Source organism: Kluyvera chengduensis (assembly GCF_044197065.1).
Classification (GTDB): Bacteria; Pseudomonadota; Gammaproteobacteria; order Enterobacterales; family Enterobacteriaceae; genus Kluyvera; species Kluyvera ascorbata_C.
The window spans coordinates 734,766-792,436 of the sequence record NZ_JBIQOI010000002.1 but is presented as its reverse complement, the minus strand read 5'-3'; the positions used below and the strand labels follow the sequence as shown (position 1 = coordinate 792,436).

Sequence of the window (57,671 nt, the reverse complement as noted above, 5' to 3'; positions counted from 1 at the left end):
TAAGGCAACGCCGCCATCCGGCAATGTGCATAAAACTACCTGATGGCGCTACGCTTATCAGGCCTACCGCCGTATTATTTCTTTTCCAGCAGCGTGCGATAAATCAGGCCGCCCAGGATACCGCCAATAATTGGCATTACCCAGAAGAGCCACAGCTGGTGCAGTGCCCAGCCGCCCTGGAAGATAGCAACTGCGGTACTACGCGCCGGGTTAACGGAGGTGTTAGTCACAGGAATGCTGATCAGGTGGATCAGGGTCAGCGCCAGACCGATAGCAATTGGCGCAAAGCCCGCAGGCGCATTTTTGTCGGTGGCACCGTGGATAACCAGCAGGAAGCCACAGGTCAGCACAATTTCAATTACGATAGCGGACAGCATAGAGTAGCCGCCCGGTGAGTGTTCACCATAGCCGTTAGACGCAAAGCCGCTGGCTGCTGCATCAAAGCCGGCTTTACCGCTAGCGATGAGGTACAGAATAGCTGCAGCGATAATCCCGCCAACAACCTGAGCAATGATATAACCGATAACATCTTTAGCCGGGAAACGACCGCCCGCCCAAAGGCCCAGCGTCACAGCCGGGTTAAAATGACCGCCAGAAATATGCCCTACGGCAAAAGCCATGGTGAGAACGGTTAAACCGAACGCCAGCGCAACACCCGCAAAGCCAATCCCTAACTCTGGGAACGCTGCAGCCAAAACCGCGCTGCCGCAACCACCAAATACCAGCCAGAAGGTGCCGAAGCACTCTGCAGCCAATTTTCTAAACATAACCACCTCGAATCAAAAATATCATCGTCATAAAGGATGACGACTGAATTTATACCGGCCTTAAATGAGTGGCAGGCATAGTCAGCGTTATTTTAAAAACTAACGTCATCCCTTAACCAGTTAAATAAATACGCGAACTTTGATGCAAAACAATGTGGTGTTAATCCTTGAGCGATTCATTCTTTAATTTAGAGTGTAGTGCATTATTTTCGGAATAATCGTGGAGAGTGATTAAGAGCGCACTTTATTACTTTCGGTGGTTAATAAGACGTCACTCCGCCAGGAAGTGAGGGGATGAACGGGTGTCAACGACAGCGCATCCCGCTATACTGCGGAGATGAAAGGAGTGCAGGCACGCACTGTGTTACGGAGGAGTTATGCTTCTTGAACGCACCGAGATTGCAGGATTTCGCGGCATTAACCGTTTGTCGTTAATGCTGGAACAAAATAATGTCTTAATCGGCGAAAATGCCTGGGGCAAATCGAGCCTGCTGGATGCATTAACGCTGCTGCTTTCCCCGCATGAAGGGCTTTACCACTTCGTCCGTAATGATTTCTGGTTTCCGCCGGGTGATGTTCAGGGGCGCGAACACCACCTGCATATTATTCTGACCTTTCGCGAGAACGAGCCTGGTCATTATCGTGGGCGACGTTACCGTGGGGTATCCGGTTGCTGGTCATTATGTCCCGATGGCTACCAGCGAATTTTTTATCGTCTTGAGGGTGAACTTGGTGCAGATGGTAGCGTACTGACCCTGCGTAGTTTTATTGATTGTGACGGGCAGGCGCTGGAGCTCGATGATATCGACGCCTGTGCTCGCGAGCTAATTCGCCTGATGCCGGTATTGCGCCTGCGCGATGCCCGCTTTATGCGGCGCATTCGTAATGGCACGGTGCCAAACGTACCGGATGTGGAAATTACCGCCCGCCAGCTGGATTTTCTGTCACGCGAGCTGGTCACTAGCCCGCAAAACCTGAGCGACGGGCAAATTCGTCAGGGTCTCTCGGCAATGGGACAACTGCTGGAGCACTACTTTTCTGAGCAGGGTTCCGGCCCGGCAATTCAGCGCTTAATGCGCCGTCGTTCCCATGATGAACAGCGGAGCTGGCGCTATCTTGATCTGATTAACCGGATGATTGACAAGCCCGGTGCGCGTAATCACCGGGTGATTCTGCTGGGCATGTTTTCGACCCTGCTTCAGGCGAAAGGGACGGTCAGGCTGGACAAAGATGCCCGGCCGCTGCTGCTGGTGGAAGACCCGGAAACGCGACTGCACCCGATCATGCTATCCGTTGCCTGGAGCCTGCTGAATCTGCTGCCTTTGCAGCGTATTGCCACCACTAACTCAGGTGAACTCCTGTCGCTTACGCCAATGCAATACGTGTGTCGGCTGGTACGCGAATCCTCTCGCGTATCCGCCTGGCGCTTAGGTCCGGAAGGGATGAACGCCGAAGACAGCCGACGCATCTCTTTCCATATCCGCTTTAACCGTGCTTCCTCCCTGTTTGCCCGCTGCTGGTTGTTGGTAGAAGGAGAGACCGAAACCTGGGTCATCAACGAACTGGCGCGTCAGTGTGGCCACCACTTTGATGCGGAAGGGGTGAAGGTTATTGAGTTTGCCCAGTCGGGATTAAAACCACTGATTAAGTTTGCCAGCCGAATGGGTATCGAGTGGCACGTGCTGGTCGATGGCGATGAAGCGGGGAAAAAGTATGCGGCGACCGTGCGCAGTTTAGTGAACAACGATCGGGACCAGGAGCACCATCATTTGACCACGCTGCCGGCGCTGGACATGGAACACTTTATGTACAAACAGGGTTTTTCCAGCGTTTATCATCGCGTCGCACAGCTGCCGGAAAATATTCCGATGAATATGCGGCGAGTGATTACCAAGGCTATTCACCGTTCGTCGAAACCGGATTTGGCTATTGAAGTGGCCATGGAGGCAGGCCGTCGCGGGACCGAAGCCGTGCCGTCGCTGCTGAAAAAAATGTTTTCCCGCGTCGTCTGGTTGGCGCGCGGGAAAGCAGATTAACGCGTTGTGGCCTGCAAAACCTGCTGCTGGAGCGCATCCAGCAGCTCGTAGCGGCGGCGATACTCCGCACGTTTTTTGCTGGCAATCTCTTCCATGGTCTTACGCGGCAGTGCCAGCGGAAGCACATACTCACCTTTGCTATCAACCGTTGCGCTGAGCGATTCCCAGAAGCTGTTGTAATCGGCATGCAGTTTGTCGCGTTTTTTACGACGATAACGAATGCTGCGATAGATATGCGTCTCGTTGCTGACCGCGCGTACGTGTTCCACCGACAGCGACTCTGTGAGCGTTAATAGCGCATCCACCACCAGTCGTTTCGGGAACAGGCCGTGGCAGGCTTTTGTCGCAGTCTGGATAAGTTGATGCGAAACATGCGCCTTCGCCCCTTGCAGTCCCCCAATGTAAAAGGTGTTCACCCCGTTGAGCTGGCATAACGTAAAGGTCAGTTCCGCTAACACGGTGTTGCTTTCATCACGAAACGTTAGCGTTGCTTCACCTTCTTTGTCCTGCATGGCATCGGCGTTCAGACGAATGGCATATTGCTGCCCATCTTTGCCGTTGATGGTTGCCAGCAGCGCGCCTTGTGGCGAGAGATAGTCTTTCGCCACGTTCTCCGGCAGGTGGCTCAGCAGTTGCAGATAGTGCCAGCTTAATGCCTCGATTGTCTGTTGATGATCGGTGTGAATCGATAACCATGGGCGGTGGAGTCGGCACGGTAGGCCTGGCTGCACGTCAAGGATCTGCATTAAATGCGGCTGCTTTGCCAGCGTGTCCAGCAGCTTGCCGGTCATGCGCGGCGTGCTTAGTGAACGCAGCATGAACTTAAAGCGATAGCTCGGATTTTTCCATGCCCGACCGGGCGTTAACGCACCGGTCGACAGCAGACGAAAGAAATGCCAGCTGGACTCAGGTTGCAGGGCTGCGGACGAGGAAATTTCGGCGATGCTGGACATAGGAATAATCTCATAAAAAAGATTGGCCTATTTAAGCAACGCGATGCTCAACACAATTTCAACAAATGTAAGAATTGTGGAGATTAACGTTTGTTTATGAAGTGTTTAGGTTTGATGGTTTTTGTTTTTTCTTTATTTCCACGCACCACATCCGCAGTGCGTAGAAAAAGAGATTAACGTTGGTTAAATAGCGTCGACATTTGCGAATCAATGGTATCCATCAGCTCATAGCGGCGGCGGTATTCCGCACGCTTTTTGCTCGCAATCTCTGCAATATCCTTACGGACGATGACTCCAGGGATGTGGAAATAGCCGGTTTGATCGCATTCACCGCCCACAGCTTCCCAGAAGTTGTCGTAATCCGAGAGGATGGTTTTATTTTTATCAAGGTAGCGTTCACCGCGGAAAATATGGACCGCGTTGCTGACGGCGAGGATTTGCTCTACCTGTAGACGTCCTGCAAAGCGGCAGATAGCCTCCATTACCAGACGTTTAGGGAACAGGCCGTGACAGGCTTTCGTCGCTTCCTGGATAGCTTCATGAGGAAGGTCACGTTTACCGCCCTGCAGACCGCCGATAAACAGCGTCCGACGGTTCTGATAGTTCAGGATGGTGAAGGTCATTTCCGCCAGGGTATCGCCATCCCCGTTGCGCATCAGAATTGTGCTCTCGCCTTCTTTGTCGAGATTGACCTCCATGGTCAGGTCAAAGCTGAAGATCTCGCCGTTTTTCCCCTCGACTTTGGCGAGTGGGAAATACTGCGAATTCAGATAGGTCTCAAATTCTTCAGAGGACATTGCCTCAGATAACAGCTTATAGTGATAACGAATCGCATCCACAACCAGAGGGCGGGCAAAATTAACCGCCAGATAGGGACGATGTAGTCGCACCGGTAAGCGAGGCTGGCGCGCCATGACCGCGTTAAGATTTGACCATTGGGACAGTTCACGCATCCATTCACGGCTTAGGCGTGGCATTAATAAAGAACGCAGCATAAACTTCCGCCGAAAGCTGCGTTTATGCCATTGTTCTCCTGGTTGCCAATGGCCGCTGAACAGCCTGAAAAACAGACCAATACTGGTGAAGGAGTGTGCTTGAGGGAGAGAATTATCACTGAGCTGAGACATGGCAAACGACCTGATATAAAAACTTTTCTAAAGTTTACAAACGGAAAATTAAATAGAGCCTCAATCATCGGATAATTCTTAGGTCTCTTTAACGATTGTTTATATTTTGTTTACGCTTGCCTTTTCATTCTGTCGAATACACTGGGGAATTCAGGATTTTTATGAACATCAAGGGAAAGTTTAAAAAACGCTATGCGATCGCGGCTATCGTCGTGGTTATCGCCATGATAGCGGTCTGGAAAACGCTGAATGCGCCATTACCCAACTACCAGACGCTGATTGTTCGCAAGGGCTCCCTTGAACAAAGCGTACTTGCCACCGGTAAACTTGATGCGCTGCGCAAAGTTGACGTGGGTGCGCAGGTGAGCGGCCAGTTGAAAACGCTGTCGGTGAATATTGGCGACAAAGTGGTGAAAGACCAGCTATTGGGGGTTATCGACCCGGAACAGGCACAGAACCAGATAAAAGAGGTTGAAGCCACGTTGATGGAACTGCGGGCGCAGCGCCAGCAGGCGGAAGCCGAATGGAAGCTGGCGAGCGTGACCTTTTCGCGTCAGCAGCAGTTGGCAAAAACCCAGGCGGTTTCACGTCAGGACCTGGATACCGCAGCCACCGAAATGGCGGTTAAAAAGGCGCAAATAGGGACGATTGACGCGCAAATTAAGCGTAACCAGGCTTCTCTGGATACCGCAAAAACCAACCTCGATTTTACCCGCATCGTGGCGCCGATGACGGGCGAAGTGACGCAGATTACTACCTTACAGGGACAGACGGTTATCGCGGCCCAGCAGGCACCTAATATTCTGACGCTGGCGGATCTCCGCACGATGTTGGTCAAAGCTCAAGTGTCCGAAGCCGACGTTATTCACCTCAAGCCAGGTCAGAAAGCTTGGTTTACGGTACTCGGCGACCCAATGACCCGCTATGAGGGCACGCTAAAAGATATTCTGCCTACCCCGGAGAAGGTCAACGACGCCATCTTCTATTATGCTCGTTTTGAAGTTCCTAACCCGCAGGCGGTGCTGCGTCTTGATATGACGGCCCAGGTGCATATTCAACTCAGCGGCGTAAACGATGTACTGACTATCCCACTTTCCGCACTCGGCGATAGCGTTGGCGAAAACCGCTATAACGTGCGCCTGTTGCGTAATGGCGAAGTGAAGACGCGTGAAGTGGTCATTGGTGCGCGTAATGACACCGACGTTGAAATTGCTAAAGGGCTGGAAGCAGGGGATGAGGTGATTACCGGAGAAGGTAAAGCCGGGGCGGTAAAATGACCGCGCTGCTTGAACTCAGTGACATTCGCCGAAGCTATCCGTCAGGTGACGGCAGCGTCGATGTGCTGAAGGGGATTTCCCTGCAGATCAACGCCGGAGAAATGGTGGCGATTGTCGGGGCCTCTGGCTCGGGGAAATCGACCCTGATGAATATTCTCGGTTGCCTTGATAAGCCGACGAGCGGCACTTATCGGGTTGCCGGGGTGGATGTTGCCACGCTTGATAGTGATGCTTTGGCGGCGCTGCGGCGCGAGCATTTTGGCTTTATCTTTCAGCGCTACCATCTGCTGTCTCATCTGACGGCGGCGCAGAACGTTGAAGTACCCGCCGTGTATGCTGGCATGGAACGCAAAGCTCGTCTTGAGCGCGCCAGACAGCTGTTACAACGTCTTGGGCTTGCCGATCGCGTGGACTACGCACCATCGCAGCTGTCTGGTGGTCAGCAGCAGCGCGTGAGTATCGCCCGCGCGCTGATGAACGGCGGCCAGGTGATCCTCGCCGATGAACCGACCGGCGCGCTTGATACCCATTCTGGCGAAGAGGTGATGGCAATACTGCATCAGCTTAAAGAGCAGGGTCACACGGTGATTATTGTGACTCACGACCCGCAGGTTGCCGCTCAGGCTGAGCGGGTGATTGAGATTCGCGATGGGGAAATTATTCGTAACCCGCCAGCGCGTCAGACCACGGCGGTAGCGCGCCAGCCTGCGGCACAGAATGCCTCCGGTTGGCGGCAGTTCAGTAACAGTTTCCGTGAAGCGTTATCGATGGCCTGGCGCGCGATGGTTGCCAACAAAATGCGTACGTTGCTGACCATGCTGGGCATTATTATCGGTATTGCTTCGGTGGTTTCTATCGTCGTGGTGGGCGATGCCGCCAAACAGATGGTGCTGGCCGATATTCGCGCCATCGGCACGAATACCATTGACGTCTATCCGGGGAAAGATTTTGGTGATGACGATCCGCAGTATCAGCAGTCGCTGAAATACGATGACCTGCTGGCGATTGAAAAGCAGTCGTGGGTCAGTTCAGTCACGCCTTCTGTCTCAAAAAACCTGCGCGTCAGGGCCGGCAACATCGACGTTGCCGCCAGCGTTCAGGGCATTGGGCAGCACTATTTTAACGTCTACGGTATGACCTTCAGTGAAGGGAATACCTTTAATGATGTACAGGCCGCTGAACGTTCGCAGGTCGTCATACTCGACAGTAATACCCGTCGTCAGCTTTTCCCGAATAAAGCCAGCGTTGTGGGTGAAGTGATTCTTGTAGGCAATATGCCAGCAACGGTTATTGGCGTGGCGGATGAAAAGCAGTCGATGTTCGGCAGTAGCAAAATTCTCCGCGTCTGGCTGCCATATTCCACCATGTCAGGGCGGGTCATGGGGCAGTCGTGGCTGAACTCGATTACCGTCAGGGTGAAAGAGGGGTACGACAGCAGCATTGCTGAAGAGCAGCTCACCCGACTGTTAAACCTGCGGCACGGTAAAAAAGATTTCTTCGTCTGGAACATGGACAGCGTCTTGAAAACGGCGGAACGCACCACACATACATTACAGCTGTTCTTAACGCTGGTGGCGGTGATTTCGCTGGTGGTGGGCGGCATTGGCGTGATGAATATTATGCTGGTGTCGGTGACGGAGCGTACGCGGGAAATTGGCATTCGTATGGCGGTTGGGGCGCGGGCAAGCAACGTGCTGCAGCAGTTCCTGATAGAAGCGATTCTGGTCTGTCTGGTCGGCGGCGCGATTGGTGTGGCGTTGTCAATGATGATTGCGCTACTGCTGCAACTGGTGCTGCCGGGGTGGGAAATTGGCTTCTCACCGTTGGCGCTGCTGACGGCGTTTATTTGCTCGACGCTGACCGGCGTACTGTTCGGCTGGCTTCCGGCGCGCAACGCGGCAAGGCTCGATCCGGTTGATGCGCTGGCGCGCGAGTAAACGCAAAATAAGTGAAAAAATGCCAGTCAGAAGGACTGGCATTTTGACAGCGGGATGTACACAATGGGGCAGTAACTAGGCGGCTGTTTCTGCTTCCAGAGGGATAATCACGCTTGCATGATTACCTTTCGGCCCCTCGTGGACATCAAACTGGACGGATTGCCCGGCTTTTAACGTTCTGTACCCATCCATCTGGATGGTGGAGTAATGGGCGAAGATGTCCTCGCCACCGCCTTCCGGGCAAATAAATCCGAACCCTTTGGCATTGTTGAACCACTTAACAGTACCCATTTCCATACTTCGACATCCTTCGTAACACTATTATACGTTTATAAGTAGATGGAATGAACCGGTGGTGGAGTCAGGAGTTGTTCAAAACCTCACCAACTCTCGCCAGTACAATTTAGATATTTCGTACTGTGCGTCAAGCGATTGAAGGAGGCCGAAGGGGGAAAATGCGTCAAAATTTGAAGCAGTTAACGCTATTGACGGGAATGTGACAGAGTTCGCGAATGACAGCTATAGGTGATAGCTATCTATGATCTACAGTAGATTTAGAACATGTATGCACAGGAACGAGTCGCGACGTGGTTGACGGAAAATGTGTCATTATTCCCGTCAATAATACGAGATGCGAACGTGCAAACAGGCTCGTCAGCAGCAAGAGATGACACCCACAATGATGACTGACAATGAGTAAGAGCAGAGACTGGCTGGACTTCGACCAGCTTTCGGCAGATAAACTTCAGGATGGGCTTAAGCCCCCATCGATGTATAAAGTGATATTGGTCAATGATGATTACACTCCGATGGAGTTTGTTATTGACGTGTTACAAAAATTCTTTTCTTATGATGTAGAACGCGCAACACAACTGATGCTAACGGTTCACTATCAAGGTAAAGCAATTTGTGGTGTTTTTACGGCAGAAGTCGCCGAGACCAAAGTTGCCATGGTGAATCAGTACGCGAGGGAGAACGAGCATCCACTGTTGTGTACGCTGGAACAAGCCTGATACAGGCATGAAAATTGGGGGAGGTGCCTATGCTCAATCAAGAACTGGAACTCAGTTTAAACATGGCTTTCGCCAGAGCGCGCGAGCACCGTCACGAGTTTATGACCGTGGAGCATCTGTTGCTGGCACTGCTCAGCAACCCATCAGCCCGTGAAGCGCTGGAAGCGTGCTCGGTCGATCTGGTGGCGCTGCGTCAGGAACTCGAAGCCTTCATCGAACAAACCACGCCGGTGCTACCGGTCAGTGAAGAAGAGCGCGAAACGCAACCGACGCTCAGCTTCCAGCGTGTTCTGCAGCGCGCGGTCTTCCACGTCCAGTCTTCTGGCCGTAGCGAAGTGACCGGCGCTAACGTCCTCGTGGCGATTTTCAGCGAGCAGGAGTCGCAGGCCGCGTATCTTCTGCGTAAACATGAAGTCAGCCGTCTTGACGTGGTGAACTTCATCTCTCATGGCACGCGTAAAGACGAGCCAAGCCAGCCTTCTGATTCCGGGAATCAGCAAACTAACGAAGAGCAAGCAGGCGGGGAGGAACGTATGGAAAACTTCACCACCAATCTTAATCAGCTTGCTCGCGTCGGGGGAATTGACCCGCTGATTGGTCGCGACAAAGAGCTGGAACGCACTATTCAGGTGCTGTGCCGCCGCCGTAAGAATAACCCGCTGTTGGTGGGTGAGTCCGGTGTCGGTAAAACGGCGATTGCCGAAGGCCTCGCCTGGCGCATTGTGCGCGGCGACGTGCCGGAAATCATGGCCGACTGCACTATCTACTCGCTCGATATTGGTTCGCTGCTGGCGGGCACCAAGTATCGCGGTGATTTCGAAAAACGCTTTAAGGTACTGCTCAAGCAGTTAGAGCAGGATACCAACAGCATTCTGTTCATCGACGAAATCCACACCATTATCGGTGCGGGTGCTGCGTCAGGCGGGCAGGTGGATGCTGCGAACCTGATTAAACCGCTGCTCTCCAGCGGTAAGATTCGGGTAATGGGCTCTACCACGTACCAGGAGTTCAGCAATATCTTCGAGAAGGACAGGGCGCTGGCGCGTCGTTTCCAGAAAATCGATATTACCGAACCGTCGGTCGAAGAGACTGTGCAGATCCTGAACGGTCTGAAGCCGAAATACGAAGCGCACCACGACGTCCGCTATACCGCGAAAGCGGTGCGTGCGGCGGTGGAGCTGGCGGTGAAATACATTAACGATCGTCATCTGCCGGATAAGGCCATCGACGTGATTGATGAGGCTGGCGCTCGCGCCCGTCTGATGCCGGTGAGCAAGCGTAAGAAAACGATCAACGTGGCGGACATTGAATCCGTGGTCGCGCGTATTGCGCGTATCCCGGAGAAAAGCGTCTCCCAGAGCGATCGTGATACGCTGAAAAATCTCGGCAATCGCCTGAAAATGCTGGTCTTCGGCCAGGATAACGCTATCGATGCGTTGACCGAAGCCATCAAAATGAGCCGCGCGGGCCTCGGCCACGATCACCGTCCGGTGGGCTCCTTCCTGTTCGCTGGCCCTACCGGGGTAGGTAAAACAGAAGTGACCGTCCAACTGGCGAAGGCGATGGGCATTGAGCTGCTGCGTTTTGATATGTCCGAATATATGGAACGCCATACGGTGAGCCGCCTTATCGGTGCGCCTCCGGGATACGTTGGTTTTGATCAGGGCGGCCTGCTGACCGATGCGGTTATCAAGCATCCGCACGCGGTACTGCTGCTGGACGAAATCGAAAAAGCGCACCCGGACGTCTTTAACCTGCTGCTGCAGGTGATGGACAACGGTACGCTGACGGATAACAACGGTCGTAAAGCCGATTTCCGTAACGTGGTGCTGGTGATGACCACCAACGCCGGCGTACGTGAAACCGAGCGTAAATCGATTGGCCTTATCCAGCAGGACAACAGCACCGACGCGATGGAAGAGATCAAAAAGATCTTTACGCCAGAGTTCCGCAACCGTCTCGACAACATTATCTGGTTCGATCATCTGTCTACTGACGTTATCCATCAGGTGGTCGACAAGTTCATTGTCGAGCTGCAGGTTCAATTGGATCAAAAAGGCGTATCGCTGGAAGTCAGCCAGGAGGCCCGTAACTGGCTGGCCGAGAAAGGCTACGACCGTGCGATGGGTGCGCGTCCTATGGCGCGTGTGATTCAGGACAACCTGAAAAAACCGCTGGCCAACGAACTGCTGTTTGGCTCGCTGATTGACGGCGGCCAGGTTACCGTGGCGCTCGATAACGAGAAGAACGAGCTGACCTACGGCTTCCAGAGTGCACAGAAGCATAAACCGGAAGCGGCGCATTAACGTTAATCATTTGTGGTAAAAACGAAAACCGAGCTGGCAGCAGCTCGGTTTTTTTATGCGCCATCTTCATTGTTTAACGCTGACATTCCCTTTGCGCAAATTTGAACAGTTGGATAATAACCCGACGTAAGGGTTGGCATGATGGAGGCAGAATATAACCAAGCGGTGGCATGATGTTTTCAAAATTGTTATCGATGATTTTACTCACCTGCGCGTTATTCTCAGGTCAACTCATGGCTGGACATAAAGGACATCAGTTTTTGTGGGTTAAAAATGCCGATCATCAGCTCCGCCATGAAGCGGATAGCGATGAGCTCCGTGCGGTGGCAGAGGAGTCAGCGGAAGGGCTACGCGAGCATCATCACTGGCAAAAATCGCGTAAACCGGAAGCGCACAATTTATGAAGTGATGTGGAGAAGGCAAAAAAATGCCCCGCAATAAGCGAGGCATTACTATTCAGCAAATAGCGCTCGGCGAAAGTAGCGCCAGACGCTCATTATCTGCGGAGATTAGCGACTACGGAAGACAATGCGGCCTTTGCTCAGGTCGTACGGGGTCAGCTCAACAGTCACTTTGTCGCCCGTCAGGATACGGATATAGTTTTTGCGCATTTTACCGGAGATATGTGCAGTAACCACGTGCCCGTTTTCCAGTTCTACGCGGAACATGGTATTAGGTAACGTATCAAGTACGGTACCCTGCATTTCAATATTGTCTTCTTTGGCCATCTAATCCTCTGGGGTATCACTACCGTAATTTGAACCGGCAAGATAATGCCGAAGTTCATCAAGTAAGTAAAGAATTGTCCGTCTTAATCGGCGAAAGTCGTTTTTGCGCATTACCCTTTCACCACACAAATGCATCGTGTGATGGGCACGAACCAGGCCGGAAACAGCAGGATAAACGTGGGCGTTATCTGACTCGAATGATTCCCAAACGTCGGCGGGGTAAAAGGCAGAAGCGACTCTCGTCGGCAATTATATCATCCCGCTGGGAATTGTGCTGAAATCATTTACGCTTCAGGTAAAAAGAGCGCTCTGGGGACCCAGAACTTATCGGGAAGAGGTTGTATGCGCAGAGTATCAAGGTGCTCAAGATAATCTCGACGAGGTATTTCTACGGCGCCCAGTGAGGCGGTATGGCTATTGAGTACCTGACAATCGATTAATTTTCCACCCGCCTGACTGAAGGCCTCACAGAAGACGTACAGCGCCGTTTTAGAGGCGTTCTCCGCACGGCTGAACATTGACTCACCGCAGAACAGTTCACCCATTGCAACGCCATACATGCCGCCTACGAGCATATTCTCCTGCCACACTTCGATGGAGTGCGCATGACCAAGCTCGTGCAGCCGCTGATAGGCCTGACTGATGCTGGTGGTAATCCAGGTCCCTTCGTTACGATCCTGCGCGCAGCCGGCGAGCACATCGCTGAAGGCATAGTTGATCGTCACGCGGTAGGGCGAGGTTTTATGAAATCGCTTCATACTGCGGCTGAGGTGGAACTGTTCAGGCCACAGCACGGCGCGGGGATCCGGCGACCACCATAGAATGGGATCGCCAGGAGAGAACCACGGGAAAATACCGCGCTGATAGGCCATCAGCAGACGCGCGGGGCCGAGATCGCCCCCTAGCGCGAGCAGTCCGTTTGGTTCACGTAATGCGCCCTCAGGGGAGGGAAACGCGATCGAATGTCGAGAAAGCTGGACAAGGCGCATGTCGCGATGACCTCACGAAACAGAGTTAACTAATCATAGTCTACAGGCGCTGTTTAAACTGGTAGTAACGACCTTGTTTTGCCAGCAGTTCTGTATGATTACCTTGCTCAATTATTTGCCCGTTGTCCATGACAATTATCTGATTAAATCGCGCCAGTCCGCGCAGGCGGTGAGTCACCATCAGCAGCGTCTTATGACGCATCACGTCGGCCAGTAGTTCAAGGATCTGGCTCTCGGTGGTGGCATCTAACCCCTCTGTGGGTTCGTCCAGCATCATCAGTGGAGCATCATGCAACAGTGCACGCGCAATCCCCAGACGACGAAGCTCGCCGCCGGAAAGCTGACGGCCGCCTTCACCGAGCCAGCTGTTCAGACCGGCGTCTTCCAGCAGCTTTTCGAGCCCAGTACGACGCAGCACGTCACTGAGTGCTTCATCGCTTGCATCAGGTTTCGCCAGCAGTAGGTTATCGCGAAGCGTGGCGCTGAACAGGTGTACGCGCTGTGGTACCAGGCTGACGGTCTGACGAAGCGTCTGCTCGTCAAACTGGCGAAGCGGCGTGCCGTTAAGCTGAATCTCGCCCTGCTGAGGGTCCCAGGCGCGGGTAAGCAGCTGAAGCAGCGTCGATTTACCACAGCCGGTTCGGCCAAGAATCGCAATATGTTCGCCTGCGGAGATAGACAGCGTAAGGTTATCCAGCGCTGGCTGCGTCTGCTGCGGGTAAGTGAATGACACCTGAGTCAGCGTTAACGCCACCTGCTGTGGCCGCGCTACAGCTTGCTGCGGGAAGGTGACTTCTGGCTGCTGTTCGATAATCTGGCTGACGCGCAGCGCCGAGGCGATAACCTGCCCCAGGTGCTGGAACGCACCGGTGACCGGCGCGAGCGCCTCAAAGGCCGCCAGCGCACAGAAAACAAAGAGCGCAATCAGCGCGCCCGGCTGGCTGTTGGTGCCAACGCCACCTGCGGCGAGCCACAGCATGGAGACAACCGCAACGCCGCCAATCAGCAGCATCAGAGCCTGAGAGAGTGCGGTGAGTTCCGACTGACGACGCTGAGCGTCGTGCCAGTTGAGCTCGGTCTGTTCCATTTGTTTACGATAGTGCTGGCTGGCGTTAAAAATCGTCAGTTCAGCCTGACCTTGCAGCCAGCCGGTCAGCTGTTGGCGATACTGACCGCGCAGGGTGGTTAACTGCTCGCCGGTGGGTTTACCGGCGCGATAGAACAACGGCGGTAAGATAATCAGCGTGGCCAGCATAATGCCGCCGAGCGTCAACGCCAGGCCAACGTCCAGCAGGCTAAGCCCGGCCGTGACCACCAGAATAACCACCAATGCGCCAACCAACGGTGAAATGACGCGCAGATAGAGGTGATCGAGCGTATCGACGTCGGCCACCATACGGTTGAGCAGTTCGCCCTGACGAAAGCGTGCCAGCCCGGCAGGGGAGAGCGGCAGCAGCTTACTGAAGGTGAAAACGCGTAAATGCTGCAAGACGCGGAAGGTCGCATCGTGACTGACCAGACGTTCAAAATAGCGCCCGGCGGTACGAATAATCGCCGCGCCGCGCACGCCAGCGGCAGGCAGCATGTAGTTGAAGGTGTAAGCGCCCGCAAACCCGACTACCGCTGAGGCCGAGAGGAACCAGCCGGAAAGGGTCAGTAAGCCAATGCTCGCTAACAGCGTGACAATCGCCAGAATAATGCCCAGGCTGAGCAGCCACTTGTGACGTTTATAAAGCGCCAGATAAGGTAACAGTGCACGCATTTAGATCTCCTCCTGACGGCTGGCCAGTAGGCTCGTAAAGACGCCGTTAGCATCAACCAACTGCTGATACGTTCCCTGCTCAATAATCTGACCGTTCTCCATTACCCAGATAGTGTCCCACTCGGTAAGGCCTTCAAGCTGATGGGTTACCATCAACGTGGTTTGTTGGGTTGAGGCTTCGGTCAGCGCCTGCATGACGCGCTGTTCGCTGTGTGCATCCAGGCTGGCAGCAGGTTCATCCAGCAGCAGAAGACGGCAGGGGGCGAGCAGGGCCCGGGCCACGGCGACGCGCTGGGCCTGGCCGACGGACAGCCGTGCGGCCTGTTCACCTACGATGGTGTTGATACCGTCAGGTAGCTGCGGGAGAAATTCGCTGACCCAGGCTTTATCCAGCGCCTGCCGCAGCTGCTGTTCACTGGCATCAGGATTGCCGAGCAGCACGTTCTCACGCAGCGTGGACGCCGGAAGCTGCGGGTTTTGCCCAACCCAGCTCATCATGCGGTGCCAGCCTTCCGGGTGAAGGTTGCGTAATTCGATGCCGTTCACTTTCAGCGATCCGCTGTAGGGTAAGAAACCCGCCAGCGCATTCAGCAGCGAGCTTTTGCCGGAGCCGCTCAGACCTACCAGCACAGCGCGTTGACCGGCGTTAAGCGTGAAGTTCAGCGGCCCGACCAGTATTTTGCCTTCAGGTGAGGTGATAAACAGGTCTTTGGCACAAAGCGTGACCGGCTCGCTGGTGTCCAGTGTCTGGTCACCCTGCTCAGGATGCGCCAGCGGCGCTTCGAGGAACGTTTTCAGGCTGTCGGCAGCGCCAACGGCTTGTGCTTTAGCGTGATAGAAGGTGCCCAAATCCCGCAGCGGCTGGAAGAACTCTGGGGCCAGGATCAGCGCCAGGAAACCGGAGGAGAGCGTCACGGCGGTGCCGTAACTGCCGAAGTTCAGCTCGCCGAGATAAGAGAAGCCGAAATAGACCGCAACCAGCGCAATGGAGAGCGAGGTAAAGAATTCCAGCACGCCGGAGGAGAGGAAGGCCAGGCGCAGCACTTCCATCGTACGATGGCGGAAATCTTGCGACGCCTCGCGAATATTTTCCGTTTCCGCTTCGCCGCGGCCAAAGATACGCAGCGTATCCATACCACGCAGACGGTCAAGGAAGTGACCGCTCAGACGCGCCAGCGCCAGGAAGTTACGGCGGTTGGCATCGGCAGCGCCCATACCAACCAGCGCCATAAACAGCGGGATCAACGGCGCGGTGACTAGCAGAATAAGCGCCGCCGCCCAGTTTGAAGGGAAAATCGCCACGACGATAAGCAGGGGAACGCAGGCCGCCAGCGCCATCTGCGGCAGGTAGCGGGCGTAGTAATCGTGCATGTCATCGATTTGTTCGAGAATAAGCGTTGCCCAGCTCCCGGCAGGTTTCCCCTGAATCCAGGCTGGACCAGCCTGCTGAAGGCGGTCAAGCACCTGACGGCGGATTTCAAACCGAATCTGCTGCCCGGCGTGAAAACCGACGCGCTCGCGCAGCCAGACCACCCAAGCGCGCAGGATAAAGATCAGCACCAGTTGGATAAACGGCAGCAGCAATGCTTCTCGCGGGATGTTCTCCATAATCATATGGTGGAGAATGCGGGCAAGGAACCAGGCCTGGGCGATGATCAATACACCGCTAACGAAGCCGAGCAGACGGGAGGTCATCAACCAGCGGCGTGACAGGACGCTTTGCTGTTTGAGCCAGCGGGTGAGTTCTTGTTGGCGACTTTTATTCATTGGGCGCTTAGCAGGTGCTTATGGCTAATGGTTTCAGTTATGGGCGCGGCAATGTTACATCGCAGAAAAAATAAAGGCGACTTATCGTCGCCTTTTTTACTTTTGTTACTGACTTGTAAAGATTATTTGCACGCGTCAGCCAGACCGTCGAGATAGCGCTCAGCGTCCAGCGCGGCCATACAGCCGGTGCCTGCGGAGGTGATTGCCTGACGGTAAATGTGGTCCATTACGTCGCCTGCAGCAAACACACCAGGGATGCTGGTCTGGGTTGCGTTGCCGTGAATGCCGGACTGCACTTTGATATAGCCGTTTTCCAGCGCCAACTGACCTTCGAAAATAGCGGTATTCGGACTATGGCCGATGGCCACGAACAGGCCAGCGACTTCCAGTGATTCAATATCGTCGCTTTCGGTCGAACGCAGACGCAGACCGCTTACGCCCATCTGATCGCCGGTGACTTCTTCCAGCGTGCGATGGGTATGCAGCACGATATTGCCGCTTTCCACTTTATCCATAAGACGCTTAATCAGGATTTTTTCCGCGCGGAATGAATCACGACGGTGAATCAGATGCACTTCTGAGGCGATATTGGACAGATACAGCGCTTCTTCAACCGCGGTATTACCGCCGCCGATGACCGCGACTTTCTGATTACGGTAGAAGAAACCGTCGCAGGTTGCGCAGGCAGAGACGCCACGGCCTTTGAATGCTTCTTCCGATGGCAGCCCCAGGTAACGCGCAGACGCACCGGTAGCGATGATTAACGCATCGCAGGTGTACTCACCGCTGTCGCCGGTCAGGCGGAACGGACGGTTTTGCAGATCTACGCTGTGAATATGATCGAAAATAATTTCGGTCTCAAACTTAGTCGCGTGCTCGTGCATGCGTTCCATCAGCAGTGGACCGGTCAGGTCGCTTGGGTCGCCTGGCCAGTTTTCAACTTCGGTGGTGGTGGTCAGCTGACCGCCTTTTTCCAGCCCGGTAATCAGGACTGGTTGCAGGTTTGCGCGTGCAGCATAGACCGCAGCGGTGTATCCCGCAGGTCCAGAACCAAGGATTAACAACTTACTGTGTTTGGCCGTGCCCATGAGATCCCCATAATTGTTGGCAGACATTGTTCGCGATTGTAGGGAATTTGTAGGCGTAAAAAAAGGGTATAGCGATTTTGTTAGCGATATGTGTAATAGGATGAGTCGATTGATTGTCTATTTTAACATCAATAAATATAACTATTTCTACTGCCAGTCTCATGATTATAAGATGATTACATGTGAAACCGGACCCAGGATTCATGAATATGTGGCATGTTGTACTAAAAAAAGATGTTTTGCTTTGACAATCCCCTGTGCTTTTGCGACAACATTCAAGGAAGAAGAAAAGCAGTGTTTCGCGTGTGGTGAATTTTCATGCACGCAAATACCATTTTTACCCGGATCACTGAAATCTACGTATGGTGTGGACAGACATCATACGTGATGTCGGAGGGTGGCCGCGAGGCGCCGGGGCTTCTCATACGCATACCCTGGGATATACGTCGTTGCAGCAACAACGGCGCATTGAAATCGGGAGAAGGCTCTGAACAGTGAAGTGCACAGAGTCAAGACAGGAGTAGGGAAGGAATACAGAGAGACAATAATAATGGTAGATAGTAAAAAACGCCCTGGCAAAGATCTCGACCGCATCGACCGCAACATTCTCAATGAACTGCAAAAAGATGGGCGTATTTCGAACGTCGAGCTTTCCAAAAGAGTAGGACTTTCTCCGACCCCGTGCCTTGAGCGCGTACGTCGTCTGGAACGACAGGGTTTTATTCAGGGCTATACCGCGCTGTTAAACCCGCATTACCTGGATGCATCGCTGCTGGTATTCGTTGAGATTACTCTGAATCGCGGTGCGCCGGACGTGTTTGAACAATTTAACGCCGCTGTGCAAAAACTTGAAGAAATTCAAGAGTGTCACTTAGTATCCGGTGATTTCGACTATCTGTTGAAAACCCGTGTACCTGACATGTCAGCTTACCGTAAGCTTCTTGGCGAGACCCTGCTGCGCCTGCCAGGCGTAAACGACACCCGTACTTACGTCGTCATGGAAGAGGTCAAGCAGAGTAATCGTCTGGTAATTAAGACCCGCTAAAACGGAACAGGTGCAAAATCAGCGTAGTTTGATTACACTCCTGTTAATCCATACAGCAACAGTGTCGGCGCAATCTGGCACTGTTGTCCGTTTTAGCATTTGGCACCTGGAGAGCCTTTCTTGAGCCAGGAATATACAGAAGACAAAGAAGTCAAACTCACAAAACTCAGCAGCGGACGCCGGCTCCTTGAGGCGTTACTCCTTTTATGCGCCATTTTTGCCATCTGGTTAATGGCTGCACTACTGAGCTTCAATCCTTCCGATCCTAGCTGGTCACAAACGGCCTGGCACGAGCCTATCCACAATTTATGTGGCGCTTCCGGCGCATGGCTGGCTGACACGCTGTTCTTTATTTTTGGCGTGATGGCGTACACCATACCGGTGATCATCGTTGGTGGCTGCTGGTTTGCCTGGCGGCATCGTTCAAGCGAAGAGTACATTGACTACTTCGCCGTCTCGCTGCGCCTGATTGGCGTACTGGCAATCATCCTCACCTCATGCGGCCTTGCGGCGATAAACGCCGATGACATCTGGTACTTTGCCTCCGGCGGCGTGATTGGCAGCCTGCTCAGCACCGCGCTGCAGCCAATGCTGCACAGCAGCGGCGGGACCATTGCACTGCTCTGTATCTGGGCCGCGGGCCTGACGCTTTTCACCGGCTGGTCGTGGGTCAGCATTGCCGAGAAGATGGGCAGCTGGATCCTCAATATTCTGACGTTCGCCAGCAACCGAACCCGTCGTGATGATACCTGGGTCGATGAAGACGAGTACGAAGAAGAAGACGAATATGAAGACGACGGCGAGGAGACGCAGAAAGCGTCGCGTGAATCTCGTCGTGCGCGTATCTTACGTGGAGCGCTGGCTCGTCGTAAGCGTATTGCCGAAAAATTCTCCAATCCAATGGGTCGCAAAACGGATGAAGCGCTGTTTTCGGGGCGTCGTATGGACGAGCCGGAAGCCGCTGGTTATACCGCGCAGGTCGATCCTGATGATGTGCTGTTCTCGGGCGCCAGCGCCACCCGCGCCGCGGGATATGATGAATACGATCCGCTACTGAATGGACATTCTGTTACGGAAACCGTTGCGGCGGCTGGGGCGACTGCGTGGGTAGCCGATCCTGCACTAGCCGCCCCTTCAGTGAGCGAGCAGCCGGTTCCTACACCGGCCGTTGAATGGCAGGCCGTTCCAGCACCAACCCCGGTTGACCCAGTTATTGCGCCAGCGCCGGAAGGGTGGCCGCCGGTACAGCAACCGCAATATGCGCAGCCACAGCAGCCTGCTTACGAGCAACCGCAATATGCGCAGCCACAGCAGCCTGCTTACGAGCAGCCGCAGTATGCACAGCCACAGCAGCCAGCTTACGAGCAGCCGCAGTATGCCCAGCCTCAACAGCCTGCTTATGAGCAGCCGCAGTATGCACAGCCACAGCAGCCTGCTTATGAGCAGCCGCAGTATGCACAGCCACAGCAGCCTGCTTACGAGCAGCCGCAGTATGCCCAGCCTCAGCAGCCTGAGTATGAGCAGCCGCAGTATTCACAGCCTCAGCAAACTGCTTACGAGCAGCCATACTCTGCTGAACAGGATTATTTGAACGAACAGCAGGTTACACCAGCCCCCGTTGCTGAACCGGAACCTGTTGTAGAGGAAGACGTTAAGCCTGCACATCGTCCGCCGCTGTACTACTTCGAAGAAGTGGAAGAGAAACGTGCGCGCGAACGTGAACAGCTGGCAGCATGGTATCAACCGATCCCGGAACCGCTGGCACCAATGGAACAACGCGCATCCTCCACGCCGTCTGTTCCGGTTTCTGCGCCAGAACCTTCTGCCGCGGTAGCGCCGGTGGCAGCGAGCGTACGCCATGCAGCAGCCGCTGCCGGAACCGCCGCAGCCGCGGCAGCCTCAGCACCGCTGTTTAGCCCTGCAGAAGGGCCGCGCGCGCAGGTTAAAGAGGGCATTGGCCCGCAGCTGCCGCGCCCTAACCGAGTCCGCGTACCAACGCGCCGTGAGCTCGCATCTTATGGTATTAAGCTGCCTTCCCAGCGGATGGCGGAAGAGCGGGCGGCTCGCGAGGCAGAACGCTATCAGCATGATGATAGCAACCCGATGACTGACGATGAAGCCGACGCTATGCAGCAGGATGCGCTGGCTCGCCAGTTTGCCGCCTCGCAGCAGCAGCGTTATGGTGAAGCGGAAAGTCATGATGGTTTCGTGTCTGACGACGATGATGCGGATACGGCGGCTGAAGCTGAACTGGCGCGCCAGTTTGCGGCTTCTCAGCAGAACCGTTACGCCAGCGAGCAGCCGGAAGGCGCGCATCCGTTCTCACTCGACGATTTTGAATTCTCACCGATGAAAACCCTGGTGGATGATACGCCGAGGGCACCTTTGTTTACGCCGAGCGTGATGCCGGAACCTACCGTAACGCCGCCGCCTCAACCGCAGCAGCCGTCGCAGTACGCTCAGGGCCATCACCAGACTCAACAGCCACCGCAGCATGTGCAGGGCTATCATCAGCCGCAGCAGCAGTATGCGCAGCCTCAGCAACAATTTGCACAGCCGCCACAACAGCAGCCTGTGCAGCAGCCGGTAACGCCGCCGCAGGAGAGCCTGATTCACCCGCTGCTCATGCGTAACGGCGACGATCGTCCGCTGCAGAAGCCGACAACGCCGCTGCCGTCGTTAGATCTGTTAACGCCGCCGCCAACGGAAGTGGAGCCGGTAGATACCTTCGCGCTGGAACAGATGGCGCGTCTGGTTGAGACTCGTCTGGCCGATTATCGCATTAAAGCGGACGTCGTGAACTACTCTCCGGGTCCGGTCATTACCCGCTTCGAGCTGAACCTGGCGCCTGGCGTGAAGGCGGCACGAATTTCTAACCTGTCTCGTGACCTGGCGCGATCGCTCTCGACCGTTGCGGTACGCGTGGTGGAAGTGATTCCGGGTAAACCGTACGTTGGTCTGGAACTGCCGAACAAAAAGCGTCAGACCGTCTACCTGCGTGAAGTGCTCGACTGCGATAAATTCCGTGATAACCCATCACCGTTGACCGTAGTGCTGGGTAAAGATATTGCCGGTGAGCCGGTGGTTGCCGATCTCGCCAAAATGCCACACCTGCTGGTTGCCGGTACAACCGGTTCCGGTAAGTCCGTCGGCGTGAACGCCATGATCCTCAGCATGCTCTACAAAGCGCAGCCTGAAGACGTGCGTTTCATCATGATCGACCCGAAAATGCTGGAACTGTCGGTCTACGAAGGGATCCCGCATCTGTTGACTGAAGTGGTCACCGACATGAAGGATGCGGCCAACGCCCTGCGCTGGAGCGTCAACGAAATGGAGCGTCGCTATAAACTGATGTCGGCGCTTGGCGTGCGAAATCTTGCCGGCTATAACGATAAGATTGCTGAAGCGGCGCGCATGGGCCGTCCGATTCCGGATCCATACTGGAAACCGGGCGACAGCATGGATGCAACGCATCCGGTGCTGGAAAAACTGCCGTACATCGTGGTGCTGGTTGATGAATTTGCCGACCTGATGATGACCGTCGGTAAGAAGGTGGAAGAGCTGATCGCCCGCCTGGCGCAGAAAGCGCGTGCCGCGGGTATCCACCTGGTTCTGGCAACTCAGCGTCCGTCGGTGGATGTGATAACTGGCCTTATCAAGGCCAACATCCCGACGCGTATCGCGTTTACCGTCTCGAGTAAAATTGACTCCCGTACCATTCTTGACCAGGGCGGCGCTGAGTCGCTGCTGGGAATGGGTGATATGCTCTACGCTGGCCCTAACTCCAACAACCCGGTGCGCGTTCACGGGGCGTTTGTCCGTGACCAGGAAGTGCATGCGGTGGTTCAGGACTGGAAGGCTCGCGGTCGTCCGCAGTATGTTGATGGCATCACCTCCGACAGCGAAAGCGAAGGCGGCGGCGGTGGCTTTGATGGCGGTGAAGAGCTGGATCCACTGTTCGATCAGGCGGTCAACTTTGTGACCCAGAAACGCAAAGCGTCGATCTCTGGCGTACAGCGCCAGTTCCGCATTGGCTACAACCGCGCTGCACGAATTATCGAACAGATGGAAGCGCAGGGGATCGTCAGCGAGCAGGGGCACAACGGCAACCGTGAGGTGCTGGCACCGCCGCCGTTCGATTGATTGCAAAGATGGGTAAATTAGTAAAAATTCAGTATTTTCTTCTGTCACCACTCTGGGCGAAGTCTTAGAGTGAGTGCCAGAGGCTCTCCTGCCGGGAGCATGAAGCTATTTAAGGATTAATAATGAAAAAAATCGCGATCACGTGTGCATTACTTTCCAGCTTTGTTGTCAGCAGCGTATGGGCTGATGCCGCAGGCGACCTGAAAAGCCGCCTGGATAAAGTCAGCAGCTTCCACGCCAGCTTCACCCAAAAAGTGACCGACGGCAGCGGTAATGCGGTGCAGGAAGGCCAGGGTGATCTGTGGGTAAAACGCCCGAACCTGTTTAACTGGCACATGACGCAGCCGGATGAAAGCATTCTGGTGTCTGACGGTAAAACGCTGTGGTTCTACAATCCGTTTGTTGAACAGGCGACGGCAACCTGGCTGAAAGATGCGACGGGCAATACGCCGTTTATGCTGATTGCCCGTAACCAGGCCAGCGATTGGCAGCAGTATAATATTCAGCAGACCGGCGATGACTTTGTGCTGACGCCGCGCGGCAGCAACGGCAACCTGAAGAAATTCACGATTAACGTTGGCCGTGATGGCACGATTCATCAGTTCAGCGCCATCGAGCAGGACGATCAGCGCAGCAGTTACCAGCTGAAATCGCAGCAAAATGGTGCGATAGAAGCGTCCAAATTCACCTTTACACCGCCGCAGGGCGTGACGGTGGACGATCAGCGTAAGTAAGAGGCAGGCGTGGGCAATTTGTCGCTCGATTTTTCTGATAATACCTTCCAACCTCTGGCCGCACGTATGCGGCCAGAAAACTTAGCGCAGTATATCGGCCAGCAGCATCTGCTGGCTGCTGGCAAACCGCTGCCGCGCGCTATTGAAGCCGGACACCTGCATTCGATGATCCTTTGGGGGCCGCCGGGTACGGGGAAAACGACGCTGGCGGAAGTGATTGCTCGCTACGCGAATGCCGATGTTGAGCGAATCTCTGCTGTCACCTCCGGGGTGAAAGAGATTCGTGAAGCCATCGAGCGTGCCCGACAGAACCGCAACGCTGGTCGCCGTACCATTCTGTTCGTCGATGAAGTTCACCGCTTCAACAAAAGCCAGCAGGATGCTTTCCTGCCGCACATTGAAGACGGCACCATCACGTTTATTGGCGCAACTACCGAAAATCCCTCGTTTGAGCTCAACTCGGCGCTGCTCTCCCGCGCTCGCGTTTACCTGCTGAAATCCCTGACCACCGAAGATATTGAGCAGGTACTGAGTCAAGCCATGGAAGACAAGGCGCGTGGCTACGGCGGGCAGGATATTGTTCTGCCGGACGACACCCGCCGCGCGATTGCTGAACTGGTCAACGGCGATGCCCGTCGTGCGCTCAATACGCTCGAAATGATGGCTGATATGGCGGAGTTGGATGATGCTGGCAAGCGCGTCTTGCAGCCTCAGCTTTTGACCGAAATCGCCGGTGAGCGCAGCGCTCGCTTTGATAACAAAGGCGACCGCTTCTATGACCTGATTTCGGCGCTGCATAAATCGGTACGCGGCAGCGCGCCCGATGCGGCGCTCTACTGGTACGCCCGCATTATCAGCGCGGGCGGCGATCCGCTCTATGTCGCACGTCGTTGCCTTGCCATTGCTTCAGAAGATGTCGGCAACGCCGACCCACGCGCGATGCAGGTAGCGATTTCCGCCTGGGACTGCTTCACCCGCGTCGGTCCGGCGGAAGGGGAGCGCGCCATTGCACAGGCGATTGTTTACCTGGCCTGCGCACCGAAAAGCAACGCCGTCTATACCGCTTTTAAAGCTGCAATGGCCGATGCTCGGGAACGCCCGGATTACGACGTACCGGTGCATCTGCGAAACGCGCCAACCAAACTGATGAAAGAGATGGGTTACGGGCAGGAATATCGTTATGCCCACGACGAGCCAAACGCGTACGCCGCTGGCGAAGAGTATTTCCCCAGCGAAATGGCACAAACGCGCTACTATCACCCGACCAACCGAGGTCTTGAAGGCAAGATTGGCGAAAAGCTCGCCTGGCTCGCTGAACAGGATCAAAATAGCCGCACAAAACGCTACCGCTAGTGCAGTCGTTGCGGTAATGTTGTCGATGTACCTCTGTGACCACGGGCTGTGGTCGCATACTCCACTTTCAATTCGATAAGCATAGGATAAGCATGCTCGATCCCAATCTGCTGCGTACAGAGCCAGACGCAGTCGCAGAAAAACTGGCACGCCGGGGCTTTAAGCTGGATGTAGATAAACTTCGCGCTCTTGAAGAGCGTCGTAAAGTACTGCAGGTAGAAACTGAAAATCTGCAGGCAGAGCGTAACTCGCGATCGAAATCCATCGGCCAGGCGAAAGCACGCGGGGAAGACATTGAGCCTTTACGCCTGGAAGTGAACAAGCTTGGCGAACAACTTGATGCCGCTAAATCAGAACTGGATGTTCTGCTGGCTGAGATTCGCGATATTGCGCTGACTATCCCGAACATCCCGCATGATGATGCACCGGTAGGCCGTGACGAAAACGACAACGTTGAAGTTAGCCGCTGGGGCACGCCGCGTGAATTCGATTTCGAAATCCGCGACCATGTTACGCTGGGTGAAATGCACAGCGGGCTGGACTTTGCTGCTGCCGTTAAGCTGACCGGTTCACGTTTCGTCGTGATGAAAGGCCAGATTGCCCGTATGCACCGCGCATTGGCGCAGTTCATGCTGGATCTGCACACCGAACAGCACGGCTATAGTGAAAACTATGTGCCTTACCTGGTAAACCAGGACACGCTGTACGGCACCGGTCAACTGCCGAAATTTGCTGGCGACCTGTTCCATACTCGTCCGCTGGAAGAAGAAGCAGACAGCAGCAACTACGCGCTGATCCCAACGGCAGAAGTGCCGCTGACCAACCTGGTGCGCGATGAAATCATCGATGAAGACGATCTGCCGATCAAAATGACTGCGCACACGCCGTGCTTCCGCTCTGAAGCGGGTTCCTACGGCCGTGACACTCGTGGTCTGATTCGTATGCACCAGTTCGACAAAGTTGAAATGGTGCAGATCGTTCGTCCAGAAGATTCTATGGAAGCGCTGGAAGAGATGACCGGTCACGCGGAAAAAGTCCTGCAATTGCTGGGTCTGCCGTACCGTAAAATCATTCTGTGCACCGGTGATATGGGCTTCGGCGCTTGCAAAACCTATGACCTCGAAGTCTGGGTTCCCGCGCAGAATACCTACCGTGAGATCTCCTCTTGCTCTAACGTCTGGGACTTCCAGGCGCGCCGCATGCAGGCTCGCTGCCGCAGCAAATCCGACAAGAAAACGCGCCTCGTGCACACCCTGAACGGGTCTGGCCTGGCCGTAGGTCGTACGCTGGTTGCCGTGCTGGAAAACTACCAGCAGGCAGATGGCCGTATCGAAGTACCTGAAGTACTGCGTCCATACATGAACGGTCTGGAATACATCGGTTAATCCTACCGTTTTACAAAAAAAGCGCCGCAAGGCGCTTTTTTTATATCCGCATTGATACCGAACAATACCTCTCCTGGTAGAACGTTTAATACTCCCTTCTAAGTACCACCAGCATATAAAACTATAATAACAGTATTTCGTTATATAAATAACTATATAGCGGATGATGTTTTCAATGTTAGCAATGAAGTGAGAGTCCATGAAAACTGAAACCCCCGATGCTTTATTGGCAACCGAGGTCAGCCGTCGTGGTTTGATGAAAACCACGGCCATTGGCGGACTGGCGATGGCCAGCAGTGCGTTTACGCTTCCCTTCAGCCGCATCGTGAATGCCGCGGAGGCGATTGCGCCTGCTACGGCGCCAGAGCGCGTAACCTGGAGTGCGTGTACGGTTAACTGTGGAAGTCGCTGCCCGCTGCGCATGCATGTTGTCGATGGCGAGATTAAATACGTCGAAACGGATAATACCGGTGATGATAACTACGACGGCCTGCATCAGGTTCGCGCCTGTCTGCGTGGTCGTTCTATGCGTCGTCGTGTCTATAATCCCGATCGTCTGAAGTACCCGATGAAGCGGGTAGGTAAGCGTGGCGAAGGTAAATTCGAACGCATCAGCTGGGAAGAAGCTTTTGATACCATTGCCGACAACATGAAGCGGCTGATTAAAGATTACGGTAACGAATCTATCTATCTCAACTACGGTACCGGTACCCTTGGCGGTACGCTGACCCGTTCCTGGCCGCCGGGAAAAACCCTGGTTGCACGCTTGATGAACTGCTGCGGCGGTTATCTGAACCACTATGGTGACTACTCTTCTGCGCAGATTGCCGCGGGCCTGAATTATACCTACGGTGGCTGGGCCGACGGCAACAGCCCATCAGATATCGAAAATAGTAAGCTGGTCGTGCTGTTTGGTAACAACCCTGGCGAAACGCGTATGAGCGGCGGTGGGGTGACGTACTACCTGGAGCAGGCGCGGCAGAAATCGAATGCACGCATGATCATTGTCGATCCACGCTATACCGATACCGGTGCTGGGCGTGAAGATGAGTGGATCCCAATCCGCCCAGGTACCGATGCGGCGCTGGTTTCGGCGCTGGCGTGGGTGATGATCACCGAAAATCTGGTCGATCAGCCGTTCCTCGATAAATACTGCGTTGGCTACGACGAGAAAACGCTGCCGGAAGGTGCACCGGCAAACGGTCACTATAAAGCCTACATTCTGGGACAAGGCAGCGATGCTACGGCGAAAACGCCGGAGTGGGCCGCGACCATTACCGGTATTCCTGCTGAGCGTATCGTGAAACTGGCGCGCGAAATTGCGCTGGCTAAACCAGCCTATATTTCCCAGGGCTGGGGCCCTCAGCGTCATGCTAATGGCGAAATTGCTACCCGTGCTATCTCCATGCTGTCGATTCTGACCGGTAACGTCGGGATCAACGGCGGCAACAGCGGCGCACGTGAGGGCTCCTATGAGGTGCCGTTTGAGCGTATGCCTACGCTGGAAAACCCGGTACAGACCAGCATTTCCATGTTTATGTGGACCGATGCAATCGTCCGCGGTCCGGAAATGACCGCGCTGCGCGACGGTGTGCGTGGCAAAGACAAGCTGGATGTGCCGATCAAAATGATCTGGAACTATGCCGGAAACTGCCTGATTAACCAGCACTCTGAAATCAACCGCACCCATGAAATTCTGCAGGATGATAAGAAGTGCGAAATGATTGTGGTGATTGACTGCCACATGACATCGTCGGCGAAATATGCCGATATCCTGCTGCCAGACTGTACCGCGTCTGAACAGATGGATTTCGCGATGGATGCTTCCTGCGGAAACATGTCCTACGTTATCTTTACCGATCAGGTCATCAAACCGCGTTTTGAGTGCAAAACGATCTATGAGATGACTACTGAGCTGGCGAAACGTATGGGCGTCGAGCAGCAGTTTACCGAAGGGCGGACGCAGGAAGGATGGATGCGTCATCTGCATGAGCTCTCTCGTCAGGCCGTGCCGGAACTGCCGGACTTCGATACCTTCCGTAAGCAGGGCATCTTCAAGCAGCGTGACCCGGAAGGGCATCACGTCGCCTATAAAGCCTTCCGTGAAGATCCACAGGCCAATCCGCTGACCACGCCGTCAGGGAAAATTGAAATCTACTCGCAGGAACTGGCAAAAATTGCCGCGACCTGGGAACTGGCCGAAGGCGATGTTATCGATCCGTTACCGATCTACACCCCAGGCTTTGAAAACTACAACGATCCGCTGGCGGAGAAATTCCCGCTGCAGCTGACCGGTTTCCACTACAAAGCTCGCGTTCACTCGACTTACGGCAACGTTGATGTGCTGAAAGCGGCCTGTCGTCAGGAGATGTGGATCAACCCGCTGGATGCGAAGAAACGCGGCATCGCCAATGGCGATCGCATACGTATCTTTAACGACCGTGGGGAAGTGCATATTGAAGCTAAGGTAACGCCGCGCATGATGCCGGGCATCGTCGCGCTGGGTGAGGGTGCCTGGTACAACCCGGATTCCGGACGTATCGACCAGGCGGGCTGCATTAACGTGCTGACCACTCAACGCCCATCGCCGTTGGCGAAAGGCAACCCATCGCATACGAACCTTGTCCAGGTTGAGAAGGTGTAAGGAGTAACCGATGACTACCCAATATGGCTTTTTTATTGACTCCGCGCGTTGCACCGGTTGTAAAACCTGCGAGCTGGCGTGTAAAGATTACAAAGACTTAACTCCGGACGTCAGCTTCCGTCGTATCTACGAATACGCGGGCGGCGACTGGCAGGAAGATAACGGCGTCTGGAACCAGAACGTCTTTGCCTATTACCTGTCCATCGCCTGTAACCACTGCGAAGACCCTGCCTGTACCAAAGTGTGCCCGAGCGGCGCGATGCACAAACGTGAAGATGGCTTTGTGGTCGTCAACGAAGATGTCTGCATCGGCTGCCGCTACTGTCACATGGCCTGCCCGTACGGCGCGCCGCAGTACAACGAAGCCAAAGGTCACATGACCAAATGCGATGGCTGTCATGAGCGTGTAGCAGAAGGCAAGAAACCGATTTGCGTGGAATCCTGCCCGTTGCGCGCGTTGGATTTCGGCCCTATCGAAGAGCTGCGTCAGAAGCACGGTACGCTGGCGGCGGTTGCTCCGCTGCCTTCTGCTCACTTCACTAAGCCAAGCATTGTGATTAAACCTAACGCCAATGCACGTCCGTGCGGCGATACCACTGGCTATCTGGCCAATCCGAAGGAGGTGTGAGATGGGTAGTGGATGGCATGAATGGCCGTTGATGATCTTCACGGTCTTTGGGCAGTGTGTAGCTGGCGGATTTATCGTCCTGGCGCTGGCGTTAATCAAGGGGCAACTCCCTCGTGAACAGCAGCAGCGCGTAGTACTGAGCATGTTTGCGCTGTGGGTGTTGATGGGCATTGGCTTTGTTGCATCAACGCTGCACCTCGGTTCGCCAATGCGCGCCTTTAACTCGCTGAACCGCGTGGGGGCTTCCTCGCTGAGTAACGAAATTGCCAGCGGCGCAATCTTCTTTGCTGTCGGCGGTATTGGCTGGCTGCTGGCGGTCACCAACAAGCTTTCCTGTGCGTTGCGCAGCGTGTGGCTGGTGGTGACCATGGTGCTGGGAGTGGTGTTTGTCTGGATGATGGTGCGTGTCTATAACACCATCGATACCGTGCCAACCTGGTTCACCATCTGGACGCCGCTGAGCTTCTTCCTGACGCTGTTTATCGGCGGCCCGCTGCTCGGTTATCTGCTGTTACGCTGGGCAGGCGTTGAAGGCTGGGGCATGCGTCTGCTGCCGGTTATTAGCCTTGCTGCGCTGGTGGTGAGCGTGATTGTCACCACGATGCAGGGTGTAGAGCTGGCGTCGATTCAGAGCTCAATCCAGCAAGCTTCCGCGCTGGTGCCTGACTACGGCTCGCTGATGGCGTGGCGTATCGTGGCAATCGCTCTGGCGCTGGTCTGCTGGGTCGCACCACAGCTTAAAGGCTATCAGCCCGCGTTACCGTTGCTGAGCCTGGCGTTTGTGCTGGTGCTGGTCGGTGAGATGATTGGCCGTGGCGTATTCTATGGTCTGCATATGACCGTCGGCATGGCGGTAGCCAGCTAAGCAAAATAAGTCGCCAGGGCAGGTTTGCCCTGGCACTTTTTGTCCATGAATTTTTTCGACTGAACCTTCATCCTGCAATTCTGCTATTTCTCAATGAAAACAATCTAATAAATAAACTTAAACGCGGCTTATCGTTGCGTTGAATAAGAAACGTCAATCGTTAAGCCAGAAAGCCTTCTATCGTTGAAATCAGGTGGATTGACAATGTTTTTGGCAGTGGCATGATGCGCACGAAATCTGTCTATCCTCACGGTTTTGAACCCATGTCCACCTATACTCGCCCAGTGCTATTGCTGCTCTGCGGCCTACTGTTATTGACGCTGGCGATCGCGGTATTAAACACGCTCGTCCCGCTTTGGCTCGCCCATGAAAATCTGCCTACCTGGCAGGTGGGGGTGGTGAGCTCGTCCTATTTTACCGGCAACCTGGTTGGCACCATGCTCACCGGGCGGCTGATTAAGCGCCTTGGTTTTAATTACAGCTACTACATCGCCTCGCTGATTTTTGCCGCGGGCTGCGTGGGGCTGGGCTTTATGGTGGGCTTCTGGAGCTGGATGTTCTGGCGCTTTATCGCGGGCGTTGGCTGCGCCATGATTTGGGTGGTGGTGGAGAGCGCGCTGATGTGCAGCGGCACCTCACGCAATCGCGGTCGCCTGCTGGCGGCCTATATGATGATGTATTACATCGGTACCGTGCTGGGCCAGGTTATCGTCAGCAAATTGCCGACGGATATGGCAACCATTCTCCCACTGATGACCGGCGTGGTGCTGGCAGGCATTTTGCCGCTGTTGTTTACCCGTATTGTGAACCAGAAAGACGACGCTCAGGATGAAAGTGCACGTGTCTGGCCAATGTTCAAACTGCGTCAGGCTCGTTTGGGCGTAAATGGCTGCATTATTTCCGGGATTGTCCTGGGCTCGCTGTATGGCCTGATGCCACTGTATCTGAACCACCGTGGCGTCAGTGACTCCGGGATTGGCTTCTGGATGGCGGTGATGGTCAGCGCGGGGATCCTCGGTCAATGGCCGATTGGTCGGTTGGCAGACCGCTATGGGCGCCTGATGGTGCTGCGCGTTCAGGTCTTCGTGGTCATTATTGGCTGCTTAGGCATGTTGAGTCAGGCTGCGATGGCACCGGCGCTGTTTATCCTTGGCGCTGCGGGCTTCACGTTGTATCCGGTGGCGATGGCCTGGGCCTGTGAGAAGGTGGAGCATCATCAGCTCGTCTCGATGAACCAGGCGCTGCTGCTGAGCTATACCATTGGTAGCCTGGTGGGGCCGTCGTTGACGGCAATGCTGATGCAAAGCTATTCCGACAACCTGCTGTTTATCATGATTGCCGGGGTATCGTTTGTGTATCTGATGATGCTGCTGCGCAAAGCCGGACATCATCCTACCCCAGTGGCTCACGCCTGATCCTGCTGACGCGTTATGGCAACATGACGCGTCATTCTTTCCTGCATCGCTATACTCAGGTTTGCCACGTCGCTTTCGCGTAGGTGGGGGCGAGCCTATATTCTCCTGACTTCCGGACAATAAACCCGATTAAATGTGCGAGATGTTGTAATTTTGCACGCCCGAGTTACCCATTTTGGATTAGTGCTCGCATAATCATCCGTCGATAAAAATCGCATTCGCGAACAATAACATTCAAGGAACGGAGCTTATGGCAGGCGAACAAGAAAAGCAGCTGCGGTGGTATAACATCGCGCTGATGTCGTTTATTACGGTTTGGGGTTTTGGCAACGTCGTCAACAACTACGCCAACCAGGGGCTGGTGGTTGTTTTCTCATGGCTGTTTATCTTCGCGCTTTATTTCACGCCTTATGCGCTTATCGTCGGCCAGCTTGGTTCGACCTTTAAGGATGGGAAGGGGGGCGTTAGTACCTGGATTAAAAATACGATGGGGCCGGGGCTGGCGTATCTGGCTGCCTGGACTTACTGGGTCGTCCACATTCCTTATCTGGCGCAGAAGCCGCAGGCCATTCTGATTGCGCTGGGCTGGGCGATAAAGGGAAATGGCTCGCTTATCACCGAGTACGGCGTGGTGGCGCTTCAGGGCTTTACGCTGGCGCTTTTCGTCTTCTTCATGTGGGTGGCATCCCGAGGGATGAAATCGCTGAAGCTGGTAGGGTCGATTGCCGGGATCGCCATGTTCGTGATGTCGCTGCTGTACGTGGTGATGGCGGTGACGGCACCGGCTATCACCGAGGTGAAAATCGCCACCAGCAATATCACCTGGCAAACCTTTATTCCGCATTTTGACTTCACCTATATCACTACCATTTCGATGCTGGTATTTGCCGTGGGCGGAGCGGAAAAAATCTCACCTTATGTAAACAACACCCGAAATCCGGGCAAAGAATTTCCGCGCGGAATGATCTTCCTGGCGGTGATGGTTGCCGTGTGCGCCATCCTCGGTTCGTTGGCGATGGGGATGATGTTCGACTCAAACAACATCCCTAACGACCTGATGGCGAATGGCCAGTACTACGCGTTCCAGAAACTGGGCGATTATTACCATATGGGCAACACCCTGATGGTAATTTATGCCATCGCGAACACCCTGGGGCAGATTGCGGCATTGGTGTTTTCGATTGATGCACCGCTGAAGGTACTGCTCAGTGATGCCGACAGTCGCTATATCCCACAGAAGCTCTGCAAAACCAATGCGTCGGGTACACCGGTAAATGGCTATCTATTAACGCTGGTGCTGGTGGCGCTGCTGATTATGCTGCCGACGCTTGGCATCGGTGATATGAACGACCTCTACAAATGGCTGTTGAATCTGAACTCGGTGGTCATGCCGCTGCGCTATCTGTGGGTGTTCGTCGCGTTTATCGCAGTGATTCGTCTGGGGCAGAAATACCAGTCGGAGTATGTCTTTATCCGTAATCGTTCACTGGCAATGACGGTGGGCGTATGGTGCTTCATGTTTACCGCGTTTGCCTGTCTGACCGGTATTTTCCCGAAAATGACCGCCTTTACGCCTGAGTGGGCATTCCAGCTGTCGCTTAACGTGGCGACACCGTTTGTGTTGGTGGGACTGGGGTTGATCTTCCCGCTTCTGGCGCGCAAAAAGCACTAAAAGAAAACCCGGCAAAAAGCCGGGTTTAAAATCGTAGCCCGGCCGAGCGCAAGCGACGCCGGGATGAGCAGGGGGTTAGTACATCACCTTATGACCATACTGCTCGAGGATGCCTTTCACGCGCTCCATGGTCTCTTTCTTCGGCGGGTGTACGCCGTCCAGCTTGTACTCTTCTCCCATCGCCACCCATTTGTGTTTACCCAGCTCGTGATAAGGCAGCAGTTCGATTTTCTCAACGTTGCCCATATCGCGGGTAAACTCGCCAAGACGATGCGCGGAGTCGTCGTCGTCTGACCAGCCTGGTACGACGACATAGCGGATCCAGACGTTAATGTTTTTCTTCGACAGATACTGAGCAAATTCCAGCGTACGATGGTTGGAGACGCCAACCAGATTCTGGTGAATGTCGTCGTTCATCTGTTTAAGATCGAGCATGACCAGGTCAGTCACTTCCAGCAGTTCATCAATGACCGGATCGTAACGACGGACGAAGCCGTTGGTATCGAGACAGGTATGAATCCCTTCTTTGTGACAGGCGCGGAACCAGTCACGCACAAACTCGGCCTGCAGAATAGCTTCGCCTCCGGACGCGGTCACGCCGCCGCCGGATGCATTCATAAAGTGGCGGTAGGTCACCACTTCTTTCATCAGCTCTTCAACGGTTATCTCTTTACCGCCGTGGGTGTCCCAGGTATCGCGGTTGTGGCAATACAGGCAGCGCATCAGGCAGCCCTGGAAGAAGGTAATAAAACGGATGCCTGGGCCATCAACGGTGCCACAGGACTCAAAGGAGTGAATACGACCAATTACAGACATTGCGGTGTTATCTCCAGTTCTTCCCAGCTTTACAGCCAGGTTTGCGAGCACGGTTATAAAGCCGCGTCGAGTTTATTTTGCTTGTTAACTTCAGTATAGAAGTCAGCAAGCAAAATCCACTCAGCGAGTGTTGGTTATAAGAAAGGCCCCACCGAGGTGGAGCCTTCATTTTACGCGTTTTTAATCGCGATTTCAGTCAAATCTATTAGATAGATTGAGTGAAAGTACGGGTAATAACGTCCTGCTGCTGTTCTTTAGTCAGGGAGTTAAAACGTACTGCGTAGCCAGATACACGGATGGTCAGCTGAGGATATTTCTCAGGGTTTTCCATCGCGTCGAGCAGCATTTCGCGGTTCATAACGTTAACGTTCAGGTGCTGACCGCCTTCGATAGACGCTTCGTGGTGGAAGTAACCGTCCATCAGACCAGCCAGGTTGGTTTTACGAACGTCGTCGTCTTTACCCAGAGCGTTAGGAACGATAGAGAAGGTGTAAGAGATACCATCTTTAGCGTAAGCAAACGGCAGTTTAGCAACGGAAGTCAGAGAGGCAACAGCACCTTTCTGGTCACGACCGTGCATTGGGTTAGCACCTGGGCCGAATGGCGCGCCAGCGCGACGACCGTCTGGGGTGTTACCAGTTTTCTTACCATAAACCACGTTAGAGGTGATGGTCAGAACAGACTGAGTCGGGATAGCGTTACGGTAAGTAGTCAGTTTCTGAATTTTCTTCATGAAACGTTCTACCAGGTCAACCGCCATGTCATCGACGCGAGCGTCGTTGTTACCAAACTGCGGGTATTCGCCTTCGATTTCGAAGTCAATAGCCAGACCGTTTTCATCACGAATCGGTTTAACTTTCGCATATTTGATTGCAGACAGGGAGTCAGCAGCAACGGACAGACCAGCGATACCACACGCCATGGTGCGGATAACGTCACGGTCGTGCAGCGCCATCAGAGAGGCTTCGTAGCTGTACTTGTCGTGCATGTAGTGGATGACGTTCAGCGCGGTGACGTACTGTTTAGCCAGCCAATCCATGAAGTGGTCCATACGATCCATAACTTCATCGTAGTCCAGAACGTCGCCTTTCATTGGCTCAGTTTTAGGACCAACCTGCATTTTCAGTTTTTCATCAACGCCGCCGTTGATGGCGTACAGCATGGTTTTCGCCAGGTTTGCACGTGCACCGAAGAACTGCATTTGTTTACCAACGATCATTGGGCTTACGCAGCAAGCGATAGCGTAGTCATCGTTGTTAAAGTCAGGACGCATCAGGTCATCGTTCTCGTACTGCAGAGAAGAGGTGTCGATGGACACTTTAGCGGCATATTTTTTGAACGCCAGTGGCAGTTTCTCAGACCACAGAACGGTGATGTTCGGCTCTGGAGAAGGACCCATGGTGTACAGGGTGTTCAGGAAACGGAAGCTGTTTTTGGTAACCAGAGTACGGCCATCAACGCCCATACCTGCGATAGATTCAGTCGCCCAGATTGGGTCACCGGAGAACAGTTCATCATACTCAGGGGTACGCAGGAAGCGAACCATACGCAGTTTCATGACCAGGTGGTCAATCATTTCCTGAGCGTCTTGCTCAGTGATTTTGCCTGCTTTCAGGTCACGTTCGATGTAGATATCCAGGAAGCTGGAAGTACGACCGAAGGACATTGCTGCGCCGTTCTGGGATTTAACTGCAGCCAGGTAGCCGAAGTAAGTCCACTGGATAGCTTCCTGAGCGTTGGTAGCCGGACCAGAGATGTCGTAACCGTATTTAGCAGCCATCTCTTTGATCTGACCCAGTGCACGGTGCTGTTCAGAGATTTCTTCACGCAGGCGGATAGTCGCTTCCAGGTTTACGCCGTTTTCCAGGTCAGACTGCAGAGACAGGAACTGTGCGTATTTGTCTTTCATCAGGAAGTCGATACCGTACACCGCGATGCGACGGTAGTCACCGATGATACGACCACGGCCGTAAGCATCTGGCAGACCAGTCAGAACGCCAGATTTACGGCAGTTCAGAATGTCTTTGGTGTAAACATCGAATACGCCCTGGTTATGGGTTTTGCGGTATTCGGTGAAGATTTTTTTGATCATCGGGTCCAGTTCGCGATTATACGCTTTGCAGGAACCTTCGATCATTTTGATGCCGCCGAACGGGATAAGAGCACGTTTCAGCGGGGCTTCAGTCTGCAGACCAACGATTTTTTCCAGCGACTTATTAATGTAGCCAGCGTCGTGGGAAGTGATGGTTGAAGCTACGGCGGTGTCAAAGTCAACTGGCGCATGGGTGCGGTTTTCCAGTTTAACGCCTTCCATAACGCTGTCCCACAGCTTGGTGGTCGCTTCAGTAGCGCCAGCCAGGAAGGACTCGTCACCCTCATACGGAGTGTAGTTTTTCTGGATGAAGTCACGTAAGTTTACTTCATTCTGCCAATCACCTTTGGTAAAACCTTCCCAGGCTGCGGCTAACTTTTCATTAAGTTCGGACATGTAACACCTACCTTCTTAAGTGGACTTTTTATTTACTGCCTGGAGCAACCATCAATTAATGACGGTCACCGCCACGCAGGTAAATGACCCAGTATGTCAACCCGACCAACAAACCGCCGCCGATGATATTCCCGATAGTCACGGGAATCAGGTTATCGGTGATGAAGTGCATCACGGTCAGGTGAGAGAAACTTTCCGGAGTAGAACCGATAGCGGTCCAGAATTCCGGGCTAGCAAAATCGCGTATAACGATACCCATAGGGATCATAAACATGTTTGCGATACTGTGCTCAAAACCGCTGGCAACGAACATGGCAACCGGTAAAACCATAATCATGGCTTTATCCATCAGGCTGCGGCCAGAGTAGCTCATCCACACGGCCAGGCAGACCATCAGGTTAGCCAGGATGCCGAGAGCGACGGCTTCGATAAACGTATGGTGCATTTTGTGGTCAGCGGTTTGTAGGACGTTGAGTCCCCATCCGCCGTTGGCCGTCATGTACTCACCGGACAGCCACATCAGCAGTACGAAGAGCAGGCACCCAATCAGGTTACCAACATAGACGTTGAGCCAGTTTTTCGCCAATTGACCCCAGGTGATACGGCCGCTGGCTTTCGCTACCACGATCAGTACGGTTGAGGTGAAGAGGTCTGCGCCACAAATCACGCAAAGAATTAAGCCCAAGGAGAAACAAATACCACCAATGAGTTTCGCGATGCCAAATGGCATACCTGCGGTACCCGTGGTTGCGGTAATGTAAAAAACAAAAGCAATCGAGATAAAGACGCCCGCAGTAATCGCCAGATAAAAGGTTTTCAGCGGATGCTTGGTTGCTTTATAGACACCCGCTTCTTCGGCAACTTTGGCCATCGCAGCAGGAAGGAGTAGATCAAAAGGGTTGTCAGCTTTCACACTAACTCTCTCTTTTTATTTAATCGGCGACGAGATACTAACAAAGCATTATAGATGAGAATTTGATATAGATCATATCTCGCCTGGCTTATAGGCCTGAAGAACGAATGGTTTTTCAACGATTCCAGGGTAATTTATTGAATTTAATGATAAAAATAAATTTTAAGATTTACAGATTCAGTTGAATTTTTTCTTTGCCCTTCATTTTATTAGTTAATTAAAATGGGGTAATCATTATGCAAATTAACAATAAATGTAAGCTACTAAATATCGTGTTTACTTATGTTTAACTTTATTTTCACAGTTCTATGAAGCTAAGCGTGGAAATAAAAAAAGGGGCCAATAATTGGCCCCGTAATATAGCGTAGACTGTACGTTAAACCTACTTTTTCTGCGGGAAATATCCTACTTCGCCCAGAAAGCCGCTTTCGCGCGCTGAAGCTTCTCATAGGCCTGCAGAAGCGACTGATGCGCAGGGAAGGCTTCCAGGGAGCCGTCAGCAGGCTGCAGACCATAGAAGGCCTCTTCACCGCTCAGTGCCGCGCTGGCCGCTTCTACGGCGTCGGCACCGTACATGCGGACGAAAGCGTTCAGATACTGCAGAGGTTCACGTTCTTCTTCCTGAGACAGCAGCAGCAGCGTTTGCAGACAACGGTAGTAGTTAGCACGCTCTGCGCTGAACACAGAAGCATTGAACTCCATGGTCCACTCGGTCCAGATCAGTGCCTGCTCGAGGTCGCCGCCTGCCAGTGCCAGCATGGCTTTCAGTTCGCCAACGCGCAGGGTCGACCAGCCGTTATTTGGACCGGTGGCCAGGCCCAGAAGCTCGCGTACGCGGGTGAAATCGTCCAGGCCTTCATCATCCATCTGTTCGATGAGATTCAGGTACTCTTCTTTTTCCCACTCGCTGCCCGGCAGAGAAAGAATGGTGTCGCGCAGGTGGCTGCCCATATTGTTATTGGCAAGCCACAGATCTTCTGCCGGATAGATATCAGACATGCCAGGTACGATGATACGGCAAGCGTAAACGCTCAGGTGCTCATAGTCGGCGATATACACTTCTTTATCTTCTTCATTGAAGATAGCCATCAGAGTCGCGAACTCTTCTTCGGTCGTGCCTGAGAAGTTCCAGTCTGCAAACGGGTAGTCTGCATCCTGCTTGAACATATCCCAGGAGATCAGACCGCTGGAGTCGATGAAGTGGGTTTCGAGGTTGGTATGTTCAGCGACTTCTTCGTCATCGAAGGTTGGCGGAGTGAACACGTCGAGATCTTTCAGACCGCGGCCCTGCAGCAGTTCGGTCACCGTACGCTCAAGCGCAACGCCGAAATCAGGGTGCGCGCCGAAGGACGCGAAGCAGGTGCCGTTGGCTGGGTTGAACAGCACCACGCAGATCACCGGGTATTTACCGCCCAGTGAACCGTCGTAAGCGAAGATTGGGAAACCTTCCGCTTCCAGCGTTTTGATGGACTCAACCACGCCTGGATAGCGCGCCAGCACCTCGGCCGGGATTTCCGGCAGGCTGATGCTTTCTGCGATGATACGGTTTTTCACGTAGCGTTCGAAGACCTCTGACAGCCCCTGTACGCGGGCTTCATTACGGGTATTACCCGCCGACATGCCGTTAGAAACGTACAGGTTAGCCACGATGTTCATCGGGATATAGATAGTTTCACCGTCGGACTGACGGGTAAACGGCAGGCCGCATACGCCGCGATCGTCGTTGCCGGACTGCAGGTCTACCAGCATGCTGGCGGTCAACTGATCGTCAGGATCGTAGAACGCACGCAGGCGAGCATCGAGCAGGCCTTCTGGCACTTCATCGTCGTCGGTCAGCGGGAACCATTTTTCGTTCGGGTAGTGGACGAACGGATCGTTAGCAATTTTGTCGCCCAGCCAGAAATCGGCGAAGAAATAGTTGGTGGAGAGACGTTCGAAGTACTCACCCAGCGCGGAGGCCAGCGCGGCTTTTTTGGTCGCGCCTTTACCGTTGGTAAAGCACAGAGAGCATGCCTTATCACGAATATGCACCGACCAGACGTTAGGAACCGGGTTCAGCCAGGAGGCTTCTTCAATGTCGAAGCCCAGATCGAGCAGCTTTTGCTGGAAGCGAGCGATGGAATCTTCCAGTGCGGCATCTTTGCCGGGGATATAGGTTTGCGTCATAGCAATCTCTTTTGTCGTACGGAAAGCGCGCAATGATACGGGGTTTGCATGACAATCGCTATACACTTCCATCGGCAATTACAAATAGCGAAATAGACCATTTTGTTTCGTCAAGCCGATAGATTCTGTTGTGTGATTTTCCACGCATTTTTGCCCTGTGCGGGATTATCCATTGCGGGCTGTGTCACTGAATGATAAAACCAATAGCCACAGGAATAACTTATGCCCACGCGTTGATGACGCGCGAGGCATGCGGTCAGACAACATTGCAATGTGGTGAGGGTTATGGCTCAGGTTTTTAATTTCAGTTCAGGTCCGGCAATGCTTCCGGCAGATGTCCTTAAACTGGCGCAAAAAGAACTTTGCGACTGGAACGGATTAGGCACGTCGGTAATGGAAGTTAGCCACCGCGGTAAAGAATTTATCCACGTGGCAGAGGAAGCAGAAAAAGATTTTCGCGACCTGCTTAACATCCCTTCGAACTACAAAGTACTGTTCTGTCACGGCGGCGGTCGCGGCCAGTTCGCGGGCGTACCACTGAACATTCTCGGTGACAAAACCACTGCTGATTACGTCGATGCCGGCTACTGGGCGGCAAGCGCGGTTAAAGAAGCAAAAAAATACTGCAACCCGAACGTTATTGACGCCAAAATCACCGTAGAAGGTAAACGCGCGGTCAAACCGATGCGCGACTGGCAGCTCTCTGACAACGCGGCTTATCTGCACTATTGCCCGAACGAAACCATCGACGGTATTGCCATCGAAGAGACGCCAGACTTCGGTAAAGACGTGATTGTCGCCGCCGACTTCTCCTCAACCATTCTTTCACGTCCGATTGATGTGAGCCGCTATGGCGTTATCTACGCTGGCGCGCAGAAAAATATCGGTCCAGCGGGCTTAACGCTGGTTATCGTACGTGAAGATCTGCTGGGCAAAGCGCACGTTGCCTGCCCGTCTATCCTCGACTATACCGTGCTGAACGATAACGACTCTATGTTCAACACGCCGCCGACCTTCGCTTGGTATCTGGCAGGACTGGTCTTCAAATGGCTGAAAGAGCAGGGCGGCGTTGCCACAATGGATCGTATCAATCAGCAGAAGGCCGATCTTCTGTATAACACCATTGATGGTAGCGATTTCTATCGTAACGATGTGGCAAGTGCCAACCGTTCGCGTATGAACGTGCCGTTCCAGTTGGCGGATAGCGCGCTGGACAAACTGTTCCTTGAGGAGTCCTTTGCAGCGGGTCTGCATGCGCTGAAAGGCCACCGCGTGGTGGGCGGGATGCGTGCTTCTATCTACAATGCCATGCCGCTGGCTGGCGTACAGACGCTGACGGAATTCATGCAGGACTTCGAGCGCCGCCACGGTTAATCTGGTTTTTTTATTCATCCCCACGGCTCGCTCGTGGGGTTTTTACTTCTGTTTTTGAGAGTTGAGTTTCATGGAATCCCTGACGTTACAACCTATCGCGCGCGTCGATGGCACGATCAATTTGCCCGGTTCTAAAAGCGTTTCGAACCGGGCTTTGCTGCTGGCGGCTTTAGCGCGTGGCACGACCGTTCTGACTAACCTGCTGGACAGCGATGATGTCCGCCACATGCTGAACGCGTTGAAGGCGCTGGGAATTCAATACACCCTGTCTGACGATCGCACTCGTTGCGAAGTGACTGGCAATGCAGGCCCGCTTCAGACCGCCGACGAGCTAGAACTGTTCCTTGGGAATGCCGGTACCGCGATGCGTCCACTTGCGGCAGCGCTATGCCTTGGGAAAAACAACATCGTCCTGACCGGCGAACCACGCATGAAAGAGCGCCCGATTGGCCACCTGGTCGATGCTCTACGTCAGGGCGGCGCGCAGATTGAGTACCTGGAGCAGGAAAACTATCCGCCGCTGCGCCTGAAAGGTGGTTTTAACGGCGGCAGCGTCGAGGTGGATGGTAGCGTCTCCAGCCAGTTCCTGACTGCATTGCTGATGACGGCACCGCTGGCGCCGCAGGATACGACTATCACTATTAAAGGTGACCTGGTCTCCAAACCGTATATCGACATCACGCTTCACCTGATGAAAACCTTCGGTGTGGACGTTGAGAATCAAAACTACCAGCGATTTGTCGTGCGCGGTAACCAGCAGTATGTCTCTCCGGGCCAGTATCTGGTCGAGGGTGATGCTTCATCCGCGTCATATTTCCTGGCTGCCGGTGCGATTAAAGGCGGTACCGTGAAGGTGACTGGTATTGGTCGCTACAGTGTGCAGGGTGATATTCGCTTTGCTGATGTTCTGGAAAAAATGGGCGCAACCATTACCTGGGGCGACGATTTTATCGCCTGTACCCGCGGCGAACTCAACGCCATTGATATGGATATGAACCATATTCCTGATGCGGCGATGACCATCGCGACGGCAGCTTTGTTCGCGAAAGGGACAACCACGCTTCGCAATATCTACAACTGGCGTGTTAAAGAGACTGACCGCCTGTTCGCGATGGCAACCGAGCTGCGTAAAGTGGGCGCTGAAGTGGAAGAGGGTGAAGACTACATTCGCATTACCCCGCCTGCCACGCTGAACTTTGCCGAGATTGGCACCTACAACGATCATCGTATGGCGATGTGTTTCTCGCTGGTGGCGCTGTCGGATACGCCAGTGACCATTCTTGACCCAAAATGCACGGCGAAAACCTTCCCGGACTACTTTGAGCAGTTGGCGCGCATTAGTACATTAGCCTGATATTGATTTGTCTTTGCAAACGCCGGCGTAATGTCGGCGTTTTTCGTTAGCCACTGCGGCAAAACGTAAATCCACGTCAGTTTTCAATCCTTCCTGACGCCAGCCCTCTATACTTATCTATTCTCCTGCAATTTATGCGGCTAATTCTGGAATTCGCAGACAAAGGTAACCGTCCGGCCCAGAGATGCGTATAATGCGCGGCGTTTACGTTGTATATGCCTTTTATTAAGGAGAAAGAGATGACGGCAATTGCCCCGGTAATTACCATTGACGGCCCAAGCGGCGCGGGTAAAGGCACACTGTGCAAAGCAATGGCAGAAGCATTGCAATGGCATTTGCTGGACTCAGGCGCAATCTATCGCGTTCTGGCCTTAGCGGCGTTGCATCACCATGTGGATGTCGCCTCAGAAGACGCGTTAGTTCCGCTGGCGGTACATTTGGACGTTCGATTTGTATCAACCAACGGGACGCTTGAGGTCATTCTGGAAGGCGAAGACGTTAGCGGTGAAATCCGCACTCAGGAAGTGGCTAATGCGGCTTCGCAGGTCGCGGCGTTCCCGCGTGTGCGTGAAGCGCTTTTGCGCCGCCAGCGTGGCTTCCGTGAAGCGCCAGGCTTGATTGCCGATGGCCGTGATATGGGCACCGTGGTGTTCCCGGACGCGCCCGTTAAAATTTTCCTTGATGCCTCTTCGGAAGAACGTGCTAACCGCCGCATGCTACAGTTGCAGGAAAAGGGCTTTAGTGTTAACTTTGAGCGCCTTTTGGCAGAGATAAAGGAGCGTGACGACCGCGATCGTAATCGTGCTGTTGCGCCACTGGTTCCTGCCGCCGATGCTTTAGTGTTGGATTCCACCACCTTAAGCATTGAGCAAGTAATTGAAAAAGCGTTAGACTATGCGCGCCAGAAACTGGCAATCGCGTAAAACGCGACCGAATTTGCAGTACCCCCGTTGCAATGGATTGACAGCGGGTATGTGAAACAACCCCATCCGACATGGTGTCAGGTGGACGTTAATATTAACCTGAAGATTAAACATGACTGAATCTTTTGCTCAACTGTTTGAAGAATCCTTAAAAGAAATCGAAACCCGCCCGGGTTCCATCGTTCGTGGTGTTGTTGTTGCTATCGACAAAGACGTAGTACTGGTTGACGCCGGTCTGAAATCTGAGTCCGCCATTCCGGCAGAGCAGTTCAAAAACGCCCAGGGCGAGCTGGAAATCCAGGTTGGTGACGAAGTTGACGTTGCTCTGGATGCAGTAGAAGACGGCTTCGGTGAAACCCTGCTGTCCCGTGAGAAAGCTAAACGTCACGAAGCTTGGATCACGCTGGAAAAAGCTTACGAAGAAGCTGAAACTGTAGTTGGTGTTATCAACGGCAAAGTTAAAGGTGGCTTCACTGTTGAGCTGAACGGTATTCGTGCGTTCCTGCCAGGTTCCCTGGTAGACGTTCGTCCAGTGCGTGATACTCTGCACCTGGAAGGCAAAGAGCTTGAGTTCAAAGTAATCAAGCTGGACCAGAAGCGTAACAACGTTGTTGTTTCTCGTCGTGCCGTTATCGAATCCGAAAACAGCGCAGAGCGCGATCAGCTGCTGGAAAACCTGCAGGAAGGCATGGAAGTTAAAGGTATCGTTAAGAACCTCACTGACTACGGTGCATTCGTTGATCTGGGCGGCGTTGACGGCCTGCTGCACATCACCGATATGGCTTGGAAACGCGTTAAGCACCCAAGCGAAATCGTAAACGTTGGCGACGAAATCACTGTTAAAGTGCTGAAGTTCGACCGCGAGCGTACTCGTGTTTCTCTGGGCCTGAAACAGCTGGGCGAAGATCCATGGGTAGCTATCGCTAAGCGTTATCCAGAAGGTACCAAACTGACTGGTCGCGTGACCAACCTGACCGACTACGGCTGCTTCGTTGAAATCGAAGAAGGCGTTGAAGGCCTGGTTCACGTTTCCGAAATGGATTGGACCAACAAAAACATCCACCCATCCAAAGTTGTTAACGTTGGTGATGTAGTGGAAGTTATGGTTCTGGATATCGACGAAGAACGTCGTCGTATCTCCCTGGGTCTGAAGCAGTGCAAAAACAACCCATGGCAGCAGTTCGCAGAAACCCACAACAAGGGCGACCGCGTTGAAGGTAAAATCAAGTCTATCACTGACTTCGGTATCTTCATCGGCCTGGACGGCGGCATCGACGGCCTGGTTCACCTGTCTGACATCTCCTGGAACGTTGCAGGCGAAGAAGCAGTACGTGAATACAAAAAAGGCGACGAAATCGCTGCAGTTGTTCTGCAGGTTGACGCAGAACGTGAACGTATCTCCCTGGGCGTTAAACAGCTCGCAGAAGATCCGTTCAACAACTGGGTTGCTCTGAACAAGAAAGGCGCTATCGTTAACGGTAAAGTCACTGCAGTTGACGCTAAAGGCGCAACCGTAGAACTGGCCGACGGCGTTGAAGGTTACCTGCGTGCTTCTGAAGCATCCCGTGACCGCGTTGAAGATGCAACTCTGGTTCTGAGCGTTGGCGACGACGTTGAAGCTAAATTCACCGGTGTTGATCGTAAAAACCGCGCAATTAGCCTGTCCGTACGTGCTAAAGACGAAGCTGACGAGAAAGATGCAATCGCTACTGTTAACAACAAACAGGAAGAAGGCAATTTCTCTAACGCAATGGCTGAAGCATTCAAAGCAGCTAAAGGCGAGTAATCTTACGCTTTCGGGTTTAACAACCTGAATTGTGATGAGTTTACTTGACAGATTGCAGGTTTAGGCCTGTAATCTAGCACAAAGGGCGGCTACGGCCGCCCTTGTTTAATAAGCTGTTAGCTAATTTTCCTTAAAAGGAAACCGGAGGAATCATGACCAAGTCAGAATTGATTGAAAGACTTGCCAGCCAGCAATCCCATATCCCTGCTAAGGCAGTGGAAGATGCGGTGAAAGAGATGCTGGAGCATATGGCTTCAACCCTGGCACAGGGCGAGCGCATTGAAATCCGCGGTTTCGGCAGCTTCTCTCTGCACTACAGAGCACCACGTACCGGGCGTAACCCGAAGACTGGCGACAAAGTGGAACTGGAAGGCAAGTACGTGCCGCACTTTAAGCCGGGTAAAGAACTGCGCGATCGCGCCAATATTTACGATTGAGTTTCTCCCGTCATCTGGCGGTAAACTTGGTTGAGAAAAAAGCACCTACGGGTGCTTTTTTCATTTTTGTCGCCCAGCTTTTTTATCCCTCATCTGGGATCAGCCTCCACGCTTTTACTGCAACGCCTGTATGCCGCGAATGTTCTTCTGAATCCTTCTCGTAACCGTGAGGAGTGATGCGCGACAACGCGAACGGTGTGCGCAACACTTCGGCCCACAAGGAGGTGTTGATGCGTTTACCCGAGCTTGCATGCTGCATACTGGCAGGTATTTTACCGCTTACCGTGCTACCGGCTTTACCGCCGCTTAATGCCATCTATATGGCTATTGTCGTTCTGATTGCACTGAGCACGCGCGGCTGGGTAGGGCGGAGAGTAGTCATTGTCGGCCTGATATTCTGCTGGGGTGTGCTGGCGGCGTGGCAGGTACAATGGCCTGCTGAATCTATTCCAGGGAAAAATCGACAGGTTGAGATACTCCTCACGCAGACTGATGGGCAAATGACACATCAGGGAATGATAACGACTCTGGAAGGGCATCGATTGTTTGTCAGCCCGACAATTGCATTGTACGGCAGCTATCTGCCGCAACCCCCCTGCGCTGGTCAGCGCTGGCGTATGACGATTCGCGCTAGGGCGGTGCACGGTCAGCTCAATGATGGTGGGTTCGACTCTCAACGCTATGCACTGTCTCAGCATCGCTCGCTGACGGGGCGCATTGTTGACGCGCAGGTGCTGAATAGCACCTGTAGCCTGCGGGCACGTTATCTTAACTCGTTAAAAACAACGCTTGCTGATTTCCACTGGCGCGACGTGATGCTCGCGCTGGGCATGGGAGAAAGGCTTTCCGTCCCCACAGAGATTAAAGCGCTGATGCAGGAGACCGGAACATCTCACCTGATGGCGATATCCGGCCTGCATATTACGCTAGGCGCATCCATTGGCTGGCTGCTTATTCGCGCGGTTCAGTTTTTCTTGCCGGGATGGTTGATTAACTGGCGCTTACCTCTGCTGGTCTCACTGGCAGGGGGATTTGCCTACGCTATGCTGACAGGCATGCAGCCACCTGCGCTGCGGACCGTTATCGCCGCGCTTGTATGGTGCCTGCTGCGGCTTAGCGGCCTACGTTGGACGGGGTGGGAGGTATGGCTATGCTGTCTGGCGATTATCGTATTGATCGATCCGCTGGCGGTACTTTCCGATAGCCTGTGGTTATCAGCATTTGCAGTTGCGACCTTAATATTCTGGTATCAATGGTTTCCATTGCGCACGGAAGGTTATCCGCGCCTGGTACGTCCTTTGATGAGCCTTGTCCATCTACAGTTGGGGCTGATGCTACTACTGGCGCCGTTGCAGATTCTGCTTTTTCACGGCATTAGCACGACATCTCTCTTTGCCAACCTGATTGCGGTACCGGTCGTCACGTTTATTGCGGTGCCGCTGATTCTATGCGCAATGTTAATGCATTTATGCGGGCTTACTGCGCTTGAAATGGCTGCCTGGCATGGCGGCGATTGGGTGATGTCGGCAGTCTTTGGCTATCTTAGGCTTCTGCCTGCGGGATGGTGGGGAATTGGAGGCACCTGGCTAGGTGTGTCATTGGTGCCGTGGCTAGTGCTAATGATATGGAAACTGAATGGCTGGCTTCGCTTTCCGGCGGTTGCTGTGTCGCTGTGCACGCTGCTTTCATTCCCCGTCTGGCGACCAACGTTACCGGACCGCTGGCAGGTGACGATGCTGGATGTCGGCCAAGGGTTGGCCATGGTTATCTCCCGGGGAGATAAAGCACTTCTCTATGATACGGGGTTGGCATGGCCCGAGGGCGACAGCGGCGAACAGCTTATTATTCCCTGGCTGCGCTGGCACCAGCTTACGCCACAGGGGATTATTCTCAGTCACGATCATCTGGATCACCGCGGTGGGCTGCATTCGTTGCAAAAAGCCTGGCCGGGTATGTGGGTGAGGAGCCCACTGGGATGGCAGGGGCATCAACCCTGTGCTCGCGGCGAGCGCTGGCAATGGCAGGGGCTTACCTTTCAGGCGCTCTGGCCGTTACCTGGGCCACCCGCAAAAGGCAATAACGGCTCATGCGTGGTCAGGGTTGATGATGGTAAGAACAGTATCCTGCTGACCGGAGATATTGAATTATCGGCAGAAATGGCCATGATACGCCATTACTGGCAGCCGTTTGCGTCTACAATTATTCAGGTTCCACATCACGGCAGCTCGACATCATCGGGAATGGCACTGCTACAAAGGGTGGGCGGCTTTGCCGCTCTGGCTTCCGCATCCCGCTATAACGCGTGGCGGCTGCCTTCCACTAAGGTGAAGGCGCGCTATCTCCAGCAACAATATGCCTGGTTTGATACCCCACATCAGGGGCAGATAACGGTGACATTTAGTGCAAATAGCTGGCGGATTGAAGGCTTACGAGATCAACTTTTACCACGTTGGTATCATCAGTGGTTTGGCGAGACTCGCGATAACGGGTAGAATATGCGGCTATTTCAACACAAGCTGGTTTTTTGAATGCAGAACGACAAAGATCTCTCCACGTGGCAGACCTTCCGCCGACTCTGGCCGACTATCGCGCCGTACAAAGCAGGGCTGATCGTGGCGGGCGTTGCGTTAATCCTTAACGCAGCCAGCGATACCTTTATGCTATCGCTTCTTAAACCGTTACTGGATGATGGTTTTGGTAAAACAGATCGCTCAGTGCTGCTGTGGATGCCGCTGGTCGTTATTGGCTTGATGATCCTACGTGGCATCACAAGCTATGTTTCTAGTTACTGTATCTCTTGGGTTTCCGGCAAGGTTGTTATGACCATGCGTCGCCGGTTATTCGGCCATATGATGGGGATGCCGGTTTCTTTCTTCGATAAACAGTCGACCGGTACCCTGTTGTCGCGTATTACCTACGACTCCGAGCAGGTAGCTTCCTCTTCATCAAACGCGCTGATCACTGTAGTGCGTGAAGGGGCATCTATCATTGGCCTGTTCATCATGATGTTCTACTACAGCTGGCAGCTGTCGATTATTTTGATTGTACTGGCGCCTATCGTTTCGATCGCTATCCGCGTCGTCTCTAAGCGTTTCCGTAACATCAGTAAGAACATGCAGAACACCATGGGGCAGGTGACCACCAGCGCTGAGCAGATGCTGAAAGGGCATAAAGAAGTGCTGATGTTCGGCGGCCAGGAAGTGGAGACTCACCGCTTTGATAAGGTCAGCAACAAGATGCGTTTGCAGGGCATGAAGCTGGTTTCTGCGTCTTCTATCTCTGACCCGATTATTCAGTTGATTGCTTCGCTGGCGTTGGCGTTCGTGCTTTACGCGGCGAGCTTCCCGAGCGTAATGGAAACCCTGACGGCCGGTACTATCACCGTGGTCTTCTCTTCGATGATTGCTCTGATGCGTCCGCTGAAGTCATTAACCAACGTCAACGCGCAGTTCCAGCGCGGGATGGCGGCTTGTCAGACGCTTTTCTCTATCCTTGATAGCGAGCAGGAAAAAGACGAAGGCAAGCTGGACGTTGAACGTGCTAAAGGCAACGTTGAATTCCGCAATGTGACCTTTACCTATCCGGGTCGTGAAACACCGGCGCTGAAAAACATCAATTTGGCTATTCCAGAAGGGAAAACGGTCGCACTGGTAGGGCGTTCTGGTTCGGGTAAATCGACCATCGCCAGCCTGCTAACCCGCTTTTACGACATTGATGAAGGTGAGATTCTGCTCGATGGTCACGACCTGCGCGAGTATAAGCTGACTTCGCTGCGTAACCAGGTTGCGCTGGTGTCACAGAATGTGCACTTGTTCAATGATACGGTTGCGAACAACATTGCCTATGCTCGTACCGACGAGTTCAGCCGCGAGCAGATTGAAGAAGCCGCTCGCATGGCCTACGCGATGGACTTTATCAATAAAATGGATAATGGTCTGGATACGATCATTGGCGAAAACGGCGTGCTGCTTTCCGGTGGTCAACGCCAGCGTATCGCTATTGCGCGTGCGCTGCTGCGCAATAGCCCAATCCTGATCCTTGATGAAGCCACCTCGGCGCTGGATACGGAGTCCGAACGTGCGATTCAGGCCGCGCTTGATGAGCTCCAGAAGAACCGCACTTCGCTGGTGATTGCCCACCGCTTGTCGACCATTGAACAAGCTGACGAGATTATCGTTGTTGAAGATGGTCAGATTGTGGAGCGTGGTAGCCATCTCGATCTGTTGGCGCATCGTGGCGTCTACGCGCAGCTGCACAAAATGCAGTTTGGCGAATGATAGCGAAAATCTGGTCAGGCGAATCGCCGCTTTGGCTGCTGCTGTTACCGTTCTCCTGGCTGTATGGCCTGGTGAGCGGCATCATCCGCCTGTGCTATCAGCTTGGTATTAAGAAATCCTGGCGTGCGCCTTGCCCGGTTGTGGTGGTGGGAAACCTCACGGCGGGCGGCAATGGTAAAACGCCAGTTGTTATCTGGTTGGTGGAGCAGCTACAGCGTCAGGGGATTCGCGTTGGCGTGGTGTCGCGCGGTTACGGCGGTAAAGCCGAACGTTATCCGCTGCTGCTAACGCCGGAAACGACGACGGACCAGGCTGGCGATGAGCCTGTCCTTATTTTCCAGCGCACTGGGGCTCCTGTTGCCGTATCTCCAGTGCGGGTCGATGCTGTAAAGGCATTGTTAGCCGCTCACGATCTGCAGCTTATCGTCACCGACGATGGCCTGCAGCACTACCGTCTGGCGCGCGATAAAGAGATTGTGGTTATCGACGGCGTACGCCGCTTTGGTAACGGCTGGTGGCTTCCAGCAGGGCCAATGCGTGAGAGGGCGTCAAGGCTGGATTCGGTGGACGCACGTATTGTTAACGGCGGTGAAGCATTGTCGGGCGAAATTCCGATGCACCTTCAGCCAGGAGACGCCATTAACCTGTTAACCGGCGAGCGTCGACCTGTATCAACCCTATCGAATGTGGTCGCAATGGCCGGTATCGGCCACCCTCCACGCTTTTTCGCCACGCTTAATGCCTGCGGCGTACACCCCGTGCGCACGGTGGCACTAGCGGATCACCAGGCACTGGTCGAAGCCGACGTACTGGCATTGGTTAACCCCGACCAGACGCTAATAATGACGGAAAAAGATGCGGTTAAATGCCGCCGCTTTGCGCATGAAAACTGGTGGTATCTGCCGGTCGACGCTGTACTGTCCGGTGACCGCGCGCAGACGCTGCTTCAGGAACTGATTACCCTCGCACGACGCTAACCGGCCTCGGCGACAACCAGGGGAGTCCGCATGTCCGAGTTGCATCTTACCCTTCGTGCCGCACGCCATCTTCATCTCGCGGCACAGGGGTTACTTAACCGCCCGCGCCGCTTGGCTAGAGCGGCCGATATTCTTCCTGCTATTCAGCAAATGTCCCTGTTGCAGATTGATACCATCAACGTGGTTGCGCGTAGCCCCTATCTGGTGCTCTTCAGTCGTCTTGGTGCTTATTCGCCAGCGTGGCTGGATGAGGCGCTTTCTCGCGGTGAATTAATGGAGTATTGGGCTCATGAAGCCTGCTTCCTGCCGCGAAGCGACTTCCCTCTGGTCAGGCATCGGATGCTTTCTCCGCACAATATGGGCTGGAAGTACCACCAGAGCTGGATGGACGAACACGCCGATGACATCGTCGCATTGAAAGCCCATATTGCACAGAATGGTCCGGTGCGTTCGGCCGATTTCGTTCACCCACGTAAGGGAGAGAGCGGGTGGTGGGAATGGAAACCGCATAAACGTCATCTCGAAGGCCTCTTTACCGCCGGGGAAGTGATGGTTATTGAACGCCGTAACTTCCAACGCGTTTACGATCTAACGGAACGCGTCATGCCTTGCTGGAATGATGAAACCGATGCGTTGACCCAACCACAGGCCGAAGCCGTTATGCTGGAAAACAGTGCTCGCAGCCTGGGCATTTTCCGCCCCGAATGGTTGGCGGATTACTACCGTCTGCGCCGTCCCAATCTCGATTTACTAATGGCTGAGTGGCAGGAGCGCCAGTTGGTGGTGCCGGTTGACGTCGAACAGCTCGGTGAAATGTGGGTACACCAGAGCCTACTGCCGGAACTGGCGCGTGCGGCACAGGGGAAGTTGAACGCAACGCATAGCGCCGTGCTTTCACCGTTTGATCCCGTGGTGTGGGATCGCAAACGTGCAGAGCAATTTTTCAACTTTACCTACCGCCTGGAGTGCTACACGCCAGCACCGAAACGCCAGTATGGTTACTTTGTACTGCCTTTGCTGCATCGTGGGGAAATCGTTGGGCGCATGGACAGTAAGATGCATCGTGCAGATGGGGTGCTGGAAATTTTTGCACTGTACCTGGAAACGGGCGTACGCGTTAGCCAGCACCTGGAAAAGGGGCTTAGTCTGGCTATTAACGATTTTGCCCGCTGGCAGGGGGCGACGCGAGTGAAACTCGGGGCGGTAGCTGAAAAACTCTTTAATGAACAACGACACGGTTGGGAGATTGACGCAGACCGGTAGCGCTCTATGATATGCTGCACTGGTTTTCGATACGGCCCATCAGGAGGAACCATGGATCACCGTCTACTTGAAATTATTGCCTGCCCGGTTTGCAACGGCAAACTCTACTACAGCCAGGACAAGCAAGAACTGATTTGCAAACTTGATAATCTGGCGTTTCCCCTGCGTGACGGAATCCCCGTATTGCTGGAAAACGAAGCCCGCGTTTTAGCTGCCGAAGAGAATCGACCATGAGTTTTGTCGTCATTATTCCGGCTCGTTTTGCGTCTACTCGCCTGCCGGGTAAGCCGTTACAGGATATCAACGGCAAACCGATGATTGTGCACGTGCTGGAACGCGCGCGTGAATCCGGAGCCGATCGCATCATTGTAGCCACTGACCATACGGACGTAGCGAAAGCCGTCGAAGCGGCTGGTGGCGAAGTGTGTATGACCCGAGCCGATCACCAGTCCGGAACCGAGCGTTTGGCTGAAGTGGTCGAGAAATGCGGTTTTAGCGATGATACCGTTATCGTTAACGTGCAGGGTGACGAGCCGATGATCCCGGCGGTCATTATCCGCCAGGTAGCGGAAAACCTGGCGGCCAGCCATTCCGGTATGGCAACGCTTGCGGTGCCGATCCATGATGCAGAAGAAGCCTTTAATCCGAACGCGGTAAAAGTGGTTATGGATAAAGACGGCTATGCGCTGTACTTCTCACGTGCCACGATCCCGTGGGATCGCGATCGTTTTGCCAAAAGCCGCGAAGCGATTGGCGATACGCTGCTGCGCCACATTGGCATCTACGGCTACCGTGCTGGATTTATCCGCCGCTACGTCAACTGGGCGCCAAGCCCGCTGGAGCACATTGAGATGCTCGAGCAGCTGCGTGTGCTGTGGTACGGTGAAAAAATACACGTTGCCGTGGCGAAAGAAGTACCGGGCACGGGCGTGGATACACCGGAAGACCTGGCCCGCGTTCGCGCTGAGCTGAAGTAATCCTGTCGCCCCCTTGTTCTGAGGGGGCAACATTATTGGGTGCCTATCGAGTATTTCCTGACTTTCTGTTTCAATTTTGATCTTGTCTGGTGAAATTCATATTTCATATGCTCATTATGAAAGCAATGGCTTTTATAGGGGTAATCTGACATGGAACAGCTACGTGCAGAACTCAGCCACCTGTTGGGAGAATCGCTCAGCCGCGTGGAATGTATTAACGAGCAGACGGATACCGCGCTGTGGTCACTGTATGATGCCGAAGGAAATCCCATGCCGCTGGTGGCGAGGAGCTTTTCATCGCCGGGCGTAGCGCGCCAGCTGGCGTGGAAAATCTCCTCGCTGGCCCGTCATGGCACGGTGCGGATGCCGGTGGTATATGGGGTGATGACGCATGAAGAGCATCCGGGGCCAGACGTACTGTTGCTTGAGCGCCTGCGCGGCGTACCTGTTGAAGCGCCCACCCGTAACCCTGAGCGGTGGGACGCCCTAAAAGATCAAATTGTGGAAGCGCTGCTGGCATGGCACCGGGTGGACAGCTCAGGCTGCGTTGGCTTCGTTGACGGCACGCAGGAAAATAGCTGGCCGCACTGGTATCGCCAGCGTATTGAAGTGCTGTGGGGGACGCTCAATCTTTACCAGAATACCGGGCTGACCATGCAGGATAAGCGGCTGCTGTTTCGCACCCGTGAGTGTCTCGATGCGCTGTTTGATGGCTTTAGCGATAACTGCGTACTGGTGCACGGGCACCTGACTCTGCGTAGTATGCTGAAAGATTCCCGCAGCGATCAGCTGCTGGCGATGGTGGGGCCAGGGGCGATTCTCTGGGCGCCACGGGAATATGAGCTGTTTCGTCTGCACGAGGGAGGGCAAGCGGAACAGCTGCTGTGGCACTATCTTCAGCGCGCGCCGGTCTCAGAAGCGTTTCTCTGGCGGCGCTGGCTGTATCTGCTGTGGGATGAGGTTGAGCAGTTGGTCAACACCGGCAAATTCAGCCGGGCCAACTTCGATTTGGCCTCAAAATCACTGCTCCCCTGGCTCTCCTGAATCGCCTTTCAACCACTGCCAGACTCGCCCCAGGGTTTCATACCCGACCCGGTCGCTGTGCATCAGCCAGACCGGGGAGGGAATGATTCGCTCCCATGGGTTAAGCGGTGACGTAATGGCTAGCTGATTGGCCGGTGCCGGCAAAGGATGCAGCCCGACGTGCTGGAAGAAGATCATTGCGCGGGGCAGGTGAGAGGCCGAGGTGACGAGCAGGAACGGCGCTTCGCCAATGGCGGCTTTCACGGCGCTGGCCTCTTCTTCGGTATCTTTCGGCGTGTCCAGGACAATAATCTCGCTGCGCGGTACGCCAAGGCTCTCTGCGACCCTCGCGCCAGCTTCAGCGGTACTCACCGCATTCGTTTTTGCCCGCGCGCCGGTGAATATCATCTTCGCCCCAGGATTAGCCTGCCATAACCGGATGCCCTCGGTCAGCCTTGGCAAACTGTTGTTGATAAGATTCGAGCTGGGTGCCCAGTCAGGGTTCCAGGTGTAACCCCCGCCAAGGACGACGACGTATTGCACCGGTTCTTCACCTTGCCAGGTAGGGTATTTATCCTCAATGGGTTTGAGTAATCCGTCAGCGACCGGCTGGAGGCTCAACAGCAGCAATGTTACCCATCCTACGGTAATGGCCCCTTTGCCCAATTTTTGAAAGCGGGTGAACCAGACCAGGAATATTCCCAAACCTATCAGTAACAGAAGCAGGGGCAGCGGCAGCATCATGCCGCCAATATACTTTTTCAGCGTAAAAAGCATTCGGCACCGTTCCTTTTTTAACCATCCAACCGTATGAATGCAGCGATATTACACCAGATAGCTTCATTATCGCCGTGGGTGTGACAAAATAGCCCCTTTGTCACTGGCGATGTGAGGATGTCCTGTGAAGGATCGCAATTTCGATGACATTGCGGATAAGTTTTCCCGCAATATATACGGCACCACGAAGGGACAGCTGCGCCAGGCTATTCTGTGGCAAGATCTTGACGCGCTGCTGGCTAAAATGGGGCCGCAGCCGCTGCGTATCCTCGATGCCGGCGGTGGTGAAGGCCAGACGGCCATCAAAATGGCGGAACGTGGCCATCACGTCACGCTATGCGATCTTTCTGAAGAAATGATCGCTCGGGCAACTCAGGCCGCCTGCGAGAAAGGTGTGAGCCACAACATGCATTTCGTACAATGCGCGGTCCAGGATGTGGCTGAGCATTTGGAAAGCCCGGTTGATCTGATATTGTTCCATGCTGTGCTGGAGTGGGTGGCCGAACCGCAGGACGTGCTTAACACGCTGTGGTCGGTGCTACGTCCGGGCGGCGCATTATCATTAATGTTCTACAATGCAAACGGTCTGTTGATGCGTAACATGGTGGTCGGCAACTTCGACTACGTGGCGTTAGGCATGCCGAAAAAGAAAAGACGTACGCTGTCGCCGAACTACCCGCGCGATCCGCAGCAGGTCTATCGCTGGCTGGAAGAGAGTGGCTGGCAAATTGACGGGAAAACCGGTGTGCGGGTGTTTCATGACTATTTGCGCGATAAACAGATGCAAAAAAACAGTTTTGATATTTTGCTGGAGCTTGAAACGCGCTATTGCCGCCAGGAACCTTATATTAGCCTGGGGCGCTATATTCATGTCACCGCGCTGAAGCCGCAGACAGAAACAAGGATAAACGATGAGTGAATTTTCCCAGACAGTCCCCGAACTGGTTGCCTGGGCCAGGAAAAATGATTTCGCCATTTCGCTACCCGTCGATAGGCTCTCGTTTTTGCTGGCTATTGCAACGCTGAACGGAGAACGACTGGAAGGTGAAATGACGGAAGGCGAGCTGGTGGACGCGTTCCGTCACGTCAGTGATGCGTTTGAGCAAACCAGTGAAACCATCGGGACGCGTGCCAATAACGCGATTAACGACCTGGTTCGCCAACGTCTGCTGAACCGCTTTACCAGCGAAATCACGGAAGGCAACGCCATTTATCGTCTGACTCCGCTGGGGATTGGCATCACCGACTATTATATTCGTCAGCGTGAATTCTCCACTCTGCGCCTCTCCATGCAGCTGTCGATTGTTGCCAGCGAGCTGAAGCGTGCGGCGGACGCCGCCGACGAGGGTGGCGATGAATTTCACTGGCATCGAAACGTCTACGCCCCGCTGAAATACTCAGTGGCCGAGATTTTTGACAGCATTGATCTGACGCAGCGCATTATGGATGAGCAGCAGCAATCGGTGAAAGACGACATCGCGCAGTTGCTGAATAAAGACTGGCGCGCGGCTATCTCCAGCTGTGAACTGCTGCTTTCTGAAACCTCCGGCACCCTACGCGAACTGCAGGATACGTTAGATGCCGCAGGCGACAAGCTACAGGCCAACTTGCTGCGTATTCAGGATGCTACGTTGAGTCATAACGATCTGCACTTTGTCGATCGTTTAGTGTTCGATCTGCAAAGCAAGCTTGACCGTATCGTAAGCTGGGGCCAGCAGGCGATTGACCTGTGGATTGGCTACGACCGCCACGTGCATAAATTTATCCGTACCGCTATCGATATGGATAAAAACCGCGTCTTTGCTCAGCGTTTGCGCCAGTCGGTGCAGTCTTACTTCGACGCGCCATGGGCGCTCACCTATGCCAGCGCCGACCGTCTGCTCGATATGCGTGATGAAGAGATGACGCTGCGCGATGAAGAGGTTACCGGGGAACTTCCGCCGGATTTAGAGTACGAAGAATTTAACGAAATTCGCGAACAGCTCGCCGCGCTAATTGAAGAACAGTTGGCTATCTATCGAACCAAACAGCTGCCGCTGGACCTCGGTCTGGTGGTCAAAGAATACCTGGTGCAGTATCCGCGTGCGCGTCACTTCGACGTGGCGAGGATCGTGGTAGACCAGGCCGTACGTTTGGGCGTGGCGCAAGCAGATTTCACCGGACTGCCGGCTAAATGGCAGTCGATTAATGATTACGGAGCCAAGGTACAGGCGCATGTCATCGATAAATATTGAACAAGTGATGCCGGTCAAACTGGCACAGGCCCTGGCCAATCCCCTTTTCCCGGCGCTGGATAGTGCGTTGCGCGGTGGTCGTCACATCGGTCTGGATGAACTGGACAACCACGCCTTTTTAATGGATTTCCAGGAGTATCTGGAAGAGTTTTATGCTCGCTATAACGTGGAATTGATTCGCGCGCCGGAAGGATTCTTCTATCTGCGTCCGCGTTCTACCACGCTGATTCCTCGCTCGGTCTTATCCGAACT

General features: G+C 53.9%; 45 protein-coding genes (1 of these 45 only partly in view). 31 read left to right on the top strand and 14 right to left on the bottom strand.

Features of this window, described 5'->3' with window-relative positions:
* Positions 1-74 precede the first annotated feature (74 nt).
* Positions 75-767, bottom strand: a complete 693-nt coding sequence (aqpZ, locus tag ACH1XZ_RS09355) for an aquaporin Z (RefSeq protein ID WP_035894674.1) — start codon at positions 765-767, stop codon at positions 75-77.
* Positions 768-1,144: 377 nt separating this feature from the next.
* Between aqpZ and ACH1XZ_RS09350 the strand changes: the two genes are divergently transcribed.
* A complete protein-coding gene (locus ACH1XZ_RS09350) occupies positions 1,145-2,803 on the top strand; it encodes an ATP-dependent endonuclease (protein WP_395595311.1) in 1,659 nt (552 codons plus the stop codon).
* On the opposite strand, the gene ACH1XZ_RS09345 is transcribed toward ACH1XZ_RS09350, so the two are convergent.
* Together ACH1XZ_RS09345 and ACH1XZ_RS09340 are read right to left on the bottom strand one after the other, a co-directional pair.
* The gene (locus ACH1XZ_RS09345; protein ID WP_395595310.1) at positions 2,800-3,756 is read right to left on the bottom strand and encodes a VirK/YbjX family protein; all 957 of its coding nucleotides are present in this window, start codon (positions 3,754-3,756) and stop codon (positions 2,800-2,802) included. The two genes, ACH1XZ_RS09350 and ACH1XZ_RS09345, sit on opposite strands and share 4 nt — an antisense overlap.
* 173 nt (positions 3,757-3,929) lie before the next feature.
* Positions 3,930-4,883, bottom strand: coding sequence for a VirK/YbjX family protein (locus tag ACH1XZ_RS09340; RefSeq protein WP_395595309.1), 954 nt, complete (start codon positions 4,881-4,883; stop codon positions 3,930-3,932).
* A gap of 161 nt (positions 4,884-5,044) precedes the next feature.
* Between ACH1XZ_RS09340 and macA the strand changes: the two genes are divergently transcribed.
* Together macA and macB are read left to right on the top strand one after the other, a co-directional pair.
* On the top strand, positions 5,045-6,160 hold the full coding sequence (gene macA / locus ACH1XZ_RS09335; protein ID WP_395595308.1) for a macrolide transporter subunit MacA: 1,116 nt from the start codon (positions 5,045-5,047) through the stop codon (positions 6,158-6,160).
* Positions 6,157-8,097, top strand: a complete 1,941-nt coding sequence (macB, locus tag ACH1XZ_RS09330; protein WP_395595307.1) for a macrolide ABC transporter ATP-binding protein/permease MacB — start codon at positions 6,157-6,159, stop codon at positions 8,095-8,097. Before macA ends, macB begins: the two co-directional genes overlap by 4 nt.
* Before the next feature lie 75 nt (positions 8,098-8,172).
* Here macB and cspD read toward each other — a convergent pair whose 3' ends face one another.
* Entirely contained in the window at positions 8,173-8,394 is a 222-nt protein-coding gene (gene cspD, locus ACH1XZ_RS09325; protein WP_035896359.1) for a cold shock-like protein CspD, read from the bottom strand.
* Between the two features lie 395 nt (positions 8,395-8,789).
* Between cspD and clpS the strand changes: the two genes are divergently transcribed.
* From clpS to ACH1XZ_RS09310, 3 genes are all read left to right on the top strand, one after another.
* Positions 8,790-9,110 carry an ATP-dependent Clp protease adapter ClpS gene (clpS, locus tag ACH1XZ_RS09320; RefSeq protein WP_395595306.1) on the top strand — a complete coding sequence of 107 codons (321 nt, stop codon included), beginning with the start codon at positions 8,790-8,792 and terminating at the stop codon, positions 9,108-9,110.
* A 29-nt stretch (positions 9,111-9,139) separates the two neighbouring features.
* Positions 9,140-11,416, top strand: a complete 2,277-nt coding sequence (clpA, locus tag ACH1XZ_RS09315; protein ID WP_395595305.1) for an ATP-dependent Clp protease ATP-binding subunit ClpA — start codon at positions 9,140-9,142, stop codon at positions 11,414-11,416.
* A 173-nt stretch (positions 11,417-11,589) separates the two neighbouring features.
* Positions 11,590-11,820 carry a DUF2554 family protein gene (locus ACH1XZ_RS09310; protein ID WP_395595583.1) on the top strand — a complete coding sequence of 77 codons (231 nt, stop codon included), beginning with the start codon at positions 11,590-11,592 and terminating at the stop codon, positions 11,818-11,820.
* Positions 11,821-11,925: 105 nt separating this feature from the next.
* Here ACH1XZ_RS09310 and infA read toward each other — a convergent pair whose 3' ends face one another.
* The 5 genes from infA to trxB all read right to left on the bottom strand — a co-directional run bounded on the left by infA (position 11,926) and on the right by trxB (position 17,750).
* On the bottom strand, positions 11,926-12,144 hold the full coding sequence (infA, locus tag ACH1XZ_RS09305; RefSeq protein WP_002211347.1) for a translation initiation factor IF-1: 219 nt from the start codon (positions 12,142-12,144) through the stop codon (positions 11,926-11,928).
* A 284-nt stretch (positions 12,145-12,428) separates the two neighbouring features.
* Positions 12,429-13,133: a leucyl/phenylalanyl-tRNA--protein transferase gene (gene aat, locus ACH1XZ_RS09295; protein WP_395595304.1), complete on the bottom strand. Its 705-nt coding sequence runs from the start codon at positions 13,131-13,133 to the stop codon at positions 12,429-12,431.
* A 40-nt stretch (positions 13,134-13,173) separates the two neighbouring features.
* Entirely contained in the window at positions 13,174-14,895 is a 1,722-nt protein-coding gene (gene cydC / locus ACH1XZ_RS09290) for a heme ABC transporter ATP-binding protein/permease CydC (protein ID WP_395595303.1), read from the bottom strand.
* Positions 14,896-16,662, bottom strand: a complete 1,767-nt coding sequence (gene cydD, locus ACH1XZ_RS09285) for a heme ABC transporter permease/ATP-binding protein CydD (RefSeq protein ID WP_395595302.1) — start codon at positions 16,660-16,662, stop codon at positions 14,896-14,898.
* 122 nt (positions 16,663-16,784) lie between these two features.
* Entirely contained in the window at positions 16,785-17,750 is a 966-nt protein-coding gene (gene trxB, locus ACH1XZ_RS09280; protein WP_395595301.1) for a thioredoxin-disulfide reductase, read from the bottom strand.
* Between the two features lie 550 nt (positions 17,751-18,300).
* On the opposite strand from trxB, the gene lrp reads away from it, so the two are divergent.
* The 10 genes from lrp to ACH1XZ_RS09230 all read left to right on the top strand — a co-directional run bounded on the left by lrp (position 18,301) and on the right by ACH1XZ_RS09230 (position 33,634).
* Positions 18,301-18,795 carry a leucine-responsive transcriptional regulator Lrp gene (lrp, locus tag ACH1XZ_RS09275; RefSeq protein WP_000228469.1) on the top strand — a complete coding sequence of 165 codons (495 nt, stop codon included), beginning with the start codon at positions 18,301-18,303 and terminating at the stop codon, positions 18,793-18,795.
* Between the two features lie 120 nt (positions 18,796-18,915).
* The gene (gene ftsK / locus ACH1XZ_RS09270; RefSeq protein ID WP_395595300.1) at positions 18,916-22,938 is read left to right on the top strand and encodes a DNA translocase FtsK; all 4,023 of its coding nucleotides are present in this window, start codon (positions 18,916-18,918) and stop codon (positions 22,936-22,938) included.
* A gap of 122 nt (positions 22,939-23,060) precedes the next feature.
* A complete protein-coding gene (gene lolA / locus ACH1XZ_RS09265; RefSeq protein ID WP_035896350.1) occupies positions 23,061-23,672 on the top strand; it encodes an outer membrane lipoprotein chaperone LolA in 612 nt (203 codons plus the stop codon).
* A gap of 9 nt (positions 23,673-23,681) precedes the next feature.
* A complete protein-coding gene (gene rarA, locus ACH1XZ_RS09260) occupies positions 23,682-25,025 on the top strand; it encodes a replication-associated recombination protein RarA (protein ID WP_395595299.1) in 1,344 nt (447 codons plus the stop codon).
* A 92-nt stretch (positions 25,026-25,117) separates the two neighbouring features.
* Entirely contained in the window at positions 25,118-26,410 is a 1,293-nt protein-coding gene (gene serS, locus ACH1XZ_RS09255) for a serine--tRNA ligase (RefSeq protein WP_395595298.1), read from the top strand.
* 199 nt (positions 26,411-26,609) lie between these two features.
* Positions 26,610-29,054 carry a dimethylsulfoxide reductase subunit A gene (dmsA, locus tag ACH1XZ_RS09250; RefSeq protein WP_395595297.1) on the top strand — a complete coding sequence of 815 codons (2,445 nt, stop codon included), beginning with the start codon at positions 26,610-26,612 and terminating at the stop codon, positions 29,052-29,054.
* A gap of 10 nt (positions 29,055-29,064) precedes the next feature.
* Positions 29,065-29,682 (top strand): DMSO/selenate family reductase complex B subunit, encoded by a 618-nt coding sequence (locus tag ACH1XZ_RS09245; protein ID WP_035892446.1) that lies wholly within the window; start codon positions 29,065-29,067, stop codon positions 29,680-29,682.
* A 1-nt stretch (position 29,683) separates the two neighbouring features.
* Complete coding sequence (locus tag ACH1XZ_RS09240; protein ID WP_395595296.1) at positions 29,684-30,547, top strand: dimethyl sulfoxide reductase anchor subunit family protein; 864 nt, start codon at positions 29,684-29,686, stop codon at positions 30,545-30,547.
* Positions 30,548-30,810: 263 nt separating this feature from the next.
* Positions 30,811-31,962 (top strand): MFS transporter, encoded by a 1,152-nt coding sequence (locus tag ACH1XZ_RS09235; RefSeq protein ID WP_395595295.1) that lies wholly within the window; start codon positions 30,811-30,813, stop codon positions 31,960-31,962.
* A gap of 250 nt (positions 31,963-32,212) precedes the next feature.
* Positions 32,213-33,634 carry an APC family permease gene (locus tag ACH1XZ_RS09230; RefSeq protein WP_395595294.1) on the top strand — a complete coding sequence of 474 codons (1,422 nt, stop codon included), beginning with the start codon at positions 32,213-32,215 and terminating at the stop codon, positions 33,632-33,634.
* 75 nt (positions 33,635-33,709) lie between these two features.
* Here the strand turns inward: ACH1XZ_RS09230 and pflA are convergent, their stop codons facing one another.
* The 4 genes from pflA to ycaO all read right to left on the bottom strand — a co-directional run bounded on the left by pflA (position 33,710) and on the right by ycaO (position 40,017).
* Positions 33,710-34,450, bottom strand: a complete 741-nt coding sequence (pflA, locus tag ACH1XZ_RS09225) for a pyruvate formate lyase 1-activating protein (protein WP_035892443.1) — start codon at positions 34,448-34,450, stop codon at positions 33,710-33,712.
* A gap of 205 nt (positions 34,451-34,655) precedes the next feature.
* Positions 34,656-36,938, bottom strand: coding sequence for a formate C-acetyltransferase (gene pflB, locus ACH1XZ_RS09220; protein ID WP_395595293.1), 2,283 nt, complete (start codon positions 36,936-36,938; stop codon positions 34,656-34,658).
* A gap of 55 nt (positions 36,939-36,993) precedes the next feature.
* Positions 36,994-37,851 carry a formate transporter FocA gene (gene focA / locus ACH1XZ_RS09215; protein ID WP_368300613.1) on the bottom strand — a complete coding sequence of 286 codons (858 nt, stop codon included), beginning with the start codon at positions 37,849-37,851 and terminating at the stop codon, positions 36,994-36,996.
* A 405-nt stretch (positions 37,852-38,256) separates the two neighbouring features.
* Entirely contained in the window at positions 38,257-40,017 is a 1,761-nt protein-coding gene (ycaO, locus tag ACH1XZ_RS09210; RefSeq protein ID WP_369708245.1) for a 30S ribosomal protein S12 methylthiotransferase accessory factor YcaO, read from the bottom strand.
* Positions 40,018-40,302: 285 nt separating this feature from the next.
* Between ycaO and serC the strand changes: the two genes are divergently transcribed.
* The 12 genes from serC to ACH1XZ_RS09150 all read left to right on the top strand — a co-directional run bounded on the left by serC (position 40,303) and on the right by ACH1XZ_RS09150 (position 54,429).
* Positions 40,303-41,391 (top strand): 3-phosphoserine/phosphohydroxythreonine transaminase, encoded by a 1,089-nt coding sequence (gene serC / locus ACH1XZ_RS09205; protein WP_395595292.1) that lies wholly within the window; start codon positions 40,303-40,305, stop codon positions 41,389-41,391.
* A 70-nt stretch (positions 41,392-41,461) separates the two neighbouring features.
* The gene (aroA, locus tag ACH1XZ_RS09200; RefSeq protein WP_395595291.1) at positions 41,462-42,745 is read left to right on the top strand and encodes a 3-phosphoshikimate 1-carboxyvinyltransferase; all 1,284 of its coding nucleotides are present in this window, start codon (positions 41,462-41,464) and stop codon (positions 42,743-42,745) included.
* Positions 42,746-42,984: 239 nt separating this feature from the next.
* Positions 42,985-43,668 carry a (d)CMP kinase gene (cmk, locus tag ACH1XZ_RS09195; RefSeq protein WP_395595290.1) on the top strand — a complete coding sequence of 228 codons (684 nt, stop codon included), beginning with the start codon at positions 42,985-42,987 and terminating at the stop codon, positions 43,666-43,668.
* Between the two features lie 112 nt (positions 43,669-43,780).
* Positions 43,781-45,454 (top strand): 30S ribosomal protein S1, encoded by a 1,674-nt coding sequence (gene rpsA / locus ACH1XZ_RS09190; RefSeq protein ID WP_395595289.1) that lies wholly within the window; start codon positions 43,781-43,783, stop codon positions 45,452-45,454.
* 152 nt (positions 45,455-45,606) lie between these two features.
* Positions 45,607-45,891 (top strand): integration host factor subunit beta, encoded by a 285-nt coding sequence (gene ihfB, locus ACH1XZ_RS09185; protein ID WP_015965094.1) that lies wholly within the window; start codon positions 45,607-45,609, stop codon positions 45,889-45,891.
* A 230-nt stretch (positions 45,892-46,121) separates the two neighbouring features.
* Complete coding sequence (locus ACH1XZ_RS09180) at positions 46,122-48,383, top strand: ComEC family protein (protein WP_395595288.1); 2,262 nt, start codon at positions 46,122-46,124, stop codon at positions 48,381-48,383.
* Between the two features lie 36 nt (positions 48,384-48,419).
* Positions 48,420-50,168: a lipid A ABC transporter ATP-binding protein/permease MsbA gene (msbA, locus tag ACH1XZ_RS09175; protein WP_395595287.1), complete on the top strand. Its 1,749-nt coding sequence runs from the start codon at positions 48,420-48,422 to the stop codon at positions 50,166-50,168.
* On the top strand, positions 50,165-51,145 hold the full coding sequence (gene lpxK, locus ACH1XZ_RS09170) for a tetraacyldisaccharide 4'-kinase (protein ID WP_395595286.1): 981 nt from the start codon (positions 50,165-50,167) through the stop codon (positions 51,143-51,145). The genes msbA and lpxK overlap by 4 nt, the downstream gene beginning before the upstream one ends.
* A gap of 30 nt (positions 51,146-51,175) precedes the next feature.
* Complete coding sequence (locus ACH1XZ_RS09165) at positions 51,176-52,408, top strand: winged helix-turn-helix domain-containing protein (RefSeq protein WP_395595285.1); 1,233 nt, start codon at positions 51,176-51,178, stop codon at positions 52,406-52,408.
* Positions 52,409-52,459: 51 nt separating this feature from the next.
* A complete protein-coding gene (gene ycaR, locus ACH1XZ_RS09160; protein ID WP_035892430.1) occupies positions 52,460-52,642 on the top strand; it encodes a protein YcaR in 183 nt (60 codons plus the stop codon).
* Positions 52,639-53,385 carry a 3-deoxy-manno-octulosonate cytidylyltransferase gene (gene kdsB, locus ACH1XZ_RS09155; RefSeq protein WP_395595284.1) on the top strand — a complete coding sequence of 249 codons (747 nt, stop codon included), beginning with the start codon at positions 52,639-52,641 and terminating at the stop codon, positions 53,383-53,385. Before ycaR ends, kdsB begins: the two co-directional genes overlap by 4 nt.
* A 150-nt stretch (positions 53,386-53,535) precedes the next feature.
* Positions 53,536-54,429 (top strand): YcbJ family phosphotransferase, encoded by an 894-nt coding sequence (locus ACH1XZ_RS09150; protein WP_395595283.1) that lies wholly within the window; start codon positions 53,536-53,538, stop codon positions 54,427-54,429.
* Here the strand turns inward: ACH1XZ_RS09150 and elyC are convergent.
* On the bottom strand, positions 54,406-55,185 hold the full coding sequence (elyC, locus tag ACH1XZ_RS09145) for an envelope biogenesis factor ElyC (RefSeq protein WP_395595282.1): 780 nt from the start codon (positions 55,183-55,185) through the stop codon (positions 54,406-54,408). The genes ACH1XZ_RS09150 and elyC overlap by 24 nt on opposite strands.
* Before the next feature lie 124 nt (positions 55,186-55,309).
* Here elyC and cmoM point away from each other — a divergent pair, with 124 nt between their 5' ends.
* The 3 genes in view from cmoM to mukE are tightly spaced (each overlapping or abutting the next) and all read left to right on the top strand, a layout consistent with a single transcriptional unit that may run on beyond the window.
* Positions 55,310-56,104, top strand: a complete 795-nt coding sequence (gene cmoM / locus ACH1XZ_RS09140; protein ID WP_123651311.1) for a tRNA uridine 5-oxyacetic acid(34) methyltransferase CmoM — start codon at positions 55,310-55,312, stop codon at positions 56,102-56,104.
* Complete coding sequence (mukF, locus tag ACH1XZ_RS09135) at positions 56,097-57,419, top strand: chromosome partition protein MukF (RefSeq protein ID WP_395595281.1); 1,323 nt, start codon at positions 56,097-56,099, stop codon at positions 57,417-57,419. The genes cmoM and mukF overlap by 8 nt, the downstream gene beginning before the upstream one ends.
* Positions 57,400-57,671 carry the 5' end (the start) of a chromosome partition protein MukE gene (gene mukE / locus ACH1XZ_RS09130; RefSeq protein WP_395595280.1) on the top strand. Its footprint extends 433 nt past the window's final position, so 272 of the gene's 705 nt are visible here — the first part of the coding sequence; the start codon lies at positions 57,400-57,402; its stop codon lies beyond the right edge, outside the window. Before mukF ends, mukE begins: the two co-directional genes overlap by 20 nt.

What these genes read in the sequence shown, in the direction of transcription:
- ACH1XZ_RS09350 (WP_395595311.1), top strand. Translation starts at nt 1,145, where the DNA reads ATGCTTCTTGAACGCACCGAGATTGCAGGATTTCGCGGCATTAACCGT.
- serS (WP_395595298.1), top strand. Translation starts at nt 25,118, where the DNA reads ATGCTCGATCCCAATCTGCTGCGTACAGAGCCAGACGCAGTCGCAGAA.
- ACH1XZ_RS09345 (WP_395595310.1), bottom strand. Translation starts at nt 3,756, where the DNA reads ATGTCCAGCATCGCCGAAATTTCCTCGTCCGCAGCCCTGCAACCTGAG.
- cydC (WP_395595303.1), bottom strand. Translation starts at nt 14,895, where the DNA reads ATGCGTGCACTGTTACCTTATCTGGCGCTTTATAAACGTCACAAGTGG.
- infA (WP_002211347.1), bottom strand. Translation starts at nt 12,144, where the DNA reads ATGGCCAAAGAAGACAATATTGAAATGCAGGGTACCGTACTTGATACG.
- clpS (WP_395595306.1), top strand. Translation starts at nt 8,790, where the DNA reads ATGAGTAAGAGCAGAGACTGGCTGGACTTCGACCAGCTTTCGGCAGAT.
- ACH1XZ_RS09240 (WP_395595296.1), top strand. Translation starts at nt 29,684, where the DNA reads ATGGGTAGTGGATGGCATGAATGGCCGTTGATGATCTTCACGGTCTTT.
- lpxK (WP_395595286.1), top strand. Translation starts at nt 50,165, where the DNA reads ATGATAGCGAAAATCTGGTCAGGCGAATCGCCGCTTTGGCTGCTGCTG.
- macA (WP_395595308.1), top strand. Translation starts at nt 5,045, where the DNA reads ATGAACATCAAGGGAAAGTTTAAAAAACGCTATGCGATCGCGGCTATC.
- elyC (WP_395595282.1), bottom strand. Translation starts at nt 55,185, where the DNA reads ATGCTTTTTACGCTGAAAAAGTATATTGGCGGCATGATGCTGCCGCTG.
- cydD (WP_395595302.1), bottom strand. Translation starts at nt 16,662, where the DNA reads ATGAATAAAAGTCGCCAACAAGAACTCACCCGCTGGCTCAAACAGCAA.
- ACH1XZ_RS09230 (WP_395595294.1), top strand. Translation starts at nt 32,213, where the DNA reads ATGGCAGGCGAACAAGAAAAGCAGCTGCGGTGGTATAACATCGCGCTG.
- ACH1XZ_RS09245 (WP_035892446.1), top strand. Translation starts at nt 29,065, where the DNA reads ATGACTACCCAATATGGCTTTTTTATTGACTCCGCGCGTTGCACCGGT.
- aat (WP_395595304.1), bottom strand. Translation starts at nt 13,133, where the DNA reads ATGCGCCTTGTCCAGCTTTCTCGACATTCGATCGCGTTTCCCTCCCCT.
- dmsA (WP_395595297.1), top strand. Translation starts at nt 26,610, where the DNA reads ATGAAAACTGAAACCCCCGATGCTTTATTGGCAACCGAGGTCAGCCGT.
- ACH1XZ_RS09165 (WP_395595285.1), top strand. Translation starts at nt 51,176, where the DNA reads ATGTCCGAGTTGCATCTTACCCTTCGTGCCGCACGCCATCTTCATCTC.
- ACH1XZ_RS09150 (WP_395595283.1), top strand. Translation starts at nt 53,536, where the DNA reads ATGGAACAGCTACGTGCAGAACTCAGCCACCTGTTGGGAGAATCGCTC.
- pflA (WP_035892443.1), bottom strand. Translation starts at nt 34,450, where the DNA reads ATGTCTGTAATTGGTCGTATTCACTCCTTTGAGTCCTGTGGCACCGTT.
- rpsA (WP_395595289.1), top strand. Translation starts at nt 43,781, where the DNA reads ATGACTGAATCTTTTGCTCAACTGTTTGAAGAATCCTTAAAAGAAATC.
- msbA (WP_395595287.1), top strand. Translation starts at nt 48,420, where the DNA reads ATGCAGAACGACAAAGATCTCTCCACGTGGCAGACCTTCCGCCGACTC.
- ycaO (WP_369708245.1), bottom strand. Translation starts at nt 40,017, where the DNA reads ATGACGCAAACCTATATCCCCGGCAAAGATGCCGCACTGGAAGATTCC.
- aqpZ (WP_035894674.1), bottom strand. Translation starts at nt 767, where the DNA reads ATGTTTAGAAAATTGGCTGCAGAGTGCTTCGGCACCTTCTGGCTGGTA.
- ihfB (WP_015965094.1), top strand. Translation starts at nt 45,607, where the DNA reads ATGACCAAGTCAGAATTGATTGAAAGACTTGCCAGCCAGCAATCCCAT.
- pflB (WP_395595293.1), bottom strand. Translation starts at nt 36,938, where the DNA reads ATGTCCGAACTTAATGAAAAGTTAGCCGCAGCCTGGGAAGGTTTTACC.
- trxB (WP_395595301.1), bottom strand. Translation starts at nt 17,750, where the DNA reads ATGGGCACGGCCAAACACAGTAAGTTGTTAATCCTTGGTTCTGGACCT.
- lrp (WP_000228469.1), top strand. Translation starts at nt 18,301, where the DNA reads ATGGTAGATAGTAAAAAACGCCCTGGCAAAGATCTCGACCGCATCGAC.
- serC (WP_395595292.1), top strand. Translation starts at nt 40,303, where the DNA reads ATGGCTCAGGTTTTTAATTTCAGTTCAGGTCCGGCAATGCTTCCGGCA.
- cmk (WP_395595290.1), top strand. Translation starts at nt 42,985, where the DNA reads ATGACGGCAATTGCCCCGGTAATTACCATTGACGGCCCAAGCGGCGCG.
- lolA (WP_035896350.1), top strand. Translation starts at nt 23,061, where the DNA reads ATGAAAAAAATCGCGATCACGTGTGCATTACTTTCCAGCTTTGTTGTC.
- ACH1XZ_RS09310 (WP_395595583.1), top strand. Translation starts at nt 11,590, where the DNA reads ATGTTTTCAAAATTGTTATCGATGATTTTACTCACCTGCGCGTTATTC.
- ACH1XZ_RS09340 (WP_395595309.1), bottom strand. Translation starts at nt 4,883, where the DNA reads ATGTCTCAGCTCAGTGATAATTCTCTCCCTCAAGCACACTCCTTCACC.
- clpA (WP_395595305.1), top strand. Translation starts at nt 9,140, where the DNA reads ATGCTCAATCAAGAACTGGAACTCAGTTTAAACATGGCTTTCGCCAGA.
- cspD (WP_035896359.1), bottom strand. Translation starts at nt 8,394, where the DNA reads ATGGAAATGGGTACTGTTAAGTGGTTCAACAATGCCAAAGGGTTCGGA.
- ycaR (WP_035892430.1), top strand. Translation starts at nt 52,460, where the DNA reads ATGGATCACCGTCTACTTGAAATTATTGCCTGCCCGGTTTGCAACGGC.
- macB (WP_395595307.1), top strand. Translation starts at nt 6,157, where the DNA reads ATGACCGCGCTGCTTGAACTCAGTGACATTCGCCGAAGCTATCCGTCA.
- ACH1XZ_RS09180 (WP_395595288.1), top strand. Translation starts at nt 46,122, where the DNA reads ATGCGTTTACCCGAGCTTGCATGCTGCATACTGGCAGGTATTTTACCG.
- mukF (WP_395595281.1), top strand. Translation starts at nt 56,097, where the DNA reads ATGAGTGAATTTTCCCAGACAGTCCCCGAACTGGTTGCCTGGGCCAGG.
- kdsB (WP_395595284.1), top strand. Translation starts at nt 52,639, where the DNA reads ATGAGTTTTGTCGTCATTATTCCGGCTCGTTTTGCGTCTACTCGCCTG.
- aroA (WP_395595291.1), top strand. Translation starts at nt 41,462, where the DNA reads ATGGAATCCCTGACGTTACAACCTATCGCGCGCGTCGATGGCACGATC.
- ACH1XZ_RS09235 (WP_395595295.1), top strand. Translation starts at nt 30,811, where the DNA reads ATGTCCACCTATACTCGCCCAGTGCTATTGCTGCTCTGCGGCCTACTG.